The following is a 56,728-nucleotide window of genomic DNA, read 5'->3' on the forward strand; positions in this document are numbered from 1 at the left end:
AAGTAACGCACGACCTTTAACTTGAATTGAGTGGAATATTTGGGCTTCATGATTTATCCCCATTATGTCGTTTTACAGTCCAACATTATGGGTTCAGTCCACGATGGAACATCCATGTTCCAGCGCCACCTTTCGCCCGCGTCCTGCGGGCTATCTTGGCATACTCGCTCAGCTCAGCGCTGCGGAATGCCAGCCCCGGTGCGGCCCCAGCCAGCTCATCAGCTTCAGTGCGACTTGTCAGGGCACATTGTCTGAGGCTATGACGCCTCTACTGCCCCCTCAGGGTTATCCGCAGCGCTGAGACTTTTACGTTGGGCCAGGAGCCCCACGCGGGGAGGCGTGGGGCAGTTCGCGGCCGACCATGGACGGTCACCCACGAACGGTCCGTCCGGCACGACGTGGAAGTCGAAGGTACCGCTTTAGCGGCGCGAGGACGGCCCAGAGGGGGCAGTAGTGGCGGCAGAGCCCGCACTGAAAAGACAGGCCACTTATCAATGAGCAACCAGAGTTCTTAACTGACGAGCATTACGCAATTTATTGCGCGCCTTTAAGCAGCGGAATAACTTCCTGTTGGTGCGATAAATCGCGCCGTCACGGTCGGGGGCAAGGGGCGGGCCTGAAGGTTGCGCACGACGATATCTGGCATCCTTTAACAGACCGATATTTTCCTTCCTCAAATCCGACAATACCGTTACACTCCTCCTTAATTCCTGCGCATTTCTTCTTGATTGTCATACTCTTTTGCAATTCCTCACGCATTTCTTCTCTTTCTCTCCATGATTGCCTGATCTTTGTCTTTTATGCTTTCAGGGCTTTACTCAGCCTCTGAGTAGTTGACGTTTGGCGTCGTATGCTTGTTTCCGAAGACGCGACACACCTTGTCGTCATGAAACTGAATAGTAAGGACAATATTATGCGTAAACTCACTTCCCTGTTCCTGGCTACTACAATGGCTCTTGGTGCTGCCAACATCGTCCACGCTGCTGCGGACAACCTCACACCACCGCCAGCGGGTAGCGAAAAGCCGATGCACAAGCCGCCGATGCGCCATCACGGCATGGAGATGATGTTTAAAGGCCTTAATCTGACTGACGCGCAGAAAGCCCAGATCAAAACCATCATGCGTGACAGCCATAAAGATATGAAACGTCCGTCGCTGGAAGAGCGCCGTGCGAACCACAGCATCATTGCTTCCGATACCTTCGATAAGGCGAAAGCAGAAGCGCAGGCCGAGAAAATGACCGCCAACGCAAAAGATCGTGCGCTGAAGATGATGGAAACTCAGAACAAGATTTACAACGTGCTGACGCCTGAGCAGAAAAAACAGTACAACGCTAATTTTGAGAAACGTCTGACAGAGAAAGGCCCGCATGACGGTAAAATGCCGCCACCGCCGGCTGATGGTGAATAAGCCGTTTAGCTAATCGGTTTGAGACCGCCGACGTTGTCCACTGCATCTGATGCTTTGGGCAGCGTCGGCGGTTTTGTTTTTAAAGCTCGATAAGCGGGAAGACGCCAGAGAGCAGGGGACGGCAGAGAATTTTATATCCGTCATGGTCGAAGCCATGACGCGCGCGCTGTAGTTGACGCGCTTCAGCCTCTGTTGTGACTGAACCCAGCCAGAACCAATGATCAATCACGTGGATCTGCGTCATCTCTGTACCGACTTCCACCATGCCAACGGGACCTTGCCACGGCCAACACACCACGCGCATCTGCTCTAGCGCCGCATGCAAACGTTGCTGATGATCCTCAACCGATTCGTTGCCACAACAGGCTCCGGCACAGCGCTTTAGTGCGGCGCGGAAACAGCCTCGTCCTGGACTCAAGCGCTCTAATCCTAATAACCCATGGCACAACCGCTGTTCATCGGCGATGGATTTAAGCTTTTCCAGCGCGGCAAAACGACTGCGGAACAGACCGTAAAGATTGGGTGAGCAGGAGAAATCGAGATCTTTTGCGTAAACCACCTGCGGCGCGCCAGCGTCAAGTTGCAGTGAACAGAGCTGACGATTCTTACGCAGGCGTTTATTGAACAGCGGCTGCTGTGTTTTGATCATTTGCGCTTCAAGCAGCTGTGCGCCCAAATCGCCGGCGGTGGGTATCCAAGTGACGCGTCGCGCCTGGCGCAACATGCTGGCTTCATCGGGCGTACGAAAATGCGCCATCACGCGACTGCGCAGGTTGACGCTTTTACCGATATACAAAGGTAAGTTTTCGCTGTCACCGTGAAAGGTGTACACCCCAGGCTGATTGGGTAATCCTTCCAGCCATTGGCGAAGATGTTCGGGATATTGATAAATGGCCGCCGCATCAAAATCGAGGCGGTGGCTGGCAGCACGTCTGACCAAAGCTCACTCCGATTACTGGTTGTTCGTCCAGTATATCAGGCAGGTGCTTATTTCGCCAACGCGTGGCTGAAGAGGGCGTTTCCCGCCGGTATCGCGGGAAACGCTAAGAGATTACTTCTTCCAGAAATCGTCAAACACAGTGATCGGTGGGCGACGTTTGTGTTCGGTTTTCAGATACCAGCCTTCGATGGTTTTCGCAGCGGCGGCATCAATGGTTTTACCTTCCAGATAGGCATCAATCTGCTGGTAAGTGACGCCAAGCGCCACTTCATCCTGCAAGCCAGGGCGATCATCTTCCAGGTCAGCCGTTGGGTGCTTCAGGTAAAGATGTTCCGGGCAGCCCAGAGTTTTCAGCAACTGTTTGCCCTGACCTTTGTGCAGACGGAAGATTGGGTTAATGTCACTGCCGCCATCACCGTATTTGGTGAAGAAACCGGTAATGGCTTCTGCCGCGTGGTCGGTACCGACGACAGCCCCTTTGGTCATCCCAGCGATGCTGTACTGCGCTTTCATACGCTCACGGGCTTTCTCGTTGCCGCGCACAAAATCAGAGACCACGATGCCCGCTTCTTTCAGCGCACGTTCACTGGCCAGAATCGCCTCTTTGATATTCACCACCAGCGTGCGGTCTGGCTGGATAAATGCCAGCGCATCCTGACAATCCTGTTCATCAGCCTGCACACCGTACGGCAGGCGTACCGCAATAAAGGTGTAATCGTTGTCGCCGGTTTCTTCACGCAGTTCGCGAATTGCGGTTTGTGACAAGATGCCGGTGAGCGTAGAGTCCTGGCCGCCACTGATACCCAGCACCAGAGTTTTTAAAAAGGGATTGGCTTTCAGGTAGGACTTCAGAAAATCAACGCTTACGCGGATTTCCTGCTGTGCATCGATAACGGGTTTTACACCAAGGGCTTCAATGATTTCCTGCTGCAGTGACATGAACCTCTCCTCAAGTCTGTAGCCTGACGGCACAATGCGAATCATTTGTTAAAGCTAACCCCTCTGCTGGCAAACAACAAGCCGCGAGGCTTGCTGTCGCACTTATTTGCAGGATTTTCAGGCGCTTTTAGGCTTTTTCGCCAATACGATGAACATCAAAATTGCCAGCATGAAGCAGCCAAAAATAGTACCCGTCATGCTGACTACCGAGGTGCCGCCCAGTCCGGTGACGGGCACGCTGATTGCGCCCAGCGTAAACATGGTGACACCAATGACCGCTGAGGCACTGCCTGCGCGATGTCCCTGGCTCTGCATCGCCAGGGATGACGCGGTGGTGGCAATCACACCGTTGCTGGCGATGGTAAAGAACAGCGCAACCAAAATCACCGGCAGGGCAGCGTGGGTCAGTCCCGCCAGCAACAGACAGCTTGAGGCGACGAATGCCAATGCTAGTCCCCCTTTCAACACGCGATACTCACCCCACAGCGGGCACAATCGGGCACTGGTTTGTGATGCAATAATCAGACCGATGCCGTTAGCAGCGAAGCAAAAACTGAACGCCTGCGGTGATAAACCATAAATCTGTTGCAGTACAAATGGCGATGCGCCGATGTAAGCAAACATCCCTGACATCATGAAACCTTGCGTCAGGCAGAAGCCCATAAAGGGACGATGGGTGACAACCTGGCCCAGCGCGGCCCATGCGGAAAAGATCGAGCCCTGGCTACGACGTTCAGCGGGCAAGGTTTCGTGTAGCTTCCAGCGCGCGAGGAAAATCAGTAACACCGCAATACAGCCCAACACCACGAAAATGCCGCGCCAGTTCAGCACCGTCATCAGTACGCCACCAAGCACCGGTGCACCAATCGGTGCCAGGCCGTTAACTAACATCAACAGCGCGAAGAATCGCGTTAATTCATGGCCGCTGTACATATCGCGCGCGATGGCTCTCGACAGGACTGCGCCGCCCGCGCCCGCTAAGCCTTCAAACAGGCGAGCGACCAGCAGTGAATGAATATCTTTAGCCAGTGCGCAGCCAATCGAGGCAATAAACAGCAGCACCAGCGATAACAGCAACGGTTTAATACGACCGAATTTGTCGCTCATGGGACCAAACAGCAGTTGGCCTGCGCCCAGACCTAGCAGACCGGCGGTTAAACTCAGCTGTGCTGTGGCGGTTTCGGTGTGCAGGTCGCGAGCCAGTTCTGGTAGTGCGGGTAAATACAGGTCGATACATAACGGCCCGAGTGCCGCCAGCAAGCCGAGCGTAATGGCGTAAACCAGCCGATTGGAGTGTGCAGGTGTCATTGATCCTCTGTTTTCTTTCTGTCTTAAGATTTTTTTGCCGGAGGATTATACGAAGCGGGAGGCCGCAACACAGCAACTTTACGAAAAACTAACGCTTCAGAATGGGCTGAAAGCGAAGCCAGTGATTTGATAAATCTGGATTTATGTTCCAGGATTAGTGTGACATGGACAAAGTATGAGGAATATAAAGATGAATAAAGTGCTGGGATGTATCGCTACTGCGTTAACGCTGGTAGCCCTGTCTGGTTGTACGACTTATGACAAAGCCGAAAGCTATGTGACTAAGCCGGTGGTGAAGGATGTGAAAAAAGGCATGACCCGCGACCAGGTTCGCCAGATTGCTGGACCGCCGTCGACTGAAATTACCATGGTGCATGCCCGTGGTACTTGCCAGACTTATGTTATCGGTGAGCGTGATGGTAAACAACAAACCTACTTCGTGAGTTACAACGATGTGGGTCGCGTCATGAACTACGGTTTCCAGAGCTGCAAAGATTACGATACTGACCCGCAAGCCGCACAGTAAGCGTGACAGATTAACGAAGCGGCCCGTCTAAGACGGGCCGTTTTTCGTTGGGCTTAGAGTCCGTAGGGACGCGGCACCTCGACATAATTACCACCGACTTCGCGCTGGTAATAGTGGCCTTCCTGCACATAGTAGCGCTTACCGTTGAAATCCAGCACCCGCATACCGCCTGATGGTGGCGCTTCAGGCGCTTGCACCACGACGTAGGTGTCACCCTGACGTTGATAGTAATTGCCATTCAGCATGTAATAGGTCAGGCCGCCGATCAGCACCGCAGTTGCCGCTTCAGGTAAGAAGCGCAGCGGGCCGGGGCCACCCCAACGTGGACCGCCACCCCAATGTGGACCTGGACCTGGTCCCCATCCGTAAGGGTGGGCAAAACTAATGGCTGGTGTTAATAAGGTTAACGCCAGCACCGAGGCGATAACGTTTTTCATCGGTGTTTCTCCTGCTATGACTGATAGCAGAATTAGCCTTTGCACGCTAAAACTCAAGTGAAAAATGGCTGATTTTTCGTCTGTTTACCATGCTTAACACTTTCCTGACGCTGGCACCACGATTAGGCTGAATTGCGGAGCTGAAGCCAAAAAAAACGGCAGGCTTTGCGGCCTGCCGTTGTCTGGCTGTGGAAGATTAGCGGTGCGCCAGTTCGGCGTGTTCGTCGCTTTCCAGTACTTTTTTATCGGTCAAACCGAGCCAGCGGCTGGTCAAAGAACCGGCCGTCATCGAACCATTGACGTTCAAGGCGGTACGGCCCATATCAATTAACGGTTCGATGGAGATCAACAGGGCGACTAACGTCACTGGCAGACCCATCGCAGGCAAGACAATCAGTGCCGCGAAGGTGGCACCACCACCCACGCCAGCCACACCGGCAGAGCTGAGAGTGACGATACCGACCAGGGTGGCAATCCACATCGGATCAAATGGATTGATGCCCACGGTTGGCGCGACCATCACCGCCAACATGGTCGGATAGAGACCAGCACAGCCGTTCTGACCGATAGTGGCACCAAACGAGGCAGAGAAGCTGGCAATCGATTCTGGCACACCCAGGCGGCGCGTCTGCGTCTCCACATTCAACGGAATGCTGGCCGCGCTGGAACGGCTGGTGAAGGCGAAGGTAATCACTGGCCACACTTTGCGGAAGAAACGCATTGGGTTAATGCCATTAACTGACAGCAGCAGGGCATGCACCCCGAACATGATGGCCAGACCAAGGTAAGAAGCCACCACGAAACCACCCAGTTTGATGATGTCTTGCAGGTTAGAGCCCGCTACCACTTTGGTCATCAACGCCAGCACGCCGTAAGGGGTGAGCTTCATGATCAAACGCACCAGCTTCATCACCCAGGATTGCAGGGTATCGATAGCTACCAGCACACGCTCGCCTTTGACTTTGTCATCTTTCAACAACTGCAAAGCCGCGACACCAAGGAAGGCGGCGAAAATCACCACGCTGATGATTGAGGTTGGGTTAGCACCCGCCATGTCCGCAAACGGATTTTTCGGGATAAAGGAGAGCAGTAACTGCGGCGTACTCAAATCAGCCACTTTGCCGACATAGTTGCTCTGAATCGCGCTCAGACGGGCGGTTTCCTGGGCACCTTGCACTAAACCTTCCGCGCTCAGGCCAAACAGTCCGGTGACCAGCACGCCTACCAAGGCGGAGATGGCGGTGGTAAACAGCAGCACACCAATGGTCAGTACGCTGATTTTGCCCAGTGAAGAAGCATTATGCAGACGCGCAACGGCACTGAGGATAGAGGCAAACACTAAAGGCATGACGATCATCTGCAGCAACTGCACATAGCCATTACCGACAATATTGAACCAGCTAATCGAGTCCTTCACGACCGGGCTGTTCTCACCATAAATGGTTTGCAGCGCCAAACCGAAAAACACGCCAAACACCAGACCGGTGAGTACGCGCTTCGACAAACTCCAGCTTTGGTTGCCAATGCGATTGAGAACAATCAGCAGCGCGACAAAGGCCACGATATTAAGAATGAGGGGAAAATCCATGCTCGACTCCAGAGATGAGCCGCGCAGCGTCATGAGCTGGCGCGGAAAATAGTCAATTCCCGTCAGGGAATGTCAGGAATGTTACCAGTTCATGAAAGTGCAGGCTTATATCCAAAAAGAATGGCTTATAACTAAATCTCGCAATTTGTATGCTTATTGCTCTTTCTGTCCGTTTATTACCCGACCCACTCCATTTTGTAGCGTATTGAACAGTTGTTCTGGCCAGCCGTTAGCACCAAAAGAGGGCGTGCCGGGCGGGAACCACAGTGCATAACCCACCAATGCCAGGCACAACGCACGCTCTAGTTGATTGCCTTTCTGGCTATTCAGCAAAGGTAGGCGAAAGCGCCAGCGGCAGGGCCACAGCAGCGGGACGCCAGCGGGGGTAAGCATATCGGCGATGATATGGCTGAGATAACCCAGCGTCATGCCCTGCAACACATCTGCGGGTAAAAACCAGTCGGCGGGAACATTAATCTGGAACAGCCACAAGCTGACCGCGACCGCCAGCAAGCTGTGCGTAAAGCCGCGATGGCCGAAGGCGCGCGCAATCGGATGGGATATCCATCTTAAACGCTGGCCCAGCACGGATTTAGGATGATCGATATCAGGCAGCAGGCAAGTCAACAGCGCAGCAGGCACAAGATGCCACCAATCGGCGCTAGCCAAAACCGGCGTCAACTCCGCGCGCTTGGCAAAAATCGCGCTGGCAATGGCAAAAATGATATGGCCTTCGGCCGTCATGATGAAACCTGGCTGCAAAAACTGTCGATGCATCCAGTATAGGGATTTATCCAGTAAATGAGAATGGTGACGCTGTAACGAAGCGTTAATATTTTTCACTTCCCCCGCGTCATAATGACGCGGGAAAAGAACAGGTTAGCTTAGCGTGCTAACCATCCACCATCGACGGCCAACGTATATCCCTGAACATAGTCAGACGCGCTTGAGGCGAGAAACACGATCGGCCCCATCATGTCATCGGGGTTACCCCAACGGCCCGATGGAATACGTCCCAGGATCTCTTCATTACGCGATTCGTCGCTGCGCAGTTGCTCGGTGTTATTGGTTGCCATATAACCCGGTGCAATAGCGTTGACGTTGATGCCGTGTTTGGCCCACTCATTCGCCATCAGGCGGGTTAAGCCCATTACTGCGCTTTTCGATGCGGTATAAGAAGGTACGCGAATACCGCCCTGGAATGACAACATTGAGGCAATGTTAATGATCTTGCCGCCGTTACCCTGCGCAATAAACTGGCGGGCAACGTGCTGAGACAGGAAAAACAGGCTTTTGCTGTTGATGTTCATCACATCATCCCAGTCTTGCTCACTAAAATTGAGTGCATCTTCGCGGCGAATAATACCGGCATTGTTGACCAGGATATCAATGCGCCCGGCACAGGCAACGGCTTGCTCGACAATGTGCGGCACCCCTGTCGGCTTGGTGAGATCGGCCTGAATGGACCAGAAGCGCCGCCCCAACGCTGCGACTTTGGCTTGGGTATCAGCCGGACCTGCGCGGTTTACTCCAATGATATCGCAGCCTGCTTGCGCCAGACCCAATGCCATCCCCTGGCCTAAGCCAGTATTACAGCCGGTCACCAGCGCAACTTTGCCTTCGAGATTGAATGCGTTAAGGATCATTGTGCCTCCTGTTAGCGCAGCGCGCTGATACTGACGTGGTCCATATCATCAAACACCTGATTTTCACCGACCATGCCCCAGATAAAGGTATAGCGTTGGGTGCCGACACCGGCGTGGATAGACCAACTGGGTGAGATAACCGCTTGCTCGTTATGCACCAGTAAATGGCGCGTCTCTTGTGGTTGTCCCATCATATGAAACACGGCGCTGTCATCTGGCATATCAAAATAGAAGTACACTTCCATGCGGCGCTCATGGGTATGGCAGGGCATGGTATTCCACAGGTTACCATCATCAAGGCGGGTCAATCCCATGGTGAGCTGACAGGTGGGAAGGACGTCCGGCACGATGAATTTATTGATGGTGCGACGGTTCGAGGTGGCGGCATCGCCCAGTGTGGCTTTGACGGCATCCTCCAGCGTGATTTTCCTGTCGGGATAGCGCGTATGCGCCGGTGCACTGTTGTAGTAGAACTTTGCAGGATGGCGGGCATCGCTGCTGCGGAAGATGACGCGCTTCGTCCCTTGCCCCACATACAGGGCCTCCTGATGGCCGATCTCCCAGGTTTTACCATCAACGTCAATCAATCCCGGCCCGCCGACATTTATCACCCCTAATTCACGGCGTTCAAGAAAATAGCTGACGCCCAACTGCTTGCCGACTTCCTCTCCGATAGTCACCGACTGCTGCACCGGCATCACGCCACCGATAATGATGCGGTCAATATGGCTGTAGGTCAGTGTGTAGTTATCTGCCTCAAAGATCTTTTCGATCAAGAATTCGCGGCGCAGTCCCGCAGTATCGAGATTCTTTGCATGCTCACTGTGGATGCTTTGACGAACGTCCATCTCAGGCCTCTCAATGTTAAAGGAAGTGTCCCGAATCGGGTCTTTGGGCATCTTAGGCAGGATGGGATGGTAATTCAATAAAAATGAAACGTTGTTTTATTTATTTGTGTGGACGATCAAAAACGCACAATGCATGCATTTATTAAAGCGATGATTAACGTGCTATAGACAGGACAGACCCGTCCGAAGAGCAAAGCGTCCGGGCCAAGGATGGCCCGGCCGATCTGCAGGGATGCGTGTTGTCTTTGCGATCGGACGGGTCTGTCCTGGCTTGAGCGCCTGAACGTACAGCGACCGAACCGATGGCATTAGTTAAACAGATGCTCAGCCCGCAGCTCTGTCAAATCCGCCAGCTTCACATTCGCCAGCGCCCAACGTGCATCGTCACGATGCGATTCCGCTGGCACCACGATGGAACGCATGCGTGCAGCTTTAGTGGCGATCATGCCATTAAACGAATCTTCCAGCGTCACGCAGTTCAACGGATCAACACCCAACTTAGCGGCAGCATCCAGATACACCTGAGGATGTGGCTTGCTATAAGGAAGGGCTTCCGCCGACGCAATAGCATCGAAATAGTGACGCAGATCGAACATCTCCAGCACACGCTCTAACATAAACAGAGGAGACGCAGAGGCGAGGGCGATTTTTAATCCCTGCTGTTGGCAAAGTTGCAGAGCCTGCTCCACACCCGGCAACAGTGGTCGTGTCTCCTCAACTAAGCCCAGCGCACGCGCAATAATCCGCTGCGTCACTTCGGCTTGATCTGGCCCATTCCACGGCAGCGCTTCAAACCACATGCGCACGGTCTGATCAATACGCAGACCTAAGGTATCCGGCAGTTCGTGGCGGCGGGAGATATCCACACCCAGACTGGAAAAAATATCCAGCTCGGCCTGATCCCATAACGGCTCTGAATCGATCAGCAATCCGTCCATATCAAAAATAGCGGCCACGACAGGGCGACGATAAGACATACAACAGCTCCGTTTAAAAATTTGTCATACCTTAACATGGCAGGCCTGGAAAACCGACTCACGGCAGGTTACGCATTTTTCAGGAAAAAATGCATCAGTGCAGGTAGACTTAGGGCAAAACTACTGTATGTGAAGGAAACACCATGACTTATCAACAGGCTGGCCGCATCGCCATCCTTAAGCGAGTGGCCGGCTGGGTCATTTTCATTCCAGCGCTGCTATCGACCATCATCTCAATCCTCGGCTTCATGTTTAAACACAGTGAAAAGCAGCCTGGCATTGATGCCGTCATGCTCGATTTTGTCCACGTCATGGTGGATATGGTCAAGTTCAACACGCCGTTTTTAAACGTATTTTGGCAAAACTCTCCGGTGCCTGAATTCAACGGCGGTGCCAACATCGGCTTCTGGATCATCTACATCCTGATCTTTGTCGGGATTGCGTTGCAGGCGTCTGGTGCACGGATGTGGCGTCAATCTCGCCATATTAAAGAAGGGATAGAGGATCAAATGATTCTGGAGCAAGCGAAAGGTTCGGAAGGGCGGACTCGCGCGCAGCTGGAAGAAAAAATCCATGTGCCGCGCCACACCATCCTGCTACAGATATTCCCGCTCTATATCCTGCCCATCGTCATTGTGATTGCCGGATACTTTGTACTCAAGCTGTTAGGCATGCTTTAAGCGGTCAGGCCGGTTTGGCCTGACGCTGTCCTGACACATCTTCTTCCAGCAACTGGTCAATGGCGAATTGCGCTTCATTTGCCCAGTTGCCAGCAAACACATTGGCACGGTTCAACAGATAATACAGTTGGTAAACCGGCTGACGCTGTGAAAAACCTTCCGCCAGCGGCCACACGGCGTGGTAACCCTCGTAAATCTGCCGAGGCAAATCGGCGTAATAGCTCAGCATTGCTAAATCACATTCGCGATCTCCCCAATAACAGGCCGGATCAAACAACCATGGCCCGCTGCTGCTGCCTGCACAGTTAGCAGGCCACAAATCACCGTGTAACAAAGAGGGCTGAGGATGATGGTTAGCCAGGGCGCGCTGCACACAATCAACAATCAACTCTGTATTGCCGTACTGCACCCCTTTTTCAGCCGCGAGTTGTAACTGCCATCCAATACGTTGTTCAGCGAAGAACACGGACCAGCGCCGTAGCCAACTGTTGGGTTGCGGTGATGTGGTGATGTTATTGTCGTAGTCGAGGCCAAACTGCGGCTGCTCACTCCATTGGTGCAGATGCGCTAATTGTTGACCGAGTTGGAAGGCACTGTGCTCATTGAGAGGGTCGGGATGAATATACTCCAGCAGCAGAAAACTGCTGTCGCGATCGCTGCCTACGCCATACACCTTGGGTACGCGAACGGTCTGGGTACGCGCGAGCAAATCAAGTTGATCGGCTTCCCAACTGAACAGGGTGAGCATATCGCGGGTATTACACTTAACGAACACCTCCAATTCACCATAACGAATACGCCAGGCAGGATGGACATCTCCACCGAGTAACTCGTGACGTTCAGTGATTTCGGCACTGCCGACATGTTCGCTTAACAGACGACTAACGGCTGACCACATTGGGTAATCCTCTTTATTCGCTGCGTAAGTGTGATTGTAACGCGCAAAACTTCAGCAAAACCAGTGGTGCTGCCTAATTTTTGCACGCTTCAGGATTGCGCCTTCAAAAAAGCGTTCAGAGTGGTGACCACCACTTCCGGTTTACGATGCAAAGCCACTTCAGCTAACCCGATTGTTTGCTCGATGACATCCTGCTGTTCCAGTGCACTTATCAGGCCATAACTATTTGTACCCAACTCATGTGCGTGGCCGTTCTCATCGTGCAACGTGGTGCTATAACCGCCATTTACCATGACACTGTTCAGGGACTGCAAATCACTTAAGCTCGCATCCAGATAGTTTAGCGTGACAACGTAACGTTTAAGGTCATGGTCGCTCATCTTTCACCTCATTGTAATGGAACAAATTTCAGCGTAGACCAGCGCAACGGATAGAGCGAATTCTGCTCAATTCTGACCGGGAAGGGGCGTAAATCTGTGTCAGCAGGGTTCGGAAAATTCTTGTAGCAATTAAGCTGCTATTTCGCTAATTGCCTCTTATAATGCGCGCCGGAAATGGGAAAGGTCTCATTCCACGGGCGGTTTCCACACGAAACCTGGCTTTTCTGGCGCTTTCATATTTTTTTACAAAACTTACCGTAAATTGCATTGATTGGCCGGGAAAACTCTTCAGACTCATCATTTTTTAAACTGTCGTACGGGTCACATTTAATGAAAGCCTTTAATAAGCTGTCCGCTGTTTTATTGCTCTCTGCTGGAGCATTTTGTCACCAGGCATTTGCAGATAACACCGTATTCACCTCCATGGATGACCCTTCAACGGCGAAAAAACCGTTTGAAGGCAGCGCGTCAGCGGGATATCTGGCTCAGACCGGTAACACCACCAGCTCAGCGCTGAGTGCTGCGACCAACATGACCTGGTATCAGACCAACACCGCTTACAGTCTTTGGGGTAATGCTGCGAACAACTCCTCAAATGATGAGCGTTCGTCAGAGACTTACAGCCTCGGTGGCCGTACCCGTTACAACCTCAACAGCGCTGACTACCTGTTCGGTCAGGCAAGCTGGTTGAGCGATCGTTTCAACGGTTATGATTCACGTGACGTACTGACTGCAGGTTATGGTCGCCAGATCCTGAACGGCCCAGTGCACTCACTGCGTGCTGAATTCGGTCCGGGTGTGCGTTATGACGATTTCCACGCGGGTGGTCATGAAACCAAAGCGCTGGGTTATGGCGCGGTCAGCTATCAGTGGCAGCTGACGGACACCACCAAGTTCATTCAGGGTGTCTCCGTTCTGAGCAGCTTCGGAGATGACACCACCGTCAACTCTGAAACCGGCCTGCAAGTGGCAATCAATGCCCACTTCGCTTTGAAGCTGGCATACAACGTGACCTGGAACAACAATCCGCCGGAATCTGCGCCGGATCGTACCGACACCAAAACCACGATTCAGCTCTCCTACGCGATGTAAGCGAGATCGGATTGAACAACCGCTACCCGGTCTGTGCCGCGTAGCGGTTTTTTTTTATCTCTCTTTGGCTTAGCGCATTTTTGATGGGTTTTGCTGGCGAGTGAAAGCTGCTATTATCTCCGGCGCTTTACACTCCTGGCGTCATTCCGACAACGTGGGTCTGACATTACGCCGGGCTACTCAAACGAAACTGAATCTTGCATGTAGGCTTTCGTGTGGCTTACCACTGCAATAAGGATATGAAATGCCAGTAATTACTCTTCCTGATGGCAGCCAGCGCGTTTTTGACCGTCCGGTCAGCGTGATGGATATCGCTCTGGATATCGGTCCGGGTTTGGCGAAAGCCTGTATTGCCGGCCGCGTAAATGGCGAATTGGTGGATGCGGTTGATCCGATCACCGAAGATGCTCAGGTGGCAATTATCACCGCCAAAGATGAAGCTGGTCTGGAAATTATTCGTCACTCTTGCGCGCACCTGTTAGGTCATGCAATCAAGCAGCTGTGGCCGAATACCAAAATGGCGATTGGTCCGGTGATCGATAACGGCTTCTATTATGATGTCGATCTCGAACACACCCTGACGCAGGAAGATCTTGAGCTGCTGGAAAAGCGCATGCACCAGCTGGCTGAGACAAATTACGATGTCGTGAAGAAAAAGGTGAGCTGGCAGGAAGCACGTGATGTGTTTGCTGAGCGTGGCGAAAGCTACAAAACCACCATTCTTGATGAAAACATCAGTCACGATGATCAACCTGGTTTGTATCATCATGAAGAATACATCGACATGTGCCGCGGTCCGCACGTGCCGAATATGCGTTTCTGCCATCACTTCAAACTGCAGAAAATTTCCGGTGCTTACTGGCGCGGCAACAGCGATAACAAAATGCTGCAGCGTATTTACGGTACAGCGTGGGGCGATAAGAAGCAGCTGGCTGCCTATCTGCAGCGTCTGGAAGAAGCGGCGAAGCGCGATCACCGTAAAATCGGTAAGCAGCTTGACCTGTATCATATGCAGGAAGAAGCGCCAGGCATGGTGTTCTGGCACAACGACGGCTGGACTATCTTCCGTGAACTGGAAGTGTTTGTCCGTACCAAGCTGAAAGAGTACGACTACCAGGAAGTGAAAGGTCCGTTCATGATGGACCGCGTGCTGTGGGAAAAAACCGGCCACTGGGAAAACTACAAAGAGGCGATGTTCACCACTTCTTCTGAGAACCGTGAATATTGCATCAAGCCGATGAACTGCCCAGGACACGTGCAGATCTTTAATCAGGGTCTGAAATCTTACCGTGACCTGCCGCTGCGCATGGCAGAGTTTGGTAGCTGTCACCGTAACGAACCATCAGGTGCCTTACACGGCCTGATGCGTGTTCGTGGCTTTACCCAGGATGATGCTCACGTCTTCTGTACCGAAGATCAGGTACGTGATGAAGTGAACAGCTGTATCCGCATGGTGTACGACATGTACAGCACCTTCGGTTTTGAAAAAATCGTGGTGAAATTGTCTACCCGTCCGGAAAAACGCATCGGTACCGACGAAATGTGGGACCGTGCGGAAGTCGATTTAGCAGAAGCGCTGAAGGAAAACGAAATTCCGTTTGAATATCAGCCAGGAGAAGGCGCCTTCTACGGCCCGAAAATCGAGTTTACCCTGTACGATTGCCTCGACCGCGCATGGCAGTGTGGCACCGTTCAGCTAGACTTCTCCCTGCCAAAACGTCTGGACGCCACTTATGTGGGTGAAAACAACGATCGCCAGACACCGGTAATGATCCACCGTGCAATTCTGGGGTCCATGGAGCGCTTTATTGGCATCCTGACCGAAGAGTTCGCAGGATTCTTCCCGACCTGGCTGGCACCCGTGCAGGCTGTAGTGATGAATATCACCGACAGCCAGGCAGATTATGTCAGCGAATTGACAAAGAAATTGCAGAAAGCAGGCATTCGTGTCAAAGCAGACTTGAGAAACGAGAAGATAGGCTTTAAAATCCGCGAGCACACATTACGTCGCGTCCCTTATATGCTGGTTTGCGGTGAGAAAGAGGTGGAAGCAGGCAAAGTTGCTGTTCGCACCCGCCGTGGTAAAGACCTCGGGAGCATGGACGTAGATGTGTTTGTTGAGAAGCTGCAACAAGAGATTCGCAGCCGACATCTTCACCAATTAGAGGAATAAGGTTATTAAAGGCGGAAAACGAGTACAACCGACGCGTCCGAACCGTATCAACGGCGAAATCCGTGCTACCGAAGTGCGCTTAACTGGCGTAGACGGCGAGCAACTTGGCATCGTTTCATTGCGTGAAGCAATTGAGAAAGCCGAAGAAGCTGGCGTAGATTTAGTTGAAATCAGCCCGAACGCCGAACCGCCGGTTTGCCGTATTATGGATTACGGCAAGTTCCTTTATGAAAAGAGTAAGTCTTCTAAGGAGCAGAAGAAGAAGCAGAAAGTTATCCAGGTTAAGGAAATTAAATTCCGTCCTGGTACCGATGATGGCGACTATCAGGTCAAACTACGCAACCTGATTCGCTTTCTGGAAGAGGGCGATAAAGCCAAAATCACGCTGCGTTTCCGCGGTCGTGAGATGGCGCACCAGCAGATCGGTATGGAAGTGCTTAACCGCGTCCGTAAAGACCTGTGTGATGATTTAGATCTGGCGATTGTCGAATCCTTCCCTTCGAAGATCGAAGGTCGTCAGATGATCATGGTGCTCGCACCGAAGAAGAAACAGTAGGCCTTCAAGTAATAAACCCGCGCAGCGTTTGCGCTGTGCGGAATTTTATTCGCCTGTCTGGTTCATTTTATTAACAATGCGAAGTGGATATTTGTAAAAATGCCAAAGATTAAAACTGTCCGTGGCGCGGCTAAGCGCTTCAAGAAGACCGCTTCTGGCGGCTTCAAGCGTAAGCACGCGAACCTGCGTCATATTCTGACTAAGAAGTCTACCAAGCGTAAACGTCACCTGCGTCCGAAAGGCATGGTGTCTAAAGGCGATCTGGGCCTGGTTGTTGCCTGCCTGCCATACGCATAAGTAAACTTTTTATAAATCTGCCCGAACACTTTGCGTATTGCAGGGAATAGGGCGTCACAGAATATGATATAGGAGAGCTCACATGGCTCGCGTAAAACGTGGTGTAATTGCTCGCGCACGTCACAAGAAAATCTTAAAACAAGCTAAAGGCTACTACGGTGCACGTTCACGTGTTTACCGCGTTGCTTTCCAGGCTGTTATCAAAGCTGGTCAGTATGCTTACCGTGACCGTCGTCAACGTAAGCGTCAGTTCCGTCAACTGTGGATCGCGCGTATCAACGCAGCGGCTCGTCAGAACGGTATCTCTTACAGCCGTTTCATCAATGGCCTGAAAAAAGCCTCTATTGAAATCGACCGTAAGATTCTGGCAGACATCGCAGTATTCGACAAAGTGACCTTCACGGCACTGGTTGAAAAAGCGAAATCAGCTCTGGCGTAAGTCAGGTGAAAAAGGGAGCTTGCTCCCTTTTTTATTGTCTGCAACTCACGCAAATGATTGACATTTTAACCGCTGGGCTTTTCAATAGTGCGGTTTCTATCAAGACAAGGTAACGCAAGCATGCACGCTGCTATTTTCCGTTTCTTTTTTTACTTTAGCACCTGAAAATCAGGGGCTTTTGCGCATAAGAAAAGAAACGAAAAATCGCGCTGAAAGCCTCCCCCGTGGAGGCTTTTTTGTTTCTGGCGACACTTAATCGGATCGCAGGATCCCAACAAGAACTGACCAGCCCGGCTGGAAGAAGAGGAAATCATGTCCCAACTCGCAGACCTGGTGGCCCGTGCCACGGCCGCTATCGACGAGGCGTCGGATATCGCCGCCCTGGACGCCGTGCGCGTCGAATTTCTGGGTAAAAAAGGGCACCTTACGCTGCAGATGACCACCCTGCGCGAACTGCCAGCAGAAGACCGTCCAGCGGCAGGCGCGGTGATCAACGAAGCCAAGCAGCAGGTGCAGGACCGTCTTAACGAGCGTAAAAACACGCTGGAAAGTGCTGAACTGAATGCGCGTCTTGCTGCAGAAACCATTGATGTTTCACTGCCGGGTCGTCGTATTGAGAACGGCGGCCTGCATCCGGTCACCCGCACTATCGACCGTATTGAAAACTTCTTTGGCGAGTTAGGCTTTGCGGTGGTAACCGGCCCGGAAATCGAAGATGACTACCACAACTTCGACGCCTTGAACATTCCTGGACATCACCCAGCGCGTGCCGACCATGACACCTTCTGGTTTGATGCCACGCGCCTGCTGCGTACTCAAACGTCGGGCGTGCAGATTCGCACCATGAAAAACCAACAACCGCCGATTCGCATTATTGCGCCAGGCCGCGTTTATCGTAACGATTACGATCAAACGCACACCCCAATGTTCCATCAGATGGAAGGTCTGATTGTTGATAAAGACATCAGCTTCACCAACCTGAAAGGCACGCTGCACGATTTCCTGAACAACTTCTTTGAAGAAGACCTGCAGATTCGCTTCCGTCCTTCTTACTTCCCGTTCACCGAACCCTCCGCTGAAGTGGATGTGATGGGTAAAAACGGCAAGTGGCTGGAAGTCTTGGGCTGCGGCATGGTGCATCCAAATGTTCTGCGCAATGTCGGCATTGACCCGGAGGTCTACTCTGGCTTTGCCTTCGGTATGGGTATGGAGCGTCTTACCATGCTGCGCTATGGCGTTAACGATCTGCGCGCCTTCTTCGAAAATGATTTACGTTTCCTCAAACAATTTAAATAAGGGCAGGTTATCCAATGAAATTCAGTGAACTCTGGTTACGCGAATGGGTAAATCCAGCCCTGGACAGCGCTGCGCTGTCTGAGCAAATCACCATGGCCGGCCTGGAAGTGGACGGTGTTGATCCGGTTGCCGGCGCGTTCCATGGCGTGGTGGTGGGTGAAGTGGTGGAGTGCGGCCAGCACCCGAACGCCGACAAACTGCGCGTCACCAAAATCAATGTAGGCGGCGATCGCCTGCTGGACATCGTCTGTGGCGCGCCAAACTGCCGTCAGGGTCTGAAAGTGGCAGTCGCCACCGTGGGCGCTGTGCTGCCAGGTGATTTCAAAATCAAAGCGGCAAAACTGCGCGGTGAGCCTTCAGAAGGCATGCTGTGCTCTTTCTCTGAGCTGGGAATTTCCGACGATCACAGTGGCATCATTGAGCTGCCAGCGGATGCACCAATCGGGACTGACATCCGTAGCTATCTGCAGTTGGATGACAACACCATCGAAATCAGCGTAACGCCAAACCGTGCAGATTGCCTCGGTATTATCGGTATCGCGCGCGACGTGGCGGTGGTTAACGGCTTGCCGTTGACGGAGCCCACTATTGAACCCGTTAACGCGACCATTTCTGACACCTTCCCCATTCGCGTAGATGCCACAGATGCTTGCCCACGTTATCTCGGCCGCGTAGTAAAAGGCATCAACGTGCAGGCGGCAACGCCACTGTGGATGCGTGAAAAACTGCGTCGCTGCGGTATTCGTTCAATCGACCCGGTTGTGGATATCACCAACTACGTTCTGTTGGAACTCGGCCAGCCTATGCACGCCTTTGACCTCGACCGCATTGATGGCGGCATCGTGGTGCGCATGGCGGAAGAGGGCGAAGTGCTGACGCTGTTGGATGGCACCGAAGCTAAACTCAGCAGCGACACGCTGGTGATTGCGGACCATCAGAAAGCGCTGGCGATGGGCGGTATTTTTGGTGGTGAGCACTCAGGTGTGAACGATCAGACCCAAAACGTGCTGTTCGAGTGCGCCTTCTTTGAACCGCTGGCGATCACCGGCCGTGCCCGTCGTCAGGGTCTGCATACCGATGCTTCACACCGTTACGAGCGTGGTGTCGATCCTGCGCTGCAGTTCAAAGCGATTGAACGCGCGACTCAGCTGCTGCTGGACATCTGTGGCGGTGAAGCGGGTCCAGTTATCGATCAAACTGACGCCAGCAAATTGCCTGAGCGTGCCACCATCACGCTGCGTCGTGAAAAGCTGGACCGCCTGATTGGTCACGTGAGTGCCGATGAGCAGGTCACAGACATTCTGACGCGTCTGGGTTGTGAAGTGACCGTGGGCAACGGCGAGTGGAAAGCTGTCGCACCAAGCTGGCGCTTCGACATGGCTATTGAGGAAGACTTGGTTGAGGAAGTGGCGCGTGTCTACGGCTACAACAACATTCCTGATGTGCCGGTGAAAGCCAACCTGATCATGACACAGCATCGCGAAGCGGATTTATCCCTGAAACGTGCGCGCAGCCTGCTGGTGGATAAAGGCTATCAGGAAGCCATCACTTACAGCTTCGTTGATCCGAAAGTGCAGCAGCTGCTGCATCCCGGTGAAGAAGCGCTGATTCTGCCAAGCCCGATTTCCAGCGATATGTCCGCGATGCGTTTGTCACTGTGGACCGGTCTGCTAGGGGCTGTGGTGTACAACCAGAACCGTCAGCAAGGCCGTGTACGCCTGTTTGAAAGCGGTTTGCGCTTTGTTCCTGATACTCAGGCCGATCTCGGTATTCGCCAGGATCTTATGCTGGCGGGCGTACTGAGCGGTAATCGCTACGAAGAGCATTGGGATCTGGCGCGTCAGGCGGTTGACTTCTATGATTTAAAAGGCGATTTAGAATCGCTGCTGGATTTGACCGGTAAACTTGATGAGATTTCTTTCCGTGCAGAGGCCAATCCGGCGCTGCATCCAGGACAGAGCGCTGCAATTTATTTACGTGGCGAACGAATCGGATTTATCGGGGTGGTTCATCCGGAGCTGGAACGTAAGCTGGATCTCAACGGCCGCACCTTAGTGTTTGAACTGCTTTGGAATAAGGTCGCAGACCGCGTCCTGCCTGACGCGCGCGAGATTTCACGCTTCCCAGCAAACCGTCGTGATATCGCTGTGGTAGTGGCTGAAAACGTGCCCGCAGCAGATATCATCGCGGAGTGTAAGAAAGTTGGCGTAAATCAGGTAGTTGGCGTAAACTTGTTTGACGTGTACCGTGGTAAGGGCGTAAACGAGGGCGAAAAGAGCCTTGCGATTAGCCTGATTTTGCAGGATACCAGCCGGACACTCGAAGAAGAGGAGATTGCCGCGACCGTTGCCAAATGCGTTGCGGCATTAAAAGAGCGATTCCAGGCAACCTTGAGGGATTGAACCTATGGCGCTTACAAAAGCTGAAATGTCAGAGTACCTGTTTGAAAAACTCGGGTTGAGCAAACGCGATGCCAAAGAGTTGGTTGAGCTCTTCTTTGAAGAAGTTCGCCGTGCGTTAGAAAACGGAGAACAGGTTAAACTGTCCGGATTTGGTAACTTTGATCTGCGTGACAAAAACCAACGTCCAGGCCGTAACCCGAAGACGGGAGAAGATATTCCAATCACTGCCCGCCGGGTGGTGACATTCCGTCCGGGGCAGAAGTTGAAAAGTCGCGTCGAGAACGCGACACCGAAGGACGCTGACTAATTTCAGTATGACAAAAAGGCCGCTTAGCGGCCTTTTTTATTGGCTGAAAAACAGGCGATCTACGCAATCTTTCCATATTGTCAGGATTTCGTAAGTATCCGGAAAATAGGATGAAAATCGGCACTCGCCGATAGTGACTGTCTCATTTCATTTGTTATAACAGCGCCATCACATTACAAGAGGTTTTCGCTGATGAAAAAGACAGCACTTTTATTAAGCATCCTGTTAGGAATGCCGCTGCTGGCCAGTGCCAATGTTTCTGTCAACATCAACACCCCAGGGGTATCGATTCATATCGGTGACCAGGATAAACGTGGCTACTACTGGGATGGCTATGACTGGCGTGCGCCTACGTGGTGGAAACAGCATCATAACCAACGTGTTGGTATGAAAGGTCCACACGGTTACTGGAACGGTAACGGCTGGCAGTCACAGCACCCGGGCAACGCACCGCGTCATGACAACAAACCGCAGCCTCGCCAGCAGCACAACGACCCGCGTGATAATCACAACCAGCATGATGATCACGGTCAACCGATTCCTCCGCGTCATTAAGTCTCCTCAGCGGCACCTTCAGGTGCCGCTTTCTTTTTGCCACAATCCCACTACAATCAAATCTCTGTTTTCTCAGCCAATCTTTTCTATGACTCTGCTGGACCAGCTTGCCCGACAGGCCGACCGCCGCAGCCAGCGTTGGCTGATGCTACTCAGTGCCGCTGTGCTGCTTCTGTTCATCATTAGCCTGTGTGCCGGTGATAACTGGATCCCCCCCACACAATGGTTTAGCGCATCGAACGACCTCTTCGTCTGGCAACTGCGTTTGCCGCGCACCCTGGCTGTATTGCTGGTGGGTGCCGCGCTGGCGGTGAGTGGCGTGGTGATGCAGGCGCTGTTTAATAATCCGCTGGCAGAACCCGGCCTGCTGGGCGTGTCCAATGGTGCGGGAATCGGTCTAGTGCTGGGGGTGATGCTGGGTAATGGCTCGTTGTGGAGTCTGGCGTTGGCCGCCATGGCGGGTGCGTTATTCATCACCCTCATTCTGCTGCATTTTGCTCACCGTCAGCTATCGGCTACTCGCCTGCTGCTGACGGGCGTGGCGCTCGGCATTATCTGTAGCGCCATCATGACGTGGGCGGTGTACTTTAGCACCAGCCTCGATCTGCGCCAGCTGATGTACTGGATGATGGGCGGCTTCAGCGGCATTGACTGGCGTTACGGCTGGATGATGCTGGCACTGTTGCCGGTCACGTTACTGCTCATCGCTACCGCGCGCCCTCTCAATTTACTGGCACTGGGAGAGACCTCAGCACGTCAGCTGGGTTTACCGCTGCTGCTGTGGCGCAATCTGTTAGTGCTGGCAATGGGATGGCTGGTGGGGGCCAGTGTGGCGATGGCCGGCGCAATCGGTTTTGTCGGACTGGTGATCCCACATTTGCTTCGGCTGAGTGGCTTGAGTGATCATCGTTATCTGTTACCGGCATCCGCTCTGGCGGGTGCCGCGGTGTTGCTGGGGGCGGATATTATCGCGCGCCTGGTGCTGACCTCCGCGGAATTACCGATTGGTGTGGTGACCGCCACGCTGGGAGCACCACTATTTATTGTGCTATTAGTGAAGTCTTCGCGCTAGCTGCGGCTGGCATCTTGGGTTCAACAACAGGAATCAACAATGAGTATCTATCAAACTGATCTGGTTACACTGGATGGCGAAAAAACCACGTTGGCGCAGTATCAGGATAAAGTCTTGCTGGTGGTTAACGTGGCGTCTAAATGTGGTCTGACGGCGCAGTATGAGCAGCTTGAGTCATTACAAAAAGCCTGGCAGAACAAAGATTTCAGTGTGCTCGGTTTTCCGTGCAACCAGTTCCTTGAGCAGGAACCTGGCAGTAATGAAGAGATCAAAACGTTCTGCAGCACCACTTATGGTGTGACCTTCCCGATGTTCGATAAAACCGACGTCAACGGGGCGAATCGCCATCCCCTGTATGCGCAACTGACTGCGGCTCAGCCAGAGGCCCAGCGTCCTGAAGGCAGCGGTTTCCTGGAACGTATGGTGAGCAAAGGTCGTGCGCCGAAAGCGGAAGGCGATATTCTGTGGAACTTCGAGAAATTCCTGATCAACAAGCAGGGCAAAGTAATTGCGCGTTTCTCACCGGATATGACGCCAGACGATCCGATTATCCTGAAACGCGTTGAGCAGGCATTGGCCGAGTAAATGCTGTTGCAGTGCGAGGGAGTGAGCGTCGCAGGGCGACTGACTCCCGTCGACCTTACCCTGAATGCTGGCTCTCTGGTTCACCTGGTTGGGCCAAATGGCGCGGGCAAAAGCACGCTGTTAAGCGCGCTTTCAGGCCTGCTGCCTGTTAAAGGCAGCATTCGGATAGCTGGCCAGCAACTTGAGACCTTAAGTGGGGCTGCGTTGGCGCAGTTGCGCGCGTGGTTGCCTCAGCAGCAGTTGGCATTAGGGTCGATGCCGGTTTGGCACTTTCTGCGGCTACATTGCTCATCGGCGTCTCCCCAGGCAGATGCCACGCTGTCGGATGTTCTCACTCAGCTCAGCTTGCAACACAAACTGACCTGCAACCTGACACAGCTTTCGGGTGGTGAATGGCAGCGTGTACGGCTGGCCGCAGTCGTATTACAGATTCATCCGTTGCTCAATCCACGCGGGAAGTTGCTGATTCTGGATGAGCCAATGACCGCGCTGGACGTCGCGCAACAGCGTGCGGTGGATAAGTTACTGAGCAGCCTATGCCACGCAGGCATCGCCATCATCGCCAGTGGCCACGACCTCAATCATAGCCTGCGCCATGCGGATATTGTGTGGTTAATGCATCAAGGAAGTATGGTGAGCCAAGGCGGCGCACGGGAAGTATTGACTGCCGAACAACTGGCACCGCTGTATCAGACTCACTTCGAGCAAATCGACACCGCACAAGGCCCGCTGCTGTTTATCCCTTGAATGTCGTTGCCTGAACGGCAGATTTACCGCTAAAGTGTCTGCCGGGCGACGGATTTAAGGATTATTCTGATGCGACTTACGGTTTTTATTCTGGTTCTGCTGTTGGCAGGCTGTAGCAGCCATCGTGCACCGCCGCCGAATGGTCGCCTGTCTGATTCGATTACCGTTATTGCCCAACTCAATGAACAACTCACACACTGGCGGGGAACGCCTTATCGATACGGCGGGTTAAGTCGCGGTGGGGTGGATTGCTCGGGCTTTGTTTATCTGACTTTCCGTGATCAATTTGCCATGCAGCTGCCGCGTTCCACGATTGATCAAACCGATATTGGCACGCGAATCGACAAAAGTGACCTGCTACCTGGCGATCTGGTATTCTTCAAGACCGGCAGCGGTGAAAATGGCCTGCACGTCGGTATTTATGATACCGATAACACCTTTATTCATGCCTCTACCAGTCAGGGTGTAATCCGTTCCTCACTAGACAATGTTTATTGGCGCAAAGTATTTTGGCAAGCGCGTCGCATCTGATTGAGTACCATACTAGGTAATAATGCCATAAAAGGCGCGTGGTTTTATGCATTATTAATTGTGATGGCAAAGCCTGACTTAACTCTCATTTAAAATGGAACTTTAAATAGCCTTTCTTCAATACTAAAAAGAGTGCTAAGTTTATTTAATCGGTAAGGATATTAACCCCGGTTATTTGGCTTAAGTATTATCTCAGGCTTAAAACCGCTTAATCAGGCATAAAAACAGCGTCTCTTCAAACGTTTGGTCCTATTGCCTGGTGGTTTTCATTGATATACGATGCGCCAATTGCCACTGCTTCTGGCTGTAGAAATGAAAGTCCATTTATCTGCCGACTATCAGTCGGAAACCTGGTTTTATCCAGTTTACTCTCTGGCGGGCCAGCTGACTTCGGTCGAGCTGGTGACGCAATTCGTCCACGACAGCGCACCTATTACGCTGCCGCAGGATTTGTTGTTGCCGCAGTTAGACGATGCGCAGCAATTACGCTTACTGCAGAGCCAGCTTTCATTGCTGGAAAAGTACCGTGAATTTTTTGAGTTACATCAAATTACCGCCTTGGTACGTATTGATGATTCCATGGCCACAATGCTATTGGAAAGCGAATTTCTGTTAAGGAAATTTAAACAACTTTCTTTTATTATTCTGGATGTCAGCGAAACGTTTCCGCAATTAGCCAAGGGAAAAGCGCAGCCGCTTTTAGCTTCCTTACAGCAAGAATTCCGTTTATCACTCTCGCAGTTTGGGGCGGGAAAAGCGCCTGCAACCGCAGTCTATGATAATCTGTTTAACGTATTGAAACTGGATAAGGTCTTTATTCAGGGGCTTGCAAAACGTGCATCTTTTACACCTTTTATGCAAACGATGATTGATACGTTTTCCGATTTCGCCGACCAGATAATTATATGTGGCGTCGACGATGGCCTGCTGCTGGAGAAAGTTAGCCAGTTAAATGGCGCGCAACTGCAAGGAAATTTGTTCCCGGTTGTTAAAGCGGAACGGTTAAGCGATCTTATTTATCCTGATGTGAGCTTGCATACACCCTCAAAGCAGTAATCCTTTCACCTGTTCTCCACCTCGTGTCAGCGTTACACTAAACCTCACTTCGATACACTCAATGTCGGTGCGTTGCACACCTGCATCTACTGGAGTATTAATGCAATTTATCAATAGCTGGCAGCAAGAGTTGCCGGGCTTTTACACCGCGCTGGCCCCGACCCCCTTAGCAGGTGGGCGCTTGTTTTATCACAATGCGCCGCTGGCGGCTGAAATGGGGCTGGAGCCAAACCTGTTTCAAGGCGAAGGCCATGGCGTATGGAGCGGTCGTGAATTACTGCCGGGTATGGCACCGCTGGCTCAGGTCTACAGTGGCCATCAGTTTGGCGTCTGGGCCGGACAGTTAGGTGATGGTCGAGGTATTTTGCTGGGCGAACAGCAGCTGGAAAATGGGCGCAAACTCGACTGGCACCTCAAAGGCGCGGGACTCACTCCTTACTCACGCATGGGCGATGGCCGCGCGGTCATCCGCTCCAGCGTGCGTGAATTTCTGGCTTCCGAAGCATTGCACCACCTTGGTATTCCCACCACGCGTGCCCTGGCACTGGCGATTGGTGAAGAGCCAGTGTTGCGTGAAACCCAAGAGCGCGGCGCCATGCTGATGCGCATCGCGGAGAGCCACCTGCGCTTCGGCCATTTCGAACACTTCTATTATGGTGGTGAACAGGAGAAGGTGCGCCAACTGGCGGATTATGCCATTCACCATCACTGGCCGCAGTTACGCGATCAGGCTGACCGCTATCAGCTTTGGTTCAGCGACATCGTCAAACGTACCGCGAGCCTGATCGCTCACTGGCAGAGTGTCGGCTTTGCACACGGCGTGATGAACACCGACAACATGTCGATTCTTGGATTAACACTGGATTACGGTCCTTACGGCTTCCTGGACGATTACCAGCCCGATTTCATCTGCAATCACAGTGATTATCAAGGCCGCTATGCGTTTGAGAACCAGCCGATGATTGGGCTGTGGAACCTCAACCGTCTGGCGCATGCTCTGTCAGGGTTAATGACCACGGATCAGCTCAAACAGGCGCTGAGTCAATATGAAACCGAACTGATGCGGGTTTGGGGTGAGAAGATGCGTGCCAAGCTGGGGCTGTTAACCGCGGATGCGAATGACAACGCCATTCTCACCTCGCTGCTGGAGTTGATGACGCAAGAACACAGTGATTATACGCTGACGTTCCGTTTGTTAAGCGATACGCAACAGCAGGAGAGCCGTTCACCGCTGCGCGATGAGTTTATCGATCGTGAGGCGTTTGATCGCTGGTATGACACTTATCGCCAACGACTGCTGCAAGATGAAACGACGGATGAACAGCGTCAAACGGTAATGAAAGCCGCTAATCCCGCGCTGATATTGCGTAATTATCTGGCTCAGCAGGTTATCGAAGAGGTCGAGAAAGGGGAAACTGCGGCGTTGGAAACCTTGCATCTGGCATTGCAGCAGCCGTTTAGTGATGCAGCCGTTAGCGCGCAGTTGCGCCAACGGCCACCCGAGTGGGGCAAAACGCTGGAAGTGAGTTGCTCCAGCTAAATTAATTAGAAACGGCTGTCTACCGCGGCAGCCAGTTTCTCCAGCACTTCTTCACTATCTTCCCAGCCAAGGCAGGGATCGGTAATGGACTGCCCGTAAGTTAAGGGTTCACCGCCCACCACCTTCTGGTTACCTTCCTGCAGGAAACTCTCAATCATCACACCCGCAACAGCACGTGAACCCTGGCGAATCTGCGCGGCGATGTCATCCGCGACGTCGCGCTGGCGGCGATGCTGCTTCAGGCAATTACCGTGGCTGAAGTCGATAATCAACTGCTCAGGCAAGTTGAAATCACGCAGGTTCGCTGCTGCTGCCGCCACATCTTCAGCATGGTAATTGGGCTGCTTACCGCCACGCAGGATCACATGGCCGTGCGGATTGCCGCTGGTCTGGTAAATCGTCATCTGGCCATGTTTATCCGGCGAGAGGAACATATGGCTGGCGCGAGAAGCGCGAATCGCATCTACAGCGATCTGCACGTTGCCATCGGTACCGTTCTTGAAACCCACCGGACAGGAGAGTGCCGAGGCCATTTCACGGTGGATCTGACTTTCCGTTGTGCGTGCGCCAATAGCGCCCCAGCTGATCAGGTCGGCAATAAACTGGCCGATCACCATATCGAGAAATTCGGTGGCGGTCGGCATCCCCAGTGCATTGATATCCAGCAGCAGTTTGCGGGCGATAGCGATGCCGCGGTTGACGTCAAAACTGCCGTCGAGATCAGGATCAGAAATCAAACCTTTCCAACCCACCACAGTGCGCGGCTTCTCAAAATAGGCGCGCATTACAATTTCAAGGCGATCTTTGTAGCGCTCACGCAAGAGATTCAGGCGTTCGGCGTATTCAATCGCCGCTTTGGGATCGTGCAATGAGCACGGACCGATAATCACCAGCAGGCGCGGGTCTTCACCCGTCAGGATACGGGCAATGCGCTGGCGCGCAGCGGTGACGTTAGCGGCAATCTCCGCCGAAATAGGGTGTTCTTGCGCGAGGGCCGCTGGCGTTAGCAGGCTGCCGATGCGCGCAGTACGCAGTTCATCAGTCTTGTTCATTGGGACTCTCAAAATTCTGTTCTTCGCAGCGGTGAAATACCGGGAAGTGATGGTGGTCACAATAAACCAATAGCTCGCGAATTCAACCCGCTAAAAAGAAAGGAAAGTTATTCAAGACGGAAGCCAGGCTTTACGGCCTGGCTTACACGCTAATACATGCTGCGGCGCAGCCCCATAATGTCGAGGATTTTGGTGGCAATCTCCTCGACCGAATAGTTGGTACTGTTGAGGTAGCGAATTTGATGGGTACGGAACAACGCTTCGACTTCACCCACTTCAAGGCGGCACTGACGCATTGACGCATACCGGGTATTTTCGGCGCGCTCCTGACGGATCGCCGCCAGGCGCTCGGGATCGATGGTTAATCCAAAGAGCTTATGCTGATGTGCGCGTAATGCGGGGGGTAATTTTAGATTATCCATGTCATCCGCGATAAAGGGGTAGTTTGCCGCACGCACACCAAACTGCATCGCCAGATAGAGGCTGGTCGGCGTTTTGCCACAGCGCGAGACGCCAAGCAGAATGACCTGTGCATCTTCCAGACCGCGCAGAGAAATACCATCATCGTGGGCCAGGGTGTAATCAATCGCGGCGATACGCGCATCATATTTGCCCAGATTGCTGGCAGTCAGCCCGTGAGTACGATGCGCCACGGGCATCGAAGCTACACCGAGTTCGCTTTGCAACGGGGCGACCAGTGCCTGCACGATGTCCTGACAGAAGCCTTCACTCTCCAGAATGATCTCGCGGACGTCAGGCGTCACAATTGAGAAAAACACTAACGGACGCACGCCACTCTGCTGGTACAAAGCATTAATTTGCGCTTTAACCGCCTGCGCGCGCTGGACATTCTCAACAAAAGGCAGGGTGACACTGTTAGTGCTAACGGGAAATTGTGAGAGCACTGCGTGCCCCAAAACTTCAGCGGTAATGGCGGTGCCATCTGAAATGTAGAACACACTGCGTTCAGTGCTCATAGGCAAGCAATCCTCTCATTTACTTTTACATAACAATCTCACTGCCAATATTTCATTTTAATTAAAAATAAAATGAAATATCCATATCAGTGACGGTCACATCACACAAGGCTGTTCTTCAAAAGGGAATATTAGATGAAATGCTGTTTTGAAAAACGCTATTTACTCGCATTTTCCATTTAATCTGGGAAATAAAGTCTGATGCTGTTGCGCAACGAAAAGCAATCTCTAACCCTCTGAAAAAGGGAAAAATATCACTGTAGCCATTTGCGGTCGGTTAATAAGCCTGTTGCGCAACTCGATTTATGACGGGTACTAATCCGATTTTGCGTTTCTTTTTCTGCTTTAACGATTCAACACTTAGTCTTTATTTATTGATTGTGCCAGGCTGTTTTGGCGAATAGCAAATTGTTCCATGTGCTCCAATCATTTAAATGAAGGATAATCTCAATGTCCAATCAAGACCAACAGTCGCTAGTGCTCTGGTACAACCAGCTTGGCATGCATGATGTTGATCGGGTGGGGGGCAAGAATGCTTCCCTGGGAGAAATGATTACGAACTTGTCGTCTCTGGGCGTATCCGTGCCAAACGGTTATGCGACGACATCTTACGCTTTTAATCTGTTTCTCGACCAAAGCGGACTGAACCAGCGTATTTATGATTTGCTGGACGTTACGGATATTGATGATGTGGAAGAGCTGGCGAAAGCTGGCAAACAAATTCGTCAATGGGTTGTTGATACGCCATTCTTGCCTGAACTGGAAGAGGCGATACGAACAGCCTATGAGCAGCTCTCTTCTGATGACCCCGACGCTTCGTTTGCGGTGCGTTCTTCTGCAACGGCGGAAGATATGCCCGATGCCTCGTTCGCCGGTCAACAAGAGACATTCCTCAACGTGCAGGGATTTGACGCGGTGCTGGTGGCCGTGAAGCACGTTTATGCTTCTTTGTTTAACGACCGTGCGATCTCCTATCGTGTGCATCAAGGCTACGACCATCGCGGTGTGGCGTTGTCGGCCGGGATTCAGCGCATGGTGCGATCGGACCTCGCTTCATCGGGGGTGATGTTCACCATAGATACCGAGTCCGGTTTCGACCAGGTGGTGTTTATCACCTCGGCGTTCGGTCTGGGTGAGATGGTGGTGCAGGGCGCGGTTAACCCAGACGAATTTTACGTGCATAAACCGACGCTGGCGGCTAACCGCCCGGCGATTGTACGCCGAACCATGGGCTCGAAAAAAATTCGCATGGTGTATGCCGATTCCCAAGAGCATGGGGAGCAGGTGCGGATTGAAGATGTCGATCAAGAACAGCGTGACCGCTTCAGCCTGACCGATGACGAAGTGCAAGATCTGGCGCGTCAGGCGGTGTTGATTGAGCAGCACTACAAACGCCCAATGGATATTGAGTGGGCAAAAGATGGTCACACCGGCAAGCTGTTTATCGTGCAGGCCCGTCCGGAGACTGTCCGTTCCAATGGTCAGGTGATGGAACGCTACACCTTGCAGGGCAAAGGCAAAGTGCTGGTCGAAGGCCGAGCCATCGGACATCGTATTGGCGCGGGTGAAGTGAAGGTGATTCACGATATCAGCGAAATGCATCGTATCGAGAAAGGTGACGTGCTGGTGACCGACATGACGGACCCGGATTGGGAGCCGATCATGAAGAAAGCCTCAGCGATTGTTACCAACCGTGGTGGGCGTACTTGCCATGCCGCGATCATCGCACGTGAACTGGGTATTCCTGCGGTGGTGGGATGTGGCGATGCGACAGATCATCTCAAAGATGGCCATAAGGTGACGGTCACTTGTGCGGAGGGCGACACCGGCTACGTTTACCAGGATCTGCTGGACTTTGAAGTCACCAGCTCACAAGTGGATACCATGCCCGATCTGCCACTGAAGATTATGATGAACGTCGGTAACCCCGATCGTGCATTTGATTTTGCTTGCCTGCCCAATGAGGGGGTCGGGCTGGCGCGTCTGGAATTCATCATCAACCGTATGATCGGCGTGCATCCAAAAGCGCTGCTGGAATTTGACCAGCAGACGCCAGAGATTCAGCAGCAGATTCGTCAGATGATGAAAGGGTTTGACGATCCGGTTGAATTCTACATTGCGCGCCTGACCGAGGGAATTGCCACGCTGGGTGCGGCCTTTGCGCCAAAACGCGTTATTGTGCGTCTCTCTGACTTCAAATCCAACGAATACGCTAACCTCGTGGGGGGGGAGCGTTATGAGCCTGAAGAAGAGAACCCGATGCTGGGCTTCCGTGGGGCGGGTCGCTATGTGGCGGACAGCTTCCGTGACTGTTTCGCGTTAGAGTGCGCAGCAGTGAAGCGGGTGCGTAACGAGATGGGTCTGACTAACGTCGAAATTATGATTCCGTTTGTGCGTACCGTAGACCAGGCTGCCGCCGTTGTGGAAGAGCTAGGCAAGCAGGGTCTGAAACGTGGCGAGAATGGCCTGAAGGTGATCATGATGTGTGAGATTCCTTCTAATGCCTTGCTGGCGGAACAGTTCCTGCAGTATTTCGACGGCTTCTCTATCGGTTCGAACGATATGACCCAGCTGGCGCTGGGGCTGGATCGTGATTCCGGCGTGGTGTCTGCGCTGTTCGATGAGCGTAACGAGGCGGTTAAAGCGCTGCTGTCGATGTCGATTCAGGCCGCGAAGAAGCAGGGTAAGTACGTCGGTATCTGTGGGCAGGGGCCGTCAGATCATGAGGACTTTGCCGCCTGGTTGATGGATCAGGGCATTGATAGCCTGTCACTCAATCCAGATACCGTGGTGCAAACCTGGTTGAATCTGGCTGAGCTGGATGCTGCAAAATCTTAGTCAGCTATTAATTAGGACGCTTTCAGTAAGATTCTGAAGTGTCCTTGCTGAAATCATCAAGGCCAGCTCTGCTGGCCTTTTGTTTATGCATAAAAAATGCAAAAAAAAAAGCCCATCACAGGGGATGGGCAAAGACTACACACAGCAATTCTTTACTTTACTCAGGGGAAAAAGGTTGTTTAAAAATCAGTGGTTTGATCTCAAACTTAGGATTCATGTTATTCACACCGCCTGCTGGCGTCTTTAAGAATCCTCTTATTAGTTTAAAGCTGATAATCTTTCGTGGCCTTTTTCACCGGTTTAGCCTGATGATTCAGTGCGAAAAATAATCATTCCGTTAGCGAAACTCTCCTAAATAGGCCAAATCTGCGTTTTTTCTTAAAAATCGCTTATGAAAAATAATGCGTAACGGAAGCAATTAAGTGATGGCGATTAACAGGCATTAATTGCCATCGCATAAGGCAAATGAGAGAAGAGAGAGACGGTGCGCGTTAACGCACCGTTTTGGAGGGTGTCAGTCGTTACGGTTGATCTTCTTCGTGCTCGGCCAGCGCTTCAATTGCCGTTTGCGGGTCATCATCAGGTGCGGGGGCTTCATGCATCCACACGGAAACCAGACGATAGGATACCGCCAGCACCACCGGTCCAATAAACAGCCCGATCATGCCGAAGGCGATCAATCCACCGATGACGCCAGAGAGGATTAAAATCATCGGCAAATCTGCGCCCATACGAATCAGCATCGGACGCAGCACGCTATCAAGCGTGCCGACCACGCAACTCCACACCAGTAATATGGTGCCCCAGGTCGTATCACCACTCCAGTAGAGCCAGATGATGGCCGGCACCAGCACCACTAACGGGCCAAGCTGCACCAGGCACGTCAGAATCATCAGCACGGTGAGCAAGGTGGCATAAGGAATGCCGGAAATCGCCAGGCCAATGCCGCCCAGCACACCCTGTACCAGCGCTGTCACCACCACGCCCAATGCCACGGCACGGATTGCTTGTCCGGCCAACAGCACTGCCGCATCGCCGCGACGTCCGCCCATGCGATAAGCAAAGTGGCGAATGCCATGACCGACTTGTTCACCGCGCCAGTAAAGCAGCACGCTAAACAGCAGCATCACAGCGAGGTGGATCATAAAGCGGCCAAAGTGGCCAGCCTGTGCGACAAAGAAGCCCGTGGTGCGACCAATGTAAGGTTGCAGCTGATTTAAAATCGCCGTACCGCCGCCATCGACCATTTTGTGGTAGCTGGAGTAGGTTTTGTTACCGACATATGGAATTTCACGCAGCCAGACAAAGTCCGGGAAAACCAGATGGCGTTGCGTGGCCCAGGCAATCACCGGCGCGCTGTTGTCGATCAGGCTACTCACCAGCAGGGCTATCGGAATAATAAACAGCAGCAGTAACAGAATGGTCATGGCGATCACCGCCAGCGATCGTCGTCCCCACAGCAGATGCTGCAAACGTATCATTAATGGCCAGGTGGCAATCACCACCATGCTGGCCCAGGCAAAGCCCAGAATGAAGGGTTGTACCACCCACAGGCAGGCGATGATCATGATCAGTATGAACATCAACGAGAACAGCAGTTGCGGTAGATCCATACCGCGTTGCAGGCTTTTCATCACAACGTTTTGACCTCAATTAATCCTTCATGGTGGGCCGCACGGGCCCTAATCAATGATGAGCTATTTCCTGAAAATTAAACAGAAAAAAGCAGGTGTCGCAGAGGTCTTTCCTGAAAAAACAGCAGGCGATAAAAAAATATGATAAAACCAATGGTTGAAAAAAATAACCACGCAAACGTTTACAACATCTCGGTCGCGCAATAATGATCCCACAGATTTCCCAGGCACCCGGCCTCGTTCAACGGGTGCTGACATTCCTGCAGTCATTAAAAGAGCAAGGATTTACCGGTGATACCGCCACGAGCTATGCCGATCGGCTATCACTTTCTACCGATAACAGCATTTATCAGCTGTTACCTGATGCAGCGCTGTTCCCACGCTCGACCGCCGATGTCGCGTTGATTGCGCGTTTGGCTGGCGAGGAGCGGTTCAGCAGCCTGACCTTCGCCCCACGCGGGGGGGGCACCGGCACGAATGGTCAATCACTGAATCAGGGTATCGTGGTCGACATGTCGCGCTACATGAATCGCATCCTGGAAATTAATCCTGAACAGGGTTGGGTGCGCGTTGAAGCGGGCGTGGTGAAAGATCAACTGAATGCCTGGCTGAAGCCTTATGGCTTTTTCTTCTCGCCTGAACTCTCTACCAGTAACCGCGCGACCTTAGGGGGCATGATAAACACCGATGCTTCTGGTCAAGGCTCTCTGGTGTATGGCAAAACCTCCGATCACGTTGAAGGTTTGCGCGCCGTATTAATCGGCGGCGATATTCTTGATACCCGCGCGATGCCGACCACGCTGGCAGAGCAAATGGCCGCCACCCCGACTGCGGAAGGGCGCATCTATCATGAAGTGCTCAATCGTTGCCGCGGTCAGCGCGAGCTGATTCTGGAAAAATTCCCCAAACTGAACCGCTTCCTGACGGGCTACGACCTGCGTCACGTGTTCAGTGATGATTTGCAAACCTTTGACCTGACGCGCTTGTTGTGTGGTGCCGAGGGGACGCTGGCCTTCATCACCGAAGCGCGCCTCGATATCACACCCATTCCGAAAGTACGGCATCTCGTCAATATCAAATATGACTCGTTTGACTCCGCGCTGCGTAATGCGCCCTTTATGGTCGAAGCCAAAGCACTGTCTGTCGAAACCGTGGATTCAAAAGTGCTGAACCTGGCGCGCGAAGATATCGTGTGGCATTCAGTGAAAGAGCTGATTACTGATGTGCCTGACAAAGAGATGCTCGGCCTGAACATCGTTGAATTTGCCGGTGACGATGGTGAACTGATTGAACACCAGGTCAAGAGTTTGTGTGCACGGCTGGATGAGCTGATGCAGCAACAGCAAGGCGGCGTGATTGGCTATCAGCTGTGTAACGATTTGGGCGGCATTGAGCGCATCTACAATATGCGCAAAAAAGCCGTAGGCCTGTTGGGTAACGCGAAAGGGCGTGCCAAGCCGATTCCGTTTGTCGAGGATACCGCTGTCCCACCAGAGCAGTTAGCCGATTACATTGTCGATTTCCGTGCCTTACTCGACAGCCATGGTTTGAGCTATGGCATGTTTGGTCACGTTGATGCGGGGGTGCTGCACGTGCGCCCGGCGCTGGATATGTGCGACCCGCAGCAAGAGCTATTAATGAAACAAATCTCCGATGAAGTGGTGGCGCTAACGGCTCGCTACGGCGGATTACTGTGGGGCGAGCACGGCAAAGGTTTCCGCGCCCAGTACAGTCCAGCCTTCTTCGGTGAAACCCTGTTCAACGAACTGCGACGCATCAAAGCCGCTTTTGACCCGGATAATCGCATGAATCCTGGCAAAATCTGCACACCTTTTGGCTGCAGTGAGCCGATGATGCAGGTGGATGCCGTCAAACGTGGCACCTATGATCGCCAGATCCCGGTCACCGTGCGTAACGACTGGCGGGGAGCCATGGAGTGCAACGGTAACGGTTTATGCTTCAACTTTGATGCGCGCAGCCCGATGTGCCCATCCATGAAAATTACCCGCAACCGTATCCATTCTCCAAAAGGCCGTGCCACATTAACGCGTGAGTGGCTGCGTTTGTTGTCAGAGCAGGGCGTTGATCCCTCTCAGCTGGAGCAGGCACTGCCGAAGCAGGGCGCCAGTCTGCGTACCTTGATTCAACGCACCCGTAACTCCTGGCACGCGAAACAGGGCGAATATGATTTCTCGCATGAAGTCAAAGAGGCCATGTCCGGTTGCCTCGCCTGCAAAGCCTGTTCGACCCAGTGTCCGATAAAGATAGATGTGCCGAGTTTCCGCTCGCGCTTCCTGCAGCTGTATCACACCCGCTATCTGCGCCCGGTGAGCGATCATTTGGTGGCAACGGTGGAGAGTTATGCGCCGTTAATGGCAAAAGCGCCGAAAGTGTTCAACTTCTTTCTCAAGCAGCCATGGGTTCGCGAGTTGAGTCAAACCCATATCGGCATGGTGGATCTGCCGCTGCTCTCATCTCCGAGCCTGAAACAGCAGCTCAGTGGTCATCCGGCGATGAGCCTGACGCTGGAGCAGCTCGAAGCGATGGATGTGGCTCAGCGTGAAGACTGCGTGCTGGTGGTGCAGGATCCTTTCACCAGCTATTACGAAGCCAAGTTAGTGACTGATTTCGTGAAGCTGATTGAAAAGCTGGGCTATCGCCCAGTGCTGCTGCCGTTTTCACCTAATGGCAAAGCGCAACACGTGAAGGGCTTCCTGCAGCGTTTTGCACGTACCGCCACTAAAACTGCAGAACTTCTTAACCGCGTGGCAAAACTGGGTATGCCCATGGTCGGCGTCGATCCGGCCACCGTGTTGTGCTATCGCGACGAATATAAAGAAGTCCTGGGCGAGCAGCGAGGTGAGTTCCAGGTGCAACTGGTTCACGAATGGTTACAGCAAGCGACAGACTCGCGCACCGTGCAAATGGCCAGTGGGGAAGCCTGGTATCTGTTCGCACACTGTACAGAAGTAACCGCGCTGCCCTCCACTCCCAACCAATGGCAGGATATTTTTGCGCGCTTCGGCGCTAAGCTGGAAAACGTCAATGTCGGCTGCTGCGGCATGGCCGGCACATACGGCCACGAAAGTAAAAACCTGGAGAATTCACTGGGGATTTATGCGCTTTCATGGCATCCACAGTTGCAGAAGCTACCGCGTCAGCGTTGTCTGGCAACTGGCTTCTCGTGCCGTAGTCAGGTCAAACGAGCAGAAGGCAATGGCATGCGGCATCCACTGCAAGCGCTGCTGGAAATGATGTAAACAAATTGTAGTAGACGTCACAAAGCTGGATTAGAATATCCAGCCTGCGTGACGGACGAAATCACTTTGCAGGCTGGTGGCTTGGTCCCACTGGCCGCTGAGCGCCAGTTGATGACACAAGCGAGTCAACGACAGGCGCGCCAGTTGATAAGCCTGAATACGGAACAAACGGTCGCGATCGGCATTGCCCATCTCCTGCACCAAGCGGTGATGGAGCTTGCCCATGGCATGCAAATAGCTTTGATCGTCGCCGTTCAGTTCGCAGATTTCGGCCATGTCGAGGCAGGTATCGTTAAAGCGGCGCAGTTGGTCGATAGTACAATCGGTGCGGTTGAGCTTAGCCTGAGCCATATAGAAGTCTACGGTGATATCACGCACCGAAAACTTATATTCATCGATTTTGTGTTGTAACCAGGCCGAGACGGTAAGCGTCATGTCGCTGCTCTAAATGGGTTAATGATAATCATTATCATATTCAACCGCGTCAGGAATGCAATTCCCGCAATGAAATTTTATTGATTTCCTTTGCCTGTTAGTAAAATCGGCAATAACAATCTCTTTACATTGAAGAAAGGCGTAACCTATCAATTGTGACATTACCGTAAAGTTGAATTTTTAAATTTTTCGATATTTTAACGGGTTACGCAGTAAAGGCGCGCACGGGAATGCCGCTCACAAGCTGGTGTGAAGGGACTATGCTTAATAAAGCAGCAGTAAAAAACAGCACGAGATGATTATCCCTGCAAAACAAGCGGTTGAAGTGATATCTGATATCACTACCATAGGGGGATAGCCTGAAAAGGCCCAGACTTACGAGGTAGCACCATGTCATCAGTAAATGCAGCTTCTTTTTCACCCGAAGATTTCGTCTGGAAAGGACTTACGCTGACCGAAACGGCAGCGAAACAGATTCTTAGCCTGGTTGATCAGGATCCTGAAATTAAAGGCCTGAAACTGGGTGTGAAGCAGTCCGGCTGTGCCGGTTTTGGGTACGTTATGGATCTGGTGAAAGAGCCTGCCGATGACGACCTGACGTTTGAGCAATTCGGCGCAAAATTATTTGTGCCACTTCAGGCGATGCCGTTTGTTGACGGTACCGAGCTGGATTATGTCCGTGAAGGCCTGAATCAGATTTTTAAATTCAACAACCCTAAAGCTCAGCACGCCTGCGGGTGCGGTGAGAGCTTTGGCGTCGAGTAAGTGAAATATGTCACGACACAGCGAAGCATCTGACGATGTACAAATGTGGGAAGGTAGCCTGAACTACAAAGAAGGCTTCTTTACCCAGTTGCAAACCGACGAAATGGCTCACGGCATTAACGAAGATGTTGTGCGCGCTATTTCGGCCAAACGTAACGAACCTGAGTGGATGCTGGAATTCCGTCTCAAGGCGTTCCGCGCCTGGTTAGAGATGGAAGAGCCGCACTGGCTGAAAGCGAACTACACCAAACTCGATTATCAGGATTACAGCTATTACTCTGCGCCGTCCTGCGGCAATTGTGATGACAGCTGTGCCTCTGAACCGGGTGCGACCCAGACTTCTGGCAGCGTAGCGTCAAGCGACTACCTGACCAAAGAAGTGGAAGACGCGTTCAACCAGTTGGGCGTTCCGGTACGTGAAGGGCGTGAAGTGGCGGTTGACGCCATTTTCGACTCCGTATCCGTTTCCACCACCTATCGTGACAAACTGGCTGAGCAGGGCATTATTTTCTGCTCTTTCGGTGAAGCCATTCATGATCATCCAGAGCTGGTGCAGAAATACCTCGGCACAGTGGTTCCGCCTAACGATAACTTCTTCGCGGCGCTGAACTCAGCGGTGGCTTCTGACGGAACCTTCGTTTACATCCCGAAAGGCGTGCGCTGCCCGATGGAGTTGTCAACCTACTTCCGTATCAACGCCGCCAAAACCGGACAGTTTGAACGTACGATTCTGATTGCCGACGAAGACAGCTATGTGAGCTACATCGAAGGTTGCTCCGCGCCGGTGCGTGATACCTACCAGCTGCACGCCGCAGTGGTTGAAGTCATCATTCATAAAAATGCGGAAGTGAAGTACTCCACCGTTCAGAACTGGTTCCCTGGTGGTGAAGGCGAGGGCGGTATCCTCAACTTCGTGACCAAGCGCGCCCTGTGCGAAGGCGATCACAGCAAAATGTCCTGGACTCAGTCTGAGACCGGCTCTGCCATCACCTGGAAATACCCGAGCTGCATCCTGCGCGGTGATTATTCTGTGGGCGAGTTCTACTCTGTGGCACTGACCAGCGGTCGCCAGCAGGCGGATACCGGCACCAAGATGATCCACATTGGTAAAAACACCAAGTCGACCATCATCTCGAAAGGGATCTCCGCCGGTAAGAGCGAAAACACCTATCGTGGCCTGGTGAAAATCATGCCAACCGCGACTAACGCGCGTAACTTCACCCAGTGTGACTCCATGCTGATTGGCCCGGACTGCGGTGCGCACACCTTCCCGTATGTGGAAACGCGCAACAACACCGCACAGCTGGAACATGAAGCCACCACGTCACGTATTGGTGAAGATCAGATGTTCTACTGTCTGCAGCGTGGCATTAGCGAAGAAGATGCGATCTCCATGATCGTTAACGGCTTCTGTAAAGACGTTTTCTCCGAGCTGCCACTGGAATTTGCTGTGGAAGCGCAAAAACTGTTGGCTATCAGCCTTGAGCACAGTGTGGGCTGATGCCACACGCGTTGCCGGAAGCAATGTGAAGGAAAGAGTATGTTAAGCATTAAAGATTTACAGGTTAGTGTTGAAGACAAAGAAATTCTGCGCGGACTGAACCTTGAAGTAAAACCGGGTGAAGTGCACGCCATTATGGGACCTAACGGTTCGGGTAAAAGTACCCTGTCGGCAACACTGGCTGGTCGTGAAGATTACGAAGTTACCGGCGGTTCTGTCAGTTTCAAAGGCAAAGATTTGCTGGAGCTGGAGCCGGAAGAGCGCGCGGGTGAAGGTATCTTCATGGCGTTCCAGTACCCGGTAGAGATCCCGGGTGTCAGTAACCAATTCTTCTTGCAGACTTCTGTCAATGCGGTGCGCAAATACCGTGAGCAAGAAGAACTGGATCGTTTCGACTTCCAGGACTTCATCGAAGACAAAATCAAACTGCTGAAGATGCCAGAAGATTTGCTGACTCGTTCAGTAAACGTCGGCTTCTCCGGTGGTGAAAAGAAGCGTAATGACATCTTGCAGATGGCAGCGCTGGAACCTGAACTGTGCATTCTGGATGAAACCGACTCCGGTCTGGACATTGATGCACTGAAAATTGTCGCTGAAGGCGTTAACAGCCTGCGTGACGGTAAGCGTTCATTCATCATCGTGACTCACTATCAGCGCATCCTGGATTACATCAAGCCTGACCACGTACACGTGCTGTATCAGGGCAAGATCGTGAAATCTGGCGACTTCACGCTGGTTAAGCAGTTGGAGGAGCAAGGCTATGGCTGGCTTACCGACGAAGAGTGATAATGCGCTGCAACAGTGGCACCACCTGTTTGAATCGCGCGGTGAAGCGCGCTCATTGCAGGCACAGCAGCACTGGCAGCAACTGATGCGTCTTGGCTTGCCAACTCGCAAGCACGAGAACTGGAAATACACCGCGCTGGATGGTCTGCTGGCCAATCAGTTCGTGTTACCCGAAGAACAGGCGGTGTCTGCCGAGCAGGTGGCCGAATTGGCTCTGCCGCTGGACGCTGTTCGTCTGGTGTTTGTTGATGGCCGTTTCCAGCCCGAGCTGAGCGCGCGCGACACCGAATTGTTTGAGGTGCAGCACAGCCGCGCGGCTGAGCGCCGTCCGTTGCCAGCCGCCGTGCAGCCTGAAGTGTTTCTGCATCTGACTGAAAGCCTGGCGGAAGATGTCACCTCTATTCGTCTGGCGCGCGGCAAATCAGCAGCTCGCCCGCTCTACTTGCTGCACATCACCAGCGGCAAGGCCGATGCGCTAAACACGGTGCATCACCGTCATCACCTTGAGCTGGAGCAGAGTGCTGAAGCTGAGGTGATTGAGCACTACGTCACGCTTAACGGTGCCTCGCACTTTACCGGCGCGCGTTTTACTTTTGCTGTCGCAGACAATGCCAAGCTGAAGCACATTAAGCTGGCCTTTGAAGAGAGCAGCAGCTACCACTTTGCGCACAATGACATTGTGATTGGTAGTGATGCGCAGGTCAGCAGTACCAGTTTTCTGCTGGGTGCGGGCTTGTCACGTCACAACACCAGCGTGCAGCTCAATGGTGAAAATACTGAGCTGGCACTGAACAGCCTGATCTTGCCGATCAATTCAGAAGTGGCGGATACCCGTAGCTATCTGGAGCACAACAAAGGCCACTGCCTGAGTCGTCAGCTGCACAAAACCATTTCGCGTGACAAAGGCCGTTCCATCTTCAATGGTCACATTAAAGTGGCACAGCATGCGCTGAAAACTGACGGGCAGATGACCAACAACAACCTGTTGCTTGGTCGCCTGGCGGAAGTTGACACCAAGCCACAGCTGGAAATCTATGCTGATGACGTGAAGTGCAGCCACGGCGCGACTATTGGTCGTATCGATGACGAGCAGATGTTCTATCTGCGTTCGCGCGGTATCACCGAAGAAGCGGCACAGCAGATGATCATCCATGCGTTCGCGGCCGAATTGACCGAGATCCTGGAAGAAGAGTCACTGCGTCAGGTGGTACTGCAACGCATTACGGCGCGTTTCCCCGGAGTTGAGTTATGAGTTTCGATCTCGAACGAATCAGAGCGGAATTTCCGATTCTGAAACGTGAGGTCAACGGACATCCGCTGGCCTACCTTGATAGCGCGGCCAGCGCTCAGCGCCCGCTCGCGGTTATCAATGCGGAAAGTTATTTCTACCAGCACGGCTACGCCGCCGTGCATCGTGGTATTCACTCGCTGAGTGCCCAAGCCACTACCGACATGGAAAACGTGCGCACCCAGGCTGCGCGCTTTCTTAATGCGGCCTCGCCGGAAGAGATCATCTTCGTTAAAGGCACCACTGAAGGCATCAATCTGGTCGCCAACAGCTGGGGCGGCAGTCAGTTGCAGCCCGGTGATAACATCATCATCACCGAGATGGAGCATCACGCCAACATCGTGCCTTGGCAGATGGTGGCGCAACGCACCGGTGCTGAAATTCGCGTGTTGCCACTGAATGCACAAGGCGAATTGGCTCTGGAGCAACTGGGTGGTCTGATTGATAGCCGCACCCGTTTGCTGGCGGTGACGCACGTTTCCAACGTGCTCGGCACGGTGAACCCGGTCAAAGCCATTGTTGCGCAGGCGAAAGCCGCAGGCGTGGTGACGCTGGTGGACGGCGCGCAAGCCGTGATGCACCACGCGGTGGATGTGCAAGATATTGACTGCGATTTCTACGCCTTCTCCGGCCATAAAATCTATGGTCCGACCGGTATCGGTGTACTGTATGCGCGTAAAGCGCTGCAGGAAATCATGCCGCCGTGGGAAGGCGGCGGTTCAATGATCGATCAGGTTATGCTGCCAACTGGCACCACCTGGAACAGCACGCCATGGCGTTTTGAAGCGGGTACACCTAATACTGGTGGCATTATCGGACTGGGTGCCGCGTTGAGCTGGATCAGCGAACTGGGTTTGGAAGCGATCAATGAGCGTGAAAGCGCGCTGATGCGTTACGCACTGGATAAACTGGCCTCGGTGCCTGATCTGGTGATTTACGGTCCCGCGCAGCGTAGCGGTGTCGTTGCTTTTAACCTCGGCAAACACCACGCGTTTGACGTAGGAAGTTTCCTTGATCAATACGGTATTGCCATCCGTACCGGCCATCACTGTGCGATGCCGCTGATGCGTCATTTTGCGGTGCCAGCCATGTGTCGCGCCTCCTTCGCCCTGTACAACAGTGAAGAAGAGGCCGATCGCCTGGCGGCAGGTTTGACCCGTATTCATCGTCTGCTGGGCGGTTGAGCAGATTTCAGGAGTAATCCATGGCGAATTTGCCAGATAAAGAGAAACTGGTGCGCAATTTTAATCGTTGCGCAAACTGGGAAGAGAAGTACCTTTACATCATTGAGCTTGGGGCGAAATTACCAGAATCCTCTGAAAGCTTGCAGCAACCTAAGTACGTGATTTCAGGTTGCCAGAGCCAGGTTTGGATCCGCATGACCCCCCAGGCAGATGGCACCATCGCCTTTGAAGGTGACAGTGATGCCGCTATTGTTAAGGGTTTGATTGCAGTGGTGTTTAGTCTATATCAAGGGCTGAAATCACAGGAAATTCTCGACCTCGATGTTCGTCACTGGTTTGGCGAATTAGCACTGACTCAACACCTCACTCCTACGCGTTCGCAGGGACTGGAAGCGATGATTCGCGCGATCCGTCATAACGCACAAAGCCTCAGCTAAGTTACACTCCCCAGACCCCGGCATGACCGGGGTCTGTTCCATCCGACAAAGAGAAAATTGCATGAAACCAGCGTTACGTTTAGCCGGTGCATTGCTGTTGTCCTGCTTCGGGCTTTCTGCACCTGCATTTGCTACGGAATATCCCCTGCCAGCCGATAACAGCCGTTTAATTGGCGAGAATACCCTGACCACCGTGCCGGACGACAAACGGCCCTTAGAGAGCATTGCTGCGCATTATAAGATTGGTATGCTCGGCATGTTAGAGGCCAACCCTGGCGTTGATCCCTGGTTGCCGAAGGCCGGTACCCAATTAACGGTGCCGCTGCAGATGCTGCTACCGGATGCGCCACGGGAAGGTATCGTTGTTAACCTTGCGGAACTGAGATTGTATTACTATCCGAAAGGCGAAAATCGCGTGGTGGTCTATCCGATCGGTATCGGTCAGTTGGGTGCAGCGACACCCAATATGGTCACTACTATCAGCCAGAAGATCCCCAACCCGACCTGGACTCCTACCGTCAATATCCGCAAACGCTACGCCAAAGAGGGCATTACTCTACCGGGTGTGGTGCCTGCAGGGCCTGATAACCCAATGGGGCTGTTTGCCATGCGTCTGGCGCGAGGAACCGGGCAGTATCTGATTCATGGCACCAACGCTGACTTCGGCATTGGCATGCGTGTCAGCTCTGGCTGCATTCGTTTACGTCCGGATGATATCGAAGCGCTGTTTAACAGCGTGCCGAAGGGAACCCGCGTACAAATCATCAATGAGCCGATTAAGGTGGCCGTGGAGCCGGATGGTAAGCGTTACGTCGAAGTGCATCAGCCACTGTCACGTAATGAGAAGGATGATCCGCAAACCATGCCAATTGCGCTGACGGCGAAGATGAAGGCTTTCCTCAATAGCCAGCACAGTGACACGGCATTGATGAAAGAGGCGATTGCACGCCGTTCTGGCATGCCGGTGTTGGTAAGCAGTGGCGAGCCAGTCACACAGGACACGGCGTTACCTGCAGTGCTGCAAACGCAGCAGAAGGGGGAACAAGCCACCATCACCGAGGCACTGGGAGAGGCTAAGACAACGCCTTAACGCAGGGCCAAAATCAGGACAAAAAAAATGGTGCCACATGGGCACCATTTTTCAAACCAGAACTCTTACTTACGGTAAGAGTGAGCCTGGTTGTCCAGACGCTGGTTAGCGCGAGCTGCGTCATCTTTAGCAGCCTGAACGTCAGAACGGATTGCGTTCACGTCGTTGCTCAGCTGGTCAACTTTAGCGTTCAGAGTCTGAACGTCTGAAGACAGCTGGTCGATTTTAGCGTTGCTTGAGCAACCAGCCAGCAGAGTTGAACCCAGAATTACCGCGCCCAGTACCAGTTTAGTACGATTCATTATTAATACCCTCTAGAATTGAGTTAATCTCCATGTAGCGTTACAAGTATTACACAAAGCTTTTTGAGTTGAGAATAAATTTTTGATGAGAACATGCTTAAATTTGATCGTTCGCTCAAAGAAGCAGCGTTTCGCAGAAGATGATGAAAATATTTAGCTAAAACAGAGAGATTTAATCGGACTAACCTTAATTGTGCGGGATATTGAATAGTTATTTTCGATTGGAAAATTCTGGTTTTTGTATTAGCGCAAGATTAAAAAAAGCGCCTTAAAAAGGCGCTTTTAAATAAAACTTCAACCAAAAATCAGAGTACGTGCACCGAAGCGGTGTTGGTGGTGCCACTTGGCACCAGTGCGCCAGAAACCATCACCACGACATCACCTTTTTGTGCGTAGCTGCTGTCCAACGCCAGTTCTTTACCAATGCGGTAGAAATCGTCAGTCGAGGCAATTTCAGTGACCAGGCGCGTTTCAATACCTTTGCTCAGAATCAACTGGCGCGCGGTGGTAGGATTGGTAGTCAGTGCCAGAATGGTGGCGTATGGGAAATATTTACGCACAGCCTTGGCTGATTTACCGCCTTCGGTTGCCACCACAATCACTGGCGCTTCCAGTTTCTCTGCGGTCTCAACAGCACCGCGACAAACGGCTTCAGTGATACGCAGTTTGCGGGACTCCAGCAGCTCATCGATACGTGATTTCATCACGCGATCGGTACGCTCACAGATGGTTGCCATGATGGTGACAGATTCGAGTGGATACTTACCTTTAGCACTTTCGCCAGACAACATGACAGCATCGGTGCCATCCAGGATGGCGTTGGCCACATCACCGGCTTCCGCACGGGTAGGGCGCGGGTTTTTGATCATGGAGTCCAGCATCTGCGTAGCGGTAATCACCACTTTGCGTGCTTTGTTACACTTCTTGATCATCATCTTCTGAGCGAAGATCACTTCTTCAACCGGGATTTCAACACCCAGATCGCCACGAGCCACCATGATGCCGTCAGAAGCTTCGAGAATTTCGTCGAAGTTATTCAGACCTTCCTGGTTCTCGATCTTAGAGATGATCTGAATGTGTTCGCCACCGTGTGCTTTCAGGTGCTCACGGATCTCCAGGACATCTGAACGCTTACGGATAAAGGAAGCAGCAACAAAATCGACGTTCTGTTCGCAACCGAAAATCAGGTCACGCTTATCTTTTTCCGCCAGAGCGGGCAGCTGAATGGAGACACCTGGCAGGTTAACGCCTTTGTTCTCACCCAGATCGCCGTTGTTCAATACGGTGCAAACTACGGTGTTTTCAGTGACTTCAGTCACTTGCATCCCGATCAGGCCGTCATCAACCAGAACGGTATTGCCGATTTTCAAGTCTTCAGTGAAGCCAGAGTAGGTCACAGCAACACGTTCGTTGTTGCCAATCACTGACTGGTCAGTGGTGAAGGTGAAGGTCTGGCCAGCCTTTAATGAAACGTCATTGCCACCGTCCAGTTTCATGGTACGGATTTCAGGGCCTTTGGTGTCCAGCAGAATCGCGGCCTGACGACCGGTTTTTTCCATGACGGCGCGCATATTGGTAATACGCTGGCCATGTTCGGCATAATCACCGTGAGAGAAGTTCAGGCGCATGACGTTCATGCCTGCTTCCAGCAGTTGAGTCAGCATCTCTTCAGATTCGGTTTTCGGACCGATAGTACAAACAATCTTGGTCTTTTTCATGTCAGGTTTTCTGTAAGTTGTGATGGATGATAAAGGTCGGGATTCGCAGCGCAAGGCAGCGAAGTGAAAATGAGTATGGTGTTGGTTCGGATCGTACAGAAGTAAGAATAGGTGACGAAGGCCAGCCGTGCAGAGAAGTTATGCAGTACGCGAGGGAACTGGTTAGGCAGTGTTGCGCAAATCATTTGAGTTGTTTGCATAGGCACGTTAGCGCTGAAACCTTTCAGGTGGACAACGCGGCATAGTATAGTCGCTAAGTATGCGAAAACCAATATAAAAGCTAAGAGAGAAAACGATTCAGATCAAGGAAAGGGGTGTTGCGCAAAGAGAGAGAATACGAAAAGTGGTGCGCTCTAATGGACTCGAACCATCGACCCCCACCATGTCAAGGTGGTGCTCTAACCAACTGAGCTAAGAGCGCATTGCAGAAATTTGGTGCGTCCGAGTGGACTCGAACCACCGACCCCCACCATGTCAAGGTGGTGCTCTAACCAACTGAGCTACGGACGCACTTGGTGCGCTCTAATGGACTCGAACCATCGACCCCCACCATGTCAAGGTGGTGCTCTAACCAACTGAGCTAAGAGCGCAACATGCTGTCAGGGCGACAGCGGGGACGAATATTAACGGCAGGCCGCGATGCTGGCAAGGGAAAAAATGAATTTCCATGACGACTGACCAGCATCTGTGCGACCCGCTGTTTTTTTAAGCGAGAAGGGGCCAAATAACGGCCCCTTCAGCCACTTAGCGCGCTGCACGTGCCAAAATGACCTGTGCAGGCAGGCGCTGCAAACGTCGAATTCGCCAGATCATCATGATGGCGGCGGATGTCAGGCCAACAATGAATCCACACCAGAATCCAGCCGGACCCAGTTTAGGTACGACCCAGTCCGTCAACGCCAGAATGTAGCCGACGGGTAATCCCAGCACCCAATAGGCAATAAAGGTAATGAAGAAGATCGACCGCGTATCTTTATAGCCACGCAGAATCCCGCTACCGATCACCTGAATAGAGTCGGAGAACTGGTATATCGCGGCCAGCAGCATTAACTGGGCTGCGAGCGTAATCACTTCAGGATTCGCGGTGTAAAGCGCCGCAATATCTGCTCTGAATGTCACGGTGAAGATCGCCGTGATCGCGGCCATGCTGATCCCCACACCTTGTCCGGTCCACGCCGCCACACGTGCTTGATCTGCGGAGCCTTGCCCCAAACGGTAACCGACACGGATGGTGGTTGCCACGCCGAGTGATAGTGGCAACACAAACATCAGCGAACTGAAGTTCAGCGCTATTTGGTGCCCCGCAACTTTAACAATGCCTAACGGCGAAACCAGCAACGCCACAACGGCGAACAGGGTCACTTCGAAGAACAGCGCCAACGCCACAGGTAAACCTAACGTGAACAGACGCGATAGCACGGCTTTTGAAGGCGCGGACCAACGTGTGTTCATGCGAATATCGAGCATGCTGGCCATGCGTTTCACCCAGAAGCGCATCACAATGAACATCACCCAATACACCGAGGCTGTTGCTACGCCGCAACCGACACCGCCGAGCGCGGGCATGCCAAAATGGCCATAAATGAAGACATAGTTCAGCGGGATGTTCACCATCAGGCCCAGAAAACCGAGTAACATCGCCGGTTTGGTTTTTGACAAACCTTCACATTGGTTGCGAGCGACCTGGAAGAAGAGATAGCCAGGCGCGCCCCACAATAAGGCGTGCAGATACCCCTCTGCTTTAGCTGCCAGTTGCGGATCGATATCATGCATCGCATGGATGAGATAACCCGCGTTCCACAGCACAATCATGATCAGCAACGCCACGGCCAGGGCTAACCAATACCCCTGGCGTACCTGTTCTGCGATGCGTTCACGTCGCCCTGAACCGTTGAGTTGCGCAACGGTTGGCGTCAAAGCCAGTAGAAGACCATGACCAAACAGAATGGCGGGAAGCCAGATAGAGGTGCCGACAGCAACGGCGGCCATATCCGTGGCGCTTACCGCACCGGCCATAATGGTATCCACAAAACCCATCGCTGTCTGAGCCACCTGAGCAAGGATGACCGGGATCGCGAGGGCCAGCAATTGACGCGCTTCTGTTAAATACTTCTGCACGTAACACCTGCTTAAATTATCAAGAGAGTGGGGTGAAATCCCCAGAGAATGCGCGGCATAGTGTAACGGGAGCACTCTGTTCCACCAAACTTTGATCGCATTTTGTTAAGTTATTTGTGTAAAGTTTGAACTCCGGCAAATTAAACGCCGCAGGCCAAGCTGTGATAAACTACGGCAAACTTCACCAAGGCTGAGATTATGTTTACTGGGATTGTGCAGGGCACGGCCGAAATTATCGCCGTTGAAGAAAAAGAGTTGTTTCGTACCCATATTGTGCGTTTGCCGGAAGAGTTGTTGCCCGGTCTGGCACTGGGCGCATCGGTTGCGCATAACGGTTGCTGCCTGACCGTGACGGCGATTGAGGGCGATCGCGTCAGTTTCGATTTGATCAAAGAGACATTGCGCATTACTAACCTGGGTGAATTACAGGTTGGCGATGTCGTGAATATTGAGCGTGCGGCGAAGTTCAGCGATGAAATTGGCGGTCACTTAATGTCCGGCCATATTATGACCACGGCTGAAATTTGCAAAATTATCCAGTCAGAAAACAACCGTGAAGTGTGGTTTAAATTGCAGGATGCGTCGCAAATGAAATATATCCTGCATAAAGGCTTTGTGGGCATCGACGGCATCAGCCTTACGGTTGGGGATGTGACGAAAAGCAAATTCTGCGTGCACCTGATTCCGGAAACGCTGGAACGCACCACGTTGGGAGCCAAAAAGCTGGGGCATAAGGTCAACATTGAGATCGACCCGCACACGCAGGCGATTGTCGAAACCGTTGAGCGCGTATTGGCGCAACGTGAAGCAGCAGCGTTAGCTCACCTCGACGACGCGGAATAAGAGAGAAAAAAGGCGCCCGCGGCGCCTTTGTTTTTTGCTTCACGCACAATCAACGTGCTACACGCAAACCGCCATCCTTCCCGCGACTGAATACCACCTGCCACAGCTGAATATCACGCGCACGGAAAGCACCCGCGCAGGCGTTGAGATAGTAGCTGAACATGCGTTTGAAACGGTCGCCGTACTTCTCTGACAGCTGCGGCCAGGCCGCCTGGAAACGTTCATACCAGGCCATTAACGTGGTGTCATAGTCAGCGCCAAAGTTGTGCCAGTCTTCCATAATAAAATGTTTCTCGCTGGCATCAGCAATTTGACGCACAGAAGGCAGGCAGCCATTCGGGAAAATGTATTTATCAATCCACGGATCGACATTCATATCCGTGGTGATGGCACCAATGGTATGCAGTAAAAATATGCCGTCTGGTTTGAGGTTGCGATCAGCGACGTCAAAATAAGTGGCATAGTTTTTCGGCCCCACGTGCTCGAACATCCCAACAGAAACAATACGGTCAAATTGCAGATTCAAATCGCGGTAGTCTTGCAACAGAATGGTGACATCCAGGCCTTCACAGCGCTGCTGGGCCAGTTTCTGCTGCTCAGCGGAAATGGTGACGCCATGAACTTTCACGCCATAGTGACGCGCGGCAAACTCCGCCAGTCCACCCCATCCGCAACCGATATCCAGTAGTGTCATACCCGGTTCGAGCTGCAATTTGCGGCAAATCATATCTAATTTGGCGTATTGCGCCTGTTCAAGCGTCTCCGCATCTTTCCAGTAACCGCAGGAATATTGCATGAAAGGATCGAGCATCAGCGAAAAAAGGTCATTGCCCAGATCGTAATGTTCTTTACCAACAATCCATGCGCGTTTTTTCGACTGTAAATTGGTCAATCGCGCGGCAGCAATGCGCAACGTATCCTTGAAATGGTGAGGCAGTTGTTTGTCCAGATGTTGTTTCAGTACGCGATGGAAAAATACATCCAGCTGTTCGCAATCCCACCAGCCGTCCATATAACTCTCACCTAAACCCAACGATCCTTCTTGCAAAACACGTTTGAAAAAATCAGGGTGCTTAACCTGAATATCCCAGGGGCGTGTGCCATTGATGGTAACATCAGCGCGTTCCAGTAATTCGCTGACGATACGAAACCAGTGGTTTTCTTCAAGGCTCACTTCTTCTATACACGATGAACTCATAGCTTCTCCATCACCTTTCCGATTTGAACCTGAGGAAATAATAGTCAATTTCCCCAGGCCTGTGAGAGAACTCACGGAAAATCCGTGCGCCACATAGCCGACGTTTTACAGAGGTATGAATCTGAATAGAAATGTCTGGCACAAATCAGGAGAGGAAGATCGTGCAGACGCCATCCCAGCGACAGAGTCGCTTAAAATTAATACAATTATGTTATTGATTTGTTACGGAAATGCTGACCCACCGAGTATATGCTCACGTGGGGCAATATTCAACGAGTTATCGTTAGTATGCTAACGAAAGTTATTTCGTTAGTGATTATCTTCGCAGGGACGAGAGTTGTGAGCAACATCACTTTGTGCGCAAGGCGAACGCTGCCAGATAAAGCCAGCCCATGCCAGCACGACCGTTGCCACCATCACGAGGGTCGTATTGTGCAGCGCTTGTGCTAATCCGGCGGATACCAGCAGACTGGCAATAAAGCACAGGCCGAGTTGAAACAGGTTCTGTAAACCCGCCGCTTTACCTGTGGCCTGAGGGAAGGGGGCCAAAGCACTGGCAACCACTATCGGGTAAATCGCGCCATTTGCCAGCGCCATGCCGCAGAAAGGCAGCAATAATGCCACTAATGATGGAGCAGGCAGCATGGCGACCACAAACAGACTGAGGATGCTCAGGCTATACACCACCAGCAGCCATGGAAGAAGTTGCGCACCCTGATAACGATTGAGCAACGCGCGGCAGCCGAAGCCACCAATCAGAAAAGCAATGGTCTGTGGGATATAGCTCAAGCCAATGTCTGCGGGTGTTAACCCTGCTGAGGCGAGAATAAAAGGTGAACCGGTTAGCCACGCGAAAAAACTGGCAGAACAGGCTGAGTAAATCAGCACGTTGCCACTGTATACGCGGGTCTTCAGCAGCGTGAGCCAGCCAGGTTGCGCAACCTTTGCAGCCTGACCCTTTTTGCGGGCAGTCAGTTGCAGGGTGCCAATGAGCAGCAAAACGGTGATCGCTGTGAGCGCGATAAAAATACTGCGCCAATGGAAGTGTCCCATTAGCCAGGCACCCAGCAATGGGGCTAAAGCTGGCGAGAGCGCGACCAGAGGCATGATGGTGGCAAACACTTTGTTGGCTTGTGCTTTCGGGTAGCGATCCACCACCAGTGCCTGCCAGCTCACGGCCGCCGCACAGACGCCCACAGCCTGTACGAAGCGCAATGCCAGCATCAGGTTTACATCTCTTACCCACAACATGCCAAGGCAGCCCAAGGCGAAAAGTGTCAATCCTGCCAACAGAATTGGTTTACGACCAAAGCGATCCGACAAGGGGCCCCAAAACACCTGCGCACAGGCAAACCCACCGAGAAACAGGCTAAGGCTGGCGCTGATCGTACCCGGAGCCGTGGCAAAATCGCGTTGCATGTCACCAAAAGCGGGCAGATACATATCCGTGGCGAGAAAGCCGAGCATACTCAGCAAGGCAAGGTAGGGCAGAAATCCTTTTGAAGACAACATAGTGATTCTCATTGGCAGATTGAACGCCGGGGAGTGTAAAAGAGTGCGTTATGGTTTGTGAAACGCTAATATTTGCAATCTGCTGTTAAAAATTTTGAAGGCAAATCCATGTGGTCTGAGCATGCACTGGAAGTAGTAGATGCGGTGGCGCGCACCGGCAGTTTCAGCGCGGCAGCGCAAGAGTTGCATCGTGTGCCTTCTGCCGTCAGCTATACCGTCAGGCAACTGGAAACCTGGTTAGCGGTTCCGTTGTTTGAACGTCAGCATCGTGAAGTCGTCTTAACACCAGCTGGTGAGCACTTTGTCCGTGAAGGGCGATCTGTTATCAAAAAAATGCTTGCAACGCGCAGGCAGTGCCAACAGTTGGCGAACGGCTGGCGCGGACAGTTGAGCATCGCGGTGGACTGCATCGTCAAACCCCAGCGCACCCGACAACTGGTGAAAGATTTTTACCGTCATTTCCCGGATATGGAGCTGATTATCAGCTACGAAGTGTTCAACGGTGTCTGGGATGCGCTGGCCGACGGGCGTGTTGATGTCGCTATTGGCGCAACGCAGGCGGTTCCGGTTGGCGGGCGTTTCGCCTTTCAGGATATGGGGGCCTTAAACTGGCGTTGCGTTGTCAGTCCCGATCATCCGTTGGTCAACAATACAGAATTAAATGATGAAATATTGCGTGCCTGGCCATCGCTGGTGCTGGAAGATACGTCTCGCGCATTACCCAGACGTATGACCTGGACCCTGGACAATCAGCGGCGTTTGGTGGTGCCGGAGTGGGAAACCGGAATGGATTGTTTGCAGGCGGGATTGTGTGTCGGCATGGTGCCAGGGCATTTAGCGCGGCCACTGTTGGATCAAGGCACGCTGGTGGAATTGCCACTGCCGCAGCCGTTTCCTGACAGCCCTTGCTGTGTCAGTTGGTCAGAGCAGCGAGCATCACCCGCGTTGGATTGGCTTCTGGCTTATCTGGGTGATGCAGAGACGCTGAACCACGAATGGCTCAGCGAAACGCGAGGTTAGCGGCGATAGTCGCGGAATGGGCCATCGGCAACGGAGCGGCGCTCAATCAAGGTCGGTTGAACCTCAATCGTTTGTGGCTCTTCACGCTTGCTGGTGATGCGATCCAGCAACATTTCGAGCGCTTTCTCACCCAACTCAGCCTTCGGTTGGTGCACGGTGGTGAGCGCTGGTGTGAAAAAGCGCGCGTTGCGCACGTTATCGTACCCGATCACGGAAATATCTTGCGGGACGCGCAAGCCCATCTCATCGGCTGCGCAAATCGCACCCATTGCCATGATATCGCCACCACAGAATACGGCAGTTGGACGCTGTTTCTGATTCAAGATTTGTTGCATCGCCTGATAGCCTGAATCGGGTTCAAAATCACCCTGCACAATCCACTCTGGCCGCACCGTGACCCCGGCTTCATTCATTGCCTGCAAGAAGCCAGCGTGGCGTCCACCGCCCGTGTTGCGTTCAAGTTGTCCCGGGATCGCGCCAATATCGCGGTGACCACGTTCGATCAAATAGCGCCCAGCCAAATAACCGCCATGGAAAGCATTGTCCTGCACGGTATCGGTAAAGTCACCGCGCGAAGCACCCCAGTCCATCACCACCATCGGGATATTGCGATTCTCCTCCAGCATTTGCAGCAGGTCATCTGGGTATTCGGAGCACATGACCAACAGACCATCGACGCGCTTCTGCGCCATCATCGAGAGATAAGCACGCTGCTTTTGCAGGTCGTTGTGCGCATTGCCAAGGATTAATGTGTAGCCGCGCTCGAAGCAGTGATTCTCAACCGCTTCAATGATCTCAGCAAAGTAGGGAGCTTCACTTGAAGTCGCCAGCAATCCCAATGTCTTGGTGTGATTGACCTTCAAACTGCGCGCAACGGCGCTGGGGGAATAGTGCAATTCTTTAATTGCTTCCCAAACGGCGTTACGCGTCTCTTCTGCGACAAAACGCGTTTTGTTGATGACATGCGAAACCGTGGTGGTGGAGACACCCGCGCGTTTTGCTACATCTTTAATTGTGGCCATGAAAAAGGTACTCCCCGGCTTATCGCAACGTACTGATAAGTATATTGTTAAACGTTTGCGTCTGCGAAGGGTTTTGCACCCGAAAATTTGGGTCAACGCTGCCTGTTCAGGCAGGAAAAATCGCTTCAGCAGGCTGTAAATACAGCATGCGCAAAATGGGTTGCGCAACGAAAGGCGGCGATTCTAGCAAGCTGGCGCGGATAACACGAGATTTTTGCCTGACGCTGTGCGAAAATTGTTTTAACCCTAATAAAAGTGTGACTAAGGAGTAGTGATGAGTACAGATCTGAAGCTGGCCCTGATGACCACGGTTGGCGCACTGTTAATGATTATTGCGTTCAGCTTTACGGCCATCCTGCATTAAACAAAAGCGTATAAAAAAAGCCGGTGCTGTGAAAGCATCCGGCTTTTTTTATACGTTGCGCAACGACTAACGAATGGTTTTCGGCGTCATCATGCGGCGTGCACCAACATAATGCTTCTCCCAGTAATCCTCACCCAACGCACTAATCTGAATGTCTTTACCGGTGCGCGGTGACTGAATAAATTTACCGTTACCAAGGTAGACACCTACGTGATCGGCAGTGCCACGATTATTAATACGGAAGAAGACTAAATCGCCTTTTTCGAGCATCTGACGCTTAATCGGCGCGGCATCATGCAAGTGATACATCTCATTCGCAGTGCGCGGGAATTTGTATTTGACTAAATCTTTGTAGGCGTACCACACCAGACCACTGCAGTCGAAACCTGTATTCGGCGAGGTGCCACCCCACTGATAAGGTTTGCCCAACTGGCCCATCAATTTGGTCATCGCTGTTTCACGCGCCTTTTGATAACGCTGGCGGTGTGATTTGCTCATGCGAATGCCGGTCAGCTCCAGCGCTTCATCATCGACTTCACGCGTTTTTTTGGCTAAGCGTTGATGGCCATATTTCTTTGCTGGCGATTTCAGCAGGGATTTCTTACGGGTGGTTTTGTGCAGCGCGGTTTCTGTCTTGCTTTGCTTCTTCAGCTTGAGTTTTTGCACCGTAGTAGACAGGCGAGACTTTTTAGCCGTGGTTTTCACCGGACGTCGCTTGCGGCGCTCATCTTCGCGCGCGCTTTTTTTCTCAGCATTATGCAAACTGGCGTTAACAGGCGCATGCGGTGAAGCAGAGGCCACATTAACGAACAGTTGGGCGAAAGCCAGTATGATAAGCGTAATCAGTAAACGCATAGTCCGGTTACAGGTTAAGCAGTCTGATAAAAAAACAGGCCGCGGCTACGTAAGAGAAATCTGATCAACGATCAGCGCCGAAGTGATTCTAATCCACTTTTTTTCCAAAAGGTAAGGCCTTTTTCTATTAATCTGTTACACGGCTTATTCTGTCGCCTTAATGAGCAATTTCAGCTGGTTAACGCAGCGAAACTATTGCTAATTATTAATTTGTTCATGCCTTTTAATGATATGAAAAAAGTATACCTGTAACTTACTGATTTAAATCCTTATCAATCACCCCTGGCAACCTTATGGGGCATGTATGGGACATTCAGGGCTAATTTCCTGTTTATGTGCTCCACCTGGTCCGCACTGTTCTCAGGCATCCAGCCACCATAAACCTGAAAAACCATCTGTGCACTTGCGTGGCCCATCTGAGAAGCAATGAAAGTCGGGTTAGCTCCGGCTGACAGCATCCAGCATGCGAAAGTGTGGCGAGACTGATACGCTTTACGATATCGTAATCCTGCCCGTTTCAACGCGGGTTCCCACATGGTACGAAGTGAACCGACCGCATAGTGATCCTTTCTTACTGCAGCTCTCGGTGTTTTCTGAGGGCAGAAAATAAACGTGCAGGGGTGAGTGGTTGTCCGGCCATACTCCCGCAGTTTGATCTCAACCTGGTGTTGCTTACCTAGCCGGGTAAGCTCCGCCTGGTCCCTCAAGGCTCGCATAGCTGGCTCAACAAGATGAATAACCCTGTCGGTTCCTGCTTCTGTCTTTGGTAGCGTAAACTCACCTATCAGAGACAGGTTGCGCCTCACCGTTAGCGTTCCCGCCTTCAAGTCCACATCCTCCCACGCCAGAGAAATCAACTCACCGTGACGAACGCCCGTGTAACAAGCAATGGTCCACAGGTTTTTAGCCTGCCGGGTAGGGCATGCATCTATAAACCGGCTGAACTCTTCGCTGCTTAGTGGGTCGGGATCTACCTTGGCTTTCTTCAGCGGCTTCATGCCAAGGCTGGGGTTTGCTGCAATATATCCATTATCCGCGGCAAACTGAAACATGCCACCAATTGCCGTCATGTAATAGTTGACCGTGGGCACAGTTCTGCCCTTAATCAGATTCGTCCGGCAGTGGGTCATGATCTGATAACCAGTGAGAAGCTCCTTTCTCAGAATCAGCAGGTCTTCCTTCGTCACAGCAGAGGCGAACTTTTTGCCACCAATCAGCGGGACGATGTTCTTCACCACCGAGGTGTATCGATGAAGGGTGTTCGCGCTGATTTCCATGCTTTTAAGCTCGATCCATTTTTGCG

At 52.4% G+C, this 56,728-nt stretch carries 54 protein-coding genes, 3 tRNA genes, 1 other RNA gene and 1 other annotated feature (1 of these 59 cut by a window edge); of the genes, 31 read left to right on the forward strand and 27 right to left on the reverse strand.

From position 1 onward, the window contains the following. The first annotated feature begins 913 nt into the window (after positions 1 to 913). A complete protein-coding gene (gene spy / locus ACPUC8_RS22565) occupies positions 914 to 1,411 on the forward strand; it encodes an ATP-independent periplasmic protein-refolding chaperone Spy (protein ID WP_039335930.1) in 498 nt (165 codons plus the stop codon). Between the two features lie 79 nt (positions 1,412 to 1,490). On the opposite strand, the gene cho is transcribed toward spy, so the two are convergent. The 3 genes from cho to ACPUC8_RS22580 form a co-directional block, all read right to left on the reverse strand. Then, a complete protein-coding gene (gene cho, locus ACPUC8_RS22570; RefSeq protein ID WP_494927394.1) occupies positions 1,491 to 2,351 on the reverse strand; it encodes an excinuclease Cho in 861 nt (286 codons plus the stop codon). Positions 2,352 to 2,462: 111 nt separating this feature from the next. Next, entirely contained in the window at positions 2,463 to 3,290 is an 828-nt protein-coding gene (gene nadE / locus ACPUC8_RS22575; RefSeq protein ID WP_494927395.1) for an NAD(+) synthase, read from the reverse strand. Between the two features lie 117 nt (positions 3,291 to 3,407). Next, positions 3,408 to 4,598 carry a multidrug effflux MFS transporter gene (locus ACPUC8_RS22580; RefSeq protein WP_039335924.1) on the reverse strand — a complete coding sequence of 397 codons (1,191 nt, stop codon included), beginning with the start codon at positions 4,596 to 4,598 and terminating at the stop codon, positions 3,408 to 3,410. 190 nt (positions 4,599 to 4,788) lie between these two features. Between ACPUC8_RS22580 and osmE the strand changes: the two genes are divergently transcribed. Beyond that, positions 4,789 to 5,124 (forward strand): osmotically-inducible lipoprotein OsmE, encoded by a 336-nt coding sequence (gene osmE / locus ACPUC8_RS22585; RefSeq protein ID WP_039335923.1) that lies wholly within the window; start codon positions 4,789 to 4,791, stop codon positions 5,122 to 5,124. Positions 5,125 to 5,177: 53 nt separating this feature from the next. Here osmE and ACPUC8_RS22590 read toward each other — a convergent pair whose 3' ends face one another. From ACPUC8_RS22590 to hxpB, 6 genes are all read right to left on the reverse strand, one after another. After that, positions 5,178 to 5,561 (reverse strand): DUF6515 family protein, encoded by a 384-nt coding sequence (locus tag ACPUC8_RS22590; RefSeq protein ID WP_039335921.1) that lies wholly within the window; start codon positions 5,559 to 5,561, stop codon positions 5,178 to 5,180. A 196-nt stretch (positions 5,562 to 5,757) separates the two neighbouring features. Continuing rightward, complete coding sequence (locus ACPUC8_RS22595) at positions 5,758 to 7,149, reverse strand: L-cystine transporter (RefSeq protein WP_039335919.1); 1,392 nt, start codon at positions 7,147 to 7,149, stop codon at positions 5,758 to 5,760. Positions 7,150 to 7,302: 153 nt separating this feature from the next. Continuing rightward, positions 7,303 to 7,893 carry a metal-dependent hydrolase gene (locus ACPUC8_RS22600; RefSeq protein WP_039335932.1) on the reverse strand — a complete coding sequence of 197 codons (591 nt, stop codon included), beginning with the start codon at positions 7,891 to 7,893 and terminating at the stop codon, positions 7,303 to 7,305. A gap of 140 nt (positions 7,894 to 8,033) precedes the next feature. Beyond that, positions 8,034 to 8,795 (reverse strand): 2-dehydro-3-deoxy-D-gluconate 5-dehydrogenase KduD, encoded by a 762-nt coding sequence (gene kduD / locus ACPUC8_RS22605; RefSeq protein WP_039335917.1) that lies wholly within the window; start codon positions 8,793 to 8,795, stop codon positions 8,034 to 8,036. Positions 8,796 to 8,806: 11 nt separating this feature from the next. After that, on the reverse strand, positions 8,807 to 9,643 hold the full coding sequence (gene kduI / locus ACPUC8_RS22610; protein ID WP_039335914.1) for a 5-dehydro-4-deoxy-D-glucuronate isomerase: 837 nt from the start codon (positions 9,641 to 9,643) through the stop codon (positions 8,807 to 8,809). A gap of 308 nt (positions 9,644 to 9,951) precedes the next feature. Continuing rightward, positions 9,952 to 10,620, reverse strand: a complete 669-nt coding sequence (gene hxpB, locus ACPUC8_RS22615) for a hexitol phosphatase HxpB (protein ID WP_039335911.1) — start codon at positions 10,618 to 10,620, stop codon at positions 9,952 to 9,954. 143 nt (positions 10,621 to 10,763) lie between these two features. Between hxpB and ACPUC8_RS22620 the strand changes: the two genes are divergently transcribed. Then, positions 10,764 to 11,300 (forward strand): YniB family protein, encoded by a 537-nt coding sequence (locus ACPUC8_RS22620; RefSeq protein WP_494927396.1) that lies wholly within the window; start codon positions 10,764 to 10,766, stop codon positions 11,298 to 11,300. Positions 11,301 to 11,304: 4 nt separating this feature from the next. Here the strand turns inward: ACPUC8_RS22620 and ACPUC8_RS22625 are convergent, their stop codons facing one another. Together ACPUC8_RS22625 and ghoS are read right to left on the reverse strand one after the other, a co-directional pair. After that, entirely contained in the window at positions 11,305 to 12,198 is an 894-nt protein-coding gene (locus ACPUC8_RS22625) for a fructosamine kinase family protein (protein WP_494927397.1), read from the reverse strand. Between the two features lie 89 nt (positions 12,199 to 12,287). Continuing rightward, complete coding sequence (gene ghoS / locus ACPUC8_RS22630) at positions 12,288 to 12,578, reverse strand: type V toxin-antitoxin system endoribonuclease antitoxin GhoS (RefSeq protein WP_494927398.1); 291 nt, start codon at positions 12,576 to 12,578, stop codon at positions 12,288 to 12,290. A gap of 330 nt (positions 12,579 to 12,908) precedes the next feature. Here ghoS and ACPUC8_RS22635 point away from each other — a divergent pair, with 330 nt between their 5' ends. The 16 genes from ACPUC8_RS22635 to ACPUC8_RS22710 all read left to right on the forward strand — a co-directional run bounded on the left by ACPUC8_RS22635 (position 12,909) and on the right by ACPUC8_RS22710 (position 27,226). Beyond that, entirely contained in the window at positions 12,909 to 13,670 is a 762-nt protein-coding gene (locus tag ACPUC8_RS22635; protein ID WP_039335729.1) for a DUF481 domain-containing protein, read from the forward strand. A gap of 244 nt (positions 13,671 to 13,914) precedes the next feature. Next, positions 13,915 to 15,843, forward strand: coding sequence for a threonine--tRNA ligase (thrS, locus tag ACPUC8_RS22640; RefSeq protein WP_039335731.1), 1,929 nt, complete (start codon positions 13,915 to 13,917; stop codon positions 15,841 to 15,843). Positions 15,844 to 15,847: 4 nt separating this feature from the next. Then, positions 15,848 to 16,399 carry a translation initiation factor IF-3 gene (gene infC / locus ACPUC8_RS22645; RefSeq protein WP_039335733.1) on the forward strand — a complete coding sequence of 184 codons (552 nt, stop codon included), beginning with the start codon at positions 15,848 to 15,850 and terminating at the stop codon, positions 16,397 to 16,399. Between the two features lie 99 nt (positions 16,400 to 16,498). Next, positions 16,499 to 16,696 carry a 50S ribosomal protein L35 gene (rpmI, locus tag ACPUC8_RS22650; RefSeq protein ID WP_006118955.1) on the forward strand — a complete coding sequence of 66 codons (198 nt, stop codon included), beginning with the start codon at positions 16,499 to 16,501 and terminating at the stop codon, positions 16,694 to 16,696. Positions 16,697 to 16,778: 82 nt separating this feature from the next. After that, positions 16,779 to 17,135, forward strand: coding sequence for a 50S ribosomal protein L20 (rplT, locus tag ACPUC8_RS22655; RefSeq protein ID WP_007892678.1), 357 nt, complete (start codon positions 16,779 to 16,781; stop codon positions 17,133 to 17,135). A gap of 115 nt (positions 17,136 to 17,250) precedes the next feature. Then, positions 17,251 to 17,376, forward strand: a sequence feature (Phe leader region). Next, positions 17,256 to 17,300: a pheST operon leader peptide PheM gene (gene pheM / locus ACPUC8_RS22660; RefSeq protein WP_123912837.1), complete on the forward strand. Its 45-nt coding sequence runs from the start codon at positions 17,256 to 17,258 to the stop codon at positions 17,298 to 17,300. Its footprint overlaps the feature before it by 45 nt. 71 nt (positions 17,377 to 17,447) lie before the next feature. After that, positions 17,448 to 18,431, forward strand: a complete 984-nt coding sequence (pheS, locus tag ACPUC8_RS22665; RefSeq protein ID WP_039335741.1) for a phenylalanine--tRNA ligase subunit alpha — start codon at positions 17,448 to 17,450, stop codon at positions 18,429 to 18,431. Positions 18,432 to 18,445: 14 nt separating this feature from the next. Then, positions 18,446 to 20,833 (forward strand): phenylalanine--tRNA ligase subunit beta, encoded by a 2,388-nt coding sequence (gene pheT, locus ACPUC8_RS22670; RefSeq protein ID WP_494927399.1) that lies wholly within the window; start codon positions 18,446 to 18,448, stop codon positions 20,831 to 20,833. A gap of 4 nt (positions 20,834 to 20,837) precedes the next feature. After that, the gene (gene ihfA, locus ACPUC8_RS22675) at positions 20,838 to 21,140 is read left to right on the forward strand and encodes an integration host factor subunit alpha (RefSeq protein ID WP_007892687.1); all 303 of its coding nucleotides are present in this window, start codon (positions 20,838 to 20,840) and stop codon (positions 21,138 to 21,140) included. Positions 21,141 to 21,332: 192 nt separating this feature from the next. Continuing rightward, the gene (locus tag ACPUC8_RS22680; RefSeq protein ID WP_058973121.1) at positions 21,333 to 21,695 is read left to right on the forward strand and encodes a DUF2502 domain-containing protein; all 363 of its coding nucleotides are present in this window, start codon (positions 21,333 to 21,335) and stop codon (positions 21,693 to 21,695) included. 88 nt (positions 21,696 to 21,783) lie between these two features. Beyond that, on the forward strand, positions 21,784 to 22,767 hold the full coding sequence (gene btuC, locus ACPUC8_RS22685; RefSeq protein ID WP_494927400.1) for a vitamin B12 ABC transporter permease BtuC: 984 nt from the start codon (positions 21,784 to 21,786) through the stop codon (positions 22,765 to 22,767). 39 nt (positions 22,768 to 22,806) lie between these two features. Further along, positions 22,807 to 23,352: a glutathione peroxidase gene (locus tag ACPUC8_RS22690; protein ID WP_058973119.1), complete on the forward strand. Its 546-nt coding sequence runs from the start codon at positions 22,807 to 22,809 to the stop codon at positions 23,350 to 23,352. Further along, the gene (btuD, locus tag ACPUC8_RS22695) at positions 23,353 to 24,099 is read left to right on the forward strand and encodes a vitamin B12 ABC transporter ATP-binding protein BtuD (protein ID WP_039335752.1); all 747 of its coding nucleotides are present in this window, start codon (positions 23,353 to 23,355) and stop codon (positions 24,097 to 24,099) included. Between the two features lie 69 nt (positions 24,100 to 24,168). Next, positions 24,169 to 24,630: an NlpC/P60 family protein gene (locus ACPUC8_RS22700; protein WP_039335754.1), complete on the forward strand. Its 462-nt coding sequence runs from the start codon at positions 24,169 to 24,171 to the stop codon at positions 24,628 to 24,630. Positions 24,631 to 24,942: 312 nt separating this feature from the next. Continuing rightward, a complete protein-coding gene (locus ACPUC8_RS22705; protein ID WP_039335825.1) occupies positions 24,943 to 25,686 on the forward strand; it encodes an EAL domain-containing protein in 744 nt (247 codons plus the stop codon). A 100-nt stretch (positions 25,687 to 25,786) separates the two neighbouring features. Continuing rightward, entirely contained in the window at positions 25,787 to 27,226 is a 1,440-nt protein-coding gene (locus ACPUC8_RS22710) for a protein adenylyltransferase SelO (protein WP_494927401.1), read from the forward strand. Positions 27,227 to 27,231: 5 nt separating this feature from the next. Here ACPUC8_RS22710 and ACPUC8_RS22715 read toward each other — a convergent pair whose 3' ends face one another. Together ACPUC8_RS22715 and ppsR are read right to left on the reverse strand one after the other, a co-directional pair. Beyond that, positions 27,232 to 28,278, reverse strand: coding sequence for a 3-deoxy-7-phosphoheptulonate synthase (locus ACPUC8_RS22715; protein WP_039335758.1), 1,047 nt, complete (start codon positions 28,276 to 28,278; stop codon positions 27,232 to 27,234). Between the two features lie 149 nt (positions 28,279 to 28,427). Beyond that, positions 28,428 to 29,261 (reverse strand): posphoenolpyruvate synthetase regulatory kinase/phosphorylase PpsR, encoded by an 834-nt coding sequence (gene ppsR / locus ACPUC8_RS22720; protein WP_039335760.1) that lies wholly within the window; start codon positions 29,259 to 29,261, stop codon positions 28,428 to 28,430. A 444-nt stretch (positions 29,262 to 29,705) separates the two neighbouring features. Here ppsR and ppsA point away from each other — a divergent pair, with 444 nt between their 5' ends. Beyond that, the gene (gene ppsA, locus ACPUC8_RS22725; protein WP_039335763.1) at positions 29,706 to 32,093 is read left to right on the forward strand and encodes a phosphoenolpyruvate synthase; all 2,388 of its coding nucleotides are present in this window, start codon (positions 29,706 to 29,708) and stop codon (positions 32,091 to 32,093) included. A 100-nt stretch (positions 32,094 to 32,193) separates the two neighbouring features. Here ppsA and rprA read toward each other — a convergent pair. Then, positions 32,194 to 32,302, reverse strand: an RNA gene (gene rprA / locus ACPUC8_RS22730) — antisense sRNA RprA. 312 nt (positions 32,303 to 32,614) lie between these two features. Next, positions 32,615 to 33,727: an AI-2E family transporter YdiK gene (gene ydiK, locus ACPUC8_RS22735; RefSeq protein ID WP_039335765.1), complete on the reverse strand. Its 1,113-nt coding sequence runs from the start codon at positions 33,725 to 33,727 to the stop codon at positions 32,615 to 32,617. A gap of 206 nt (positions 33,728 to 33,933) precedes the next feature. On the opposite strand from ydiK, the gene ydiJ reads away from it, so the two are divergent. After that, a complete protein-coding gene (gene ydiJ / locus ACPUC8_RS22740; protein WP_039335767.1) occupies positions 33,934 to 36,987 on the forward strand; it encodes a D-2-hydroxyglutarate dehydrogenase YdiJ in 3,054 nt (1,017 codons plus the stop codon). 30 nt (positions 36,988 to 37,017) lie between these two features. On the opposite strand, the gene ACPUC8_RS22745 is transcribed toward ydiJ, so the two are convergent. Then, complete coding sequence (locus ACPUC8_RS22745) at positions 37,018 to 37,422, reverse strand: hypothetical protein (protein ID WP_039335769.1); 405 nt, start codon at positions 37,420 to 37,422, stop codon at positions 37,018 to 37,020. 390 nt (positions 37,423 to 37,812) lie between these two features. Here ACPUC8_RS22745 and sufA point away from each other — a divergent pair, with 390 nt between their 5' ends. The 7 genes from sufA (at position 37,813) to ACPUC8_RS22780 (ending at position 44,473) form a co-directional block, all read left to right on the forward strand. Further along, the gene (gene sufA, locus ACPUC8_RS22750; protein WP_039335772.1) at positions 37,813 to 38,187 is read left to right on the forward strand and encodes a Fe-S cluster assembly scaffold SufA; all 375 of its coding nucleotides are present in this window, start codon (positions 37,813 to 37,815) and stop codon (positions 38,185 to 38,187) included. A 7-nt stretch (positions 38,188 to 38,194) separates the two neighbouring features. Then, entirely contained in the window at positions 38,195 to 39,688 is a 1,494-nt protein-coding gene (sufB, locus tag ACPUC8_RS22755; RefSeq protein WP_039335774.1) for a Fe-S cluster assembly protein SufB, read from the forward strand. A 39-nt stretch (positions 39,689 to 39,727) separates the two neighbouring features. Further along, the gene (sufC, locus tag ACPUC8_RS22760) at positions 39,728 to 40,474 is read left to right on the forward strand and encodes a Fe-S cluster assembly ATPase SufC (RefSeq protein ID WP_039335776.1); all 747 of its coding nucleotides are present in this window, start codon (positions 39,728 to 39,730) and stop codon (positions 40,472 to 40,474) included. Beyond that, positions 40,449 to 41,726 carry a Fe-S cluster assembly protein SufD gene (sufD, locus tag ACPUC8_RS22765; RefSeq protein ID WP_494927402.1) on the forward strand — a complete coding sequence of 426 codons (1,278 nt, stop codon included), beginning with the start codon at positions 40,449 to 40,451 and terminating at the stop codon, positions 41,724 to 41,726. Before sufC ends, sufD begins: the two co-directional genes overlap by 26 nt. Beyond that, positions 41,723 to 42,946: a cysteine desulfurase SufS gene (gene sufS / locus ACPUC8_RS22770; protein ID WP_039335780.1), complete on the forward strand. Its 1,224-nt coding sequence runs from the start codon at positions 41,723 to 41,725 to the stop codon at positions 42,944 to 42,946. The genes sufD and sufS overlap by 4 nt, the downstream gene beginning before the upstream one ends. A 20-nt stretch (positions 42,947 to 42,966) precedes the next feature. Then, positions 42,967 to 43,383 carry a cysteine desulfuration protein SufE gene (gene sufE / locus ACPUC8_RS22775; protein WP_039335784.1) on the forward strand — a complete coding sequence of 139 codons (417 nt, stop codon included), beginning with the start codon at positions 42,967 to 42,969 and terminating at the stop codon, positions 43,381 to 43,383. A gap of 61 nt (positions 43,384 to 43,444) precedes the next feature. Further along, positions 43,445 to 44,473 (forward strand): L,D-transpeptidase family protein, encoded by a 1,029-nt coding sequence (locus tag ACPUC8_RS22780; protein ID WP_039335786.1) that lies wholly within the window; start codon positions 43,445 to 43,447, stop codon positions 44,471 to 44,473. 65 nt (positions 44,474 to 44,538) lie between these two features. Here ACPUC8_RS22780 and ACPUC8_RS22785 read toward each other — a convergent pair whose 3' ends face one another. From ACPUC8_RS22785 to ACPUC8_RS22810, 6 genes are all read right to left on the reverse strand, one after another. Beyond that, entirely contained in the window at positions 44,539 to 44,775 is a 237-nt protein-coding gene (locus ACPUC8_RS22785; protein WP_007374746.1) for a major outer membrane lipoprotein, read from the reverse strand. Positions 44,776 to 45,080: 305 nt separating this feature from the next. Then, positions 45,081 to 46,493, reverse strand: a complete 1,413-nt coding sequence (pykF, locus tag ACPUC8_RS22790) for a pyruvate kinase PykF (RefSeq protein ID WP_283227708.1) — start codon at positions 46,491 to 46,493, stop codon at positions 45,081 to 45,083. Positions 46,494 to 46,837: 344 nt separating this feature from the next. After that, positions 46,838 to 46,914 (reverse strand) — tRNA-Val (locus ACPUC8_RS22795). A gap of 12 nt (positions 46,915 to 46,926) precedes the next feature. Further along, positions 46,927 to 47,003, reverse strand: a tRNA-Val gene (locus tag ACPUC8_RS22800). Positions 47,004 to 47,006: 3 nt separating this feature from the next. Next, a tRNA-Val gene (locus ACPUC8_RS22805) sits at positions 47,007 to 47,083 on the reverse strand. A 154-nt stretch (positions 47,084 to 47,237) separates the two neighbouring features. Further along, on the reverse strand, positions 47,238 to 48,611 hold the full coding sequence (locus tag ACPUC8_RS22810) for an MATE family efflux transporter (protein WP_494927403.1): 1,374 nt from the start codon (positions 48,609 to 48,611) through the stop codon (positions 47,238 to 47,240). Positions 48,612 to 48,809: 198 nt separating this feature from the next. Here ACPUC8_RS22810 and ACPUC8_RS22815 point away from each other — a divergent pair, with 198 nt between their 5' ends. Next, positions 48,810 to 49,454: a riboflavin synthase gene (locus ACPUC8_RS22815; RefSeq protein WP_039335793.1), complete on the forward strand. Its 645-nt coding sequence runs from the start codon at positions 48,810 to 48,812 to the stop codon at positions 49,452 to 49,454. A gap of 49 nt (positions 49,455 to 49,503) precedes the next feature. On the opposite strand, the gene cfa is transcribed toward ACPUC8_RS22815, so the two are convergent. Both cfa and punC read right to left on the reverse strand, forming a co-directional pair. Then, on the reverse strand, positions 49,504 to 50,652 hold the full coding sequence (cfa, locus tag ACPUC8_RS22820; protein WP_039335795.1) for a cyclopropane fatty acyl phospholipid synthase: 1,149 nt from the start codon (positions 50,650 to 50,652) through the stop codon (positions 49,504 to 49,506). 309 nt (positions 50,653 to 50,961) lie between these two features. After that, entirely contained in the window at positions 50,962 to 52,164 is a 1,203-nt protein-coding gene (gene punC, locus ACPUC8_RS22825) for a purine nucleoside transporter PunC (protein WP_494927404.1), read from the reverse strand. Between the two features lie 108 nt (positions 52,165 to 52,272). On the opposite strand from punC, the gene punR reads away from it, so the two are divergent. Beyond that, positions 52,273 to 53,184 (forward strand): DNA-binding transcriptional activator PunR, encoded by a 912-nt coding sequence (gene punR, locus ACPUC8_RS22830; RefSeq protein ID WP_494927405.1) that lies wholly within the window; start codon positions 52,273 to 52,275, stop codon positions 53,182 to 53,184. On the opposite strand, the gene purR is transcribed toward punR, so the two are convergent. Then, on the reverse strand, positions 53,181 to 54,206 hold the full coding sequence (gene purR / locus ACPUC8_RS22835) for an HTH-type transcriptional repressor PurR (RefSeq protein ID WP_039335801.1): 1,026 nt from the start codon (positions 54,204 to 54,206) through the stop codon (positions 53,181 to 53,183). The genes punR and purR overlap by 4 nt on opposite strands. Positions 54,207 to 54,480: 274 nt before the next feature. On the opposite strand from purR, the gene cydH reads away from it, so the two are divergent. Continuing rightward, complete coding sequence (cydH, locus tag ACPUC8_RS22840) at positions 54,481 to 54,570, forward strand: cytochrome bd-I oxidase subunit CydH (RefSeq protein ID WP_097119278.1); 90 nt, start codon at positions 54,481 to 54,483, stop codon at positions 54,568 to 54,570. Between the two features lie 66 nt (positions 54,571 to 54,636). Here the strand turns inward: cydH and ACPUC8_RS22845 are convergent, their stop codons facing one another. Continuing rightward, positions 54,637 to 55,425 (reverse strand): C40 family peptidase, encoded by a 789-nt coding sequence (locus ACPUC8_RS22845; protein WP_039335803.1) that lies wholly within the window; start codon positions 55,423 to 55,425, stop codon positions 54,637 to 54,639. Positions 55,426 to 55,697: 272 nt separating this feature from the next. Continuing rightward, positions 55,698 to 56,728: the 3' portion of a tyrosine-type recombinase/integrase gene (locus ACPUC8_RS22850; RefSeq protein WP_494927406.1), read on the reverse strand. 262 nt of this gene lie beyond the right edge of the window; the window shows 1,031 of its 1,293 coding nt (coding positions 263-1,293); its start codon lies beyond the right edge, outside the window — the gene reads right to left on this strand; its stop codon occupies positions 55,698 to 55,700.

The organism is Pantoea sp. CFCC18177 (genome assembly GCF_059412425.1).

Excerpts from the sequence above, each read along its gene's own strand:
- spy (WP_039335930.1), top strand. The coding sequence starts at position 914 with ATGCGTAAACTCACTTCCCTGTTCCTGGCTACTACAATGGCTCTTGGT.
- nadE (WP_494927395.1), bottom strand. The coding sequence starts at position 3,290 with ATGTCACTGCAGCAGGAAATCATTGAAGCCCTTGGTGTAAAACCCGTT.
- ACPUC8_RS22580 (WP_039335924.1), bottom strand. The coding sequence starts at position 4,598 with ATGACACCTGCACACTCCAATCGGCTGGTTTACGCCATTACGCTCGGC.
- osmE (WP_039335923.1), top strand. The coding sequence starts at position 4,789 with ATGAATAAAGTGCTGGGATGTATCGCTACTGCGTTAACGCTGGTAGCC.
- ACPUC8_RS22590 (WP_039335921.1), bottom strand. The coding sequence starts at position 5,561 with ATGAAAAACGTTATCGCCTCGGTGCTGGCGTTAACCTTATTAACACCA.
- ACPUC8_RS22595 (WP_039335919.1), bottom strand. The coding sequence starts at position 7,149 with ATGGATTTTCCCCTCATTCTTAATATCGTGGCCTTTGTCGCGCTGCTG.
- ACPUC8_RS22600 (WP_039335932.1), bottom strand. The coding sequence starts at position 7,893 with ATGACGGCCGAAGGCCATATCATTTTTGCCATTGCCAGCGCGATTTTT.
- kduD (WP_039335917.1), bottom strand. The coding sequence starts at position 8,795 with ATGATCCTTAACGCATTCAATCTCGAAGGCAAAGTTGCGCTGGTGACC.
- kduI (WP_039335914.1), bottom strand. The coding sequence starts at position 9,643 with ATGGACGTTCGTCAAAGCATCCACAGTGAGCATGCAAAGAATCTCGAT.
- hxpB (WP_039335911.1), bottom strand. The coding sequence starts at position 10,620 with ATGTCTTATCGTCGCCCTGTCGTGGCCGCTATTTTTGATATGGACGGA.
- ACPUC8_RS22620 (WP_494927396.1), top strand. The coding sequence starts at position 10,764 with ATGACTTATCAACAGGCTGGCCGCATCGCCATCCTTAAGCGAGTGGCC.
- ACPUC8_RS22625 (WP_494927397.1), bottom strand. The coding sequence starts at position 12,198 with ATGTGGTCAGCCGTTAGTCGTCTGTTAAGCGAACATGTCGGCAGTGCC.
- ghoS (WP_494927398.1), bottom strand. The coding sequence starts at position 12,578 with ATGAGCGACCATGACCTTAAACGTTACGTTGTCACGCTAAACTATCTG.
- ACPUC8_RS22635 (WP_039335729.1), top strand. The coding sequence starts at position 12,909 with ATGAAAGCCTTTAATAAGCTGTCCGCTGTTTTATTGCTCTCTGCTGGA.
- thrS (WP_039335731.1), top strand. The coding sequence starts at position 13,915 with ATGCCAGTAATTACTCTTCCTGATGGCAGCCAGCGCGTTTTTGACCGT.
- rpmI (WP_006118955.1), top strand. The coding sequence starts at position 16,499 with ATGCCAAAGATTAAAACTGTCCGTGGCGCGGCTAAGCGCTTCAAGAAG.
- rplT (WP_007892678.1), top strand. The coding sequence starts at position 16,779 with ATGGCTCGCGTAAAACGTGGTGTAATTGCTCGCGCACGTCACAAGAAA.
- pheS (WP_039335741.1), top strand. The coding sequence starts at position 17,448 with ATGTCCCAACTCGCAGACCTGGTGGCCCGTGCCACGGCCGCTATCGAC.
- pheT (WP_494927399.1), top strand. The coding sequence starts at position 18,446 with ATGAAATTCAGTGAACTCTGGTTACGCGAATGGGTAAATCCAGCCCTG.
- ihfA (WP_007892687.1), top strand. The coding sequence starts at position 20,838 with ATGGCGCTTACAAAAGCTGAAATGTCAGAGTACCTGTTTGAAAAACTC.
- ACPUC8_RS22680 (WP_058973121.1), top strand. The coding sequence starts at position 21,333 with ATGAAAAAGACAGCACTTTTATTAAGCATCCTGTTAGGAATGCCGCTG.
- btuC (WP_494927400.1), top strand. The coding sequence starts at position 21,784 with ATGACTCTGCTGGACCAGCTTGCCCGACAGGCCGACCGCCGCAGCCAG.
- ACPUC8_RS22690 (WP_058973119.1), top strand. The coding sequence starts at position 22,807 with ATGAGTATCTATCAAACTGATCTGGTTACACTGGATGGCGAAAAAACC.
- btuD (WP_039335752.1), top strand. The coding sequence starts at position 23,353 with ATGCTGTTGCAGTGCGAGGGAGTGAGCGTCGCAGGGCGACTGACTCCC.
- ACPUC8_RS22700 (WP_039335754.1), top strand. The coding sequence starts at position 24,169 with ATGCGACTTACGGTTTTTATTCTGGTTCTGCTGTTGGCAGGCTGTAGC.
- ACPUC8_RS22705 (WP_039335825.1), top strand. The coding sequence starts at position 24,943 with ATGAAAGTCCATTTATCTGCCGACTATCAGTCGGAAACCTGGTTTTAT.
- ACPUC8_RS22710 (WP_494927401.1), top strand. The coding sequence starts at position 25,787 with ATGCAATTTATCAATAGCTGGCAGCAAGAGTTGCCGGGCTTTTACACC.
- ACPUC8_RS22715 (WP_039335758.1), bottom strand. The coding sequence starts at position 28,278 with ATGAACAAGACTGATGAACTGCGTACTGCGCGCATCGGCAGCCTGCTA.
- ppsA (WP_039335763.1), top strand. The coding sequence starts at position 29,706 with ATGTCCAATCAAGACCAACAGTCGCTAGTGCTCTGGTACAACCAGCTT.
- ydiK (WP_039335765.1), bottom strand. The coding sequence starts at position 33,727 with ATGAAAAGCCTGCAACGCGGTATGGATCTACCGCAACTGCTGTTCTCG.
- ydiJ (WP_039335767.1), top strand. The coding sequence starts at position 33,934 with ATGATCCCACAGATTTCCCAGGCACCCGGCCTCGTTCAACGGGTGCTG.
- ACPUC8_RS22745 (WP_039335769.1), bottom strand. The coding sequence starts at position 37,422 with ATGACGCTTACCGTCTCGGCCTGGTTACAACACAAAATCGATGAATAT.
- sufA (WP_039335772.1), top strand. The coding sequence starts at position 37,813 with ATGTCATCAGTAAATGCAGCTTCTTTTTCACCCGAAGATTTCGTCTGG.
- sufB (WP_039335774.1), top strand. The coding sequence starts at position 38,195 with ATGTCACGACACAGCGAAGCATCTGACGATGTACAAATGTGGGAAGGT.
- sufC (WP_039335776.1), top strand. The coding sequence starts at position 39,728 with ATGTTAAGCATTAAAGATTTACAGGTTAGTGTTGAAGACAAAGAAATT.
- sufD (WP_494927402.1), top strand. The coding sequence starts at position 40,449 with ATGGCTGGCTTACCGACGAAGAGTGATAATGCGCTGCAACAGTGGCAC.
- sufS (WP_039335780.1), top strand. The coding sequence starts at position 41,723 with ATGAGTTTCGATCTCGAACGAATCAGAGCGGAATTTCCGATTCTGAAA.
- sufE (WP_039335784.1), top strand. The coding sequence starts at position 42,967 with ATGGCGAATTTGCCAGATAAAGAGAAACTGGTGCGCAATTTTAATCGT.
- ACPUC8_RS22780 (WP_039335786.1), top strand. The coding sequence starts at position 43,445 with ATGAAACCAGCGTTACGTTTAGCCGGTGCATTGCTGTTGTCCTGCTTC.
- ACPUC8_RS22785 (WP_007374746.1), bottom strand. The coding sequence starts at position 44,775 with ATGAATCGTACTAAACTGGTACTGGGCGCGGTAATTCTGGGTTCAACT.
- pykF (WP_283227708.1), bottom strand. The coding sequence starts at position 46,493 with ATGAAAAAGACCAAGATTGTTTGTACTATCGGTCCGAAAACCGAATCT.
- ACPUC8_RS22815 (WP_039335793.1), top strand. The coding sequence starts at position 48,810 with ATGTTTACTGGGATTGTGCAGGGCACGGCCGAAATTATCGCCGTTGAA.
- cfa (WP_039335795.1), bottom strand. The coding sequence starts at position 50,652 with ATGAGTTCATCGTGTATAGAAGAAGTGAGCCTTGAAGAAAACCACTGG.
- punC (WP_494927404.1), bottom strand. The coding sequence starts at position 52,164 with ATGTTGTCTTCAAAAGGATTTCTGCCCTACCTTGCCTTGCTGAGTATG.
- punR (WP_494927405.1), top strand. The coding sequence starts at position 52,273 with ATGTGGTCTGAGCATGCACTGGAAGTAGTAGATGCGGTGGCGCGCACC.
- purR (WP_039335801.1), bottom strand. The coding sequence starts at position 54,206 with ATGGCCACAATTAAAGATGTAGCAAAACGCGCGGGTGTCTCCACCACC.
- cydH (WP_097119278.1), top strand. The coding sequence starts at position 54,481 with ATGAGTACAGATCTGAAGCTGGCCCTGATGACCACGGTTGGCGCACTG.
- ACPUC8_RS22845 (WP_039335803.1), bottom strand. The coding sequence starts at position 55,425 with ATGCGTTTACTGATTACGCTTATCATACTGGCTTTCGCCCAACTGTTC.